Raw genomic sequence first — 57,671 nt, 5'->3', positions numbered from 1 at the left:
CCCACCAGATATTCCTGCTGGCCGAGATTGATGAAGAAGGAATAGGGCGAGGGATTGATCGCCTTGAGGCGATTGGAAATCTGCGATGGCTTGCTGTCGCAGCGCTCCATGAACTTCTGCCCGGGAACGACCTCGAACAGGTCGCCGCGACGGAAGCTCTCCTTGGCTTTCACCACAAGCTCCGAATATTCGCCGGGACGATGATCGCCCTTCGGCGGGATGGTATCCGTCGTGCGGAAAGGCTCTGCTGGAATATCCTGCGCCTTGCCGAATGTGGTCTTATTCCCACGGCTGAAATCGTAACGGTCGATCCAGGCTTTCGCCGAGTAGTGATCGACCACCAGAATTTCGTCCGGCAGGAACAGCACCATGTCACGCTGGTCATCCGGGCGCTTCAAGGCCAGTTCGATGGAATCGAACTGGAACGCCAGATCGTAACCAAACGCGCCGAAAAGACCAATGGAGCTATCTGCATCCGAATGGAAGAGATCGACAACCGCGCGCAGAACCGTAAACACGGTCGGCATCTTGGAGCGCTCTTCTTCCGTAAACGCACGTGTCGGCAGATTAACGGAAAGATCCAGTCGACGGGCGCTGCGTTCGCCCAGCGTCAACTCGCTTTCAAGTGCAAGACGCTCGGCAATAAAATCCAGCAGAACCTCGCCGCGCTCATTGTAAGCTTCGATCCAGACCTTGCGGCCGAAGGAGGAAATGCCAAGCGGCGGATCGACAATGGCCGTATCCCAGCGCGTATAGCGGCCTGGATATTCATAGTTGGACGAGAAAACAGCGCCGCGCCGCTCATCCAGCTTGTCGACATAGGTTGAAATGGCATCCGCATAGGGTGCGGCCCTGCGCTTGCGGCTGACCTTGATCCCGCCTCGGGTCTCATAGACCTCGGAACCATCGTCTTCAATGATTGTCACCATGCTCCACCTCTGGACTTCTCTGTCCTGTTCGATGCACGCATAAACACCAATAGCGGTGCTTCATACGCGCTCCAGACCCGGCTTCGGAGGGGCTTCTCAACAAGAAAGCCGCCTCGATGGTCGGGCGGCTTTGTCTTGTCTTTGAACATGACTGGTCAAGGCCGCGTTTTCAGCGAGCCCACCACCAGATAGCCATGATCAGCGACGTTTTCATGGGCGAAACTGATACCCCAGCCAAAGCCCCTTCGCAAGAGCCTGCATGCAGTTGCAGCACAAGGAATGCGACCAAATTCGACCTGATGCGTTATCCGCAGCATCCGAAGCGGAGGACACGCATGCATCACCCTCTCCTGCTGGTCACAGCAGCACTTGTCATCCTCCTCGGCGCATCGCTTCCAGAGAAAGGCCCCCTGCCCGAAGAAAAGCCGGATACAAGAACGGATACGGCAAGCCCGGCCGCCCCCACACTGCCGGAAGGCACAGAAGCACCGAAGCCTCACACGAAGGACGCGCCCGCCACCCTGCCGACCGTGTCCGAGGACGGGGAGAAGTCTTCTCCCTCAACCAAACCCGACGACACGGCGGTAGATGCGCCATCTGAGAGTGCAGAGCCTCCTGCCTCCGCAATTGTCAAGGAAGATCGCGAAAAGCTGGCGGCCTGCCTTTCGGATCTCAAATCCGTGGGTGCGATCTTCAGCGAAACGGACCCGATTTCCGAGGAGGAAGGCGTGTGTGGCATCGAGAAGCCGCTCATCGTCCGCAAGCCCCTGCCCGGCGTCACGCTTTCCGAACCCACACCGATGCGCTGCGAGGCCGCCCGCGCGCTTTCCCACTGGCTGAAGGACACCGTGCAGCCTGCCTTGGCGGTCGCCGTGCCGAATGCCAAATTGACCGGCGTTCGCAATGCAACGACCTATGCCTGCCGCAAGCGCAACCATGCGGACGCGGGCAAGATTTCAGAGCATGCGCGTGGCAATGCCATCGATATAATCGCGCTGGAACTGGATCAGGGAGAGCCGGTGAAAATGACCCCGAAGGCTGAGGATTCAACCATGATCGGCGCCTTCCAGAGAACCGTCACCGCCGGTGCCTGCCTGCACTTTACCACGGTGCTGTCGCCAGGCAGCGATGCAACGCATGAGGACCATTTGCATCTGGACGTTCTTGAGCGAAACGGAGGCTATCGCTACTGCCGCTAAATGAGACTGCCCGTGTCACGCTGATGCTCGGCTGCACCCGCTTTCGGGCTCATGCAGAACGGCACGACCACGTCCAGCATCCTTAGCGCGATAAAGCGCTGCGTCAGCCTCCTTCATCGCCCGGTCGAGGCCCTCCTCCATATTGACGAAGGAGATCCCGATGCTCGCACCCACATTCGCTGGTCCCACATCGGTATTATAGGGCATACTCATGGCGCGGATCATTCTGCTGGCCGTGCGAACCGCCTCCTGAGCGTGGTGTGAAGGCGCAAGAATGAGAAATTCATCCCCCCCGAGGCGGCAGATGGCCGCGCCTGGTTCGGTAGCCTCCAGGCGTTTCGCAACCTGGCGCAGCAGGTCGTCGCCTGCCCCGTGGCCAAGGCGGTCATTGACCTGCTTGAAGCCATCCAGATCGAGATAGAAAAGAGCGAGCAATTGCTGTTTCGCCATCATGTGCTGCGCCCGTTCGTGCAGACCACGCCTGTTCAATACCCCTGTCAGCGGATCGAGCAGCGCCTGACGACGGCTTTCCAACTCCGATGAAATTGCCTGTACGGATGTCGCCAGTTGCTGACGCATCATCCAATCGACGATTCCGCAGAATATGACGCCCTGCAACAGAATGACGGGCAGGAACTCGGGATGAGAAATGCCAAAGGAAATCTTGAAGCCTAGATCGATAACGATCACCTGCGCTAACCCCATGCGAGGCGTGACATAATTACGGGATATGATCCCGGCGCAGCAGCCAAGAGCACTGGCAACAGACAGGACGATCATCGCCGTGTCATCGCCGATACCTATCATCATCGTGTTGAGGCCGACCATCAGGGCCCACAGAAGACCTGTCAGGATCACGACATCAGAGGCGAAAGTCTTCATGATCTTCAATCTGGGGGCCGCCACCCGCAGCGAGAGGCCCAGAATGTCGATCAACGCGAATAGCAGGAAAATTCTGTTGCCTGAGCGGAAAAACGCAATCACTGCAACGAAGGCGGAATTCAGCGATGCAAAAATCACGGGTACGGTGGATGAGGCCAAAGCCGCGTATAGCCGCATGCGCACGTCAACAGGCACATCTGCGCCCATTTCAGTCAACCACAACAAAAATCTTGATCGAGGCTTCTCTAGCGTGGTCAAACCGCTCAGTTGCATCAGCTTTCTCCGTCCAGAGCGTACAGCCTAGCGTAGAGAGTTTCAAAAATCCTTATTAAGCTATTTAAATTTAACACACTCGCAGTAAGGAAAGTATAGAGTTTCCGTAGAATATGTATCGCGACGGAACAACCCGATATTCTGATAGTTAATCACGACCTTGCAAAGAACATATGTGGCCCAAAATGAGCAAGGCCACCTGCATTTTCTTGAACAAGCGTGACAGCAGGCTCCTTTAGCGCAAGAAGCCTGCAACCTTTGATCATCAGAAGAGACCCTCTATATAGCCTTCCTCGCTCAGCATAATTCTCTCGGCCGATGGCGAGCGCGGCAATCCGGGCATGGTGCGGATTTCGCCGGTAATTGCCACCACGAATCCGGCACCTGCCGATAGCCTGACCTCGCGAACCGGAAGGACATGATCGGTGGGCGCTCCGAGGAGGCTGGGATCAGCAGAGAATGAATACTGCGTCTTGGCAATGCAAACCGGCAGGTGGCCATAGCCTTGCGCCTCGAAAGCGGCCAGCTGGTCCAGCACTGCTTTCTCAGCCACCACGCTGCTCGCGCGATAGATCTCCTTTGCCACGACGTCGATCTTGCCCATCAGCGGCATGTCGTCGGCGTAAAGCGGTTGGAAGTTTGCCTCGCCCCGGTCTGCAAGATCGGCAACCTTGCGGGCAAGCCCCTCAATACCAGCAGAACCTTCAGCCCAGTGGCGGCAGAGAACGGCCTCAACACCGAGCGTCCGCGCATAGGCTTGCAGAGCCTCAACCTCCGCCGCCGTATCGGTGGAAAAATGATTAACGGCAACAATAACCGGTACACCGAACTTGCGAATGTTTTCGACATGGCGCCCGAGATTGACGCTGCCACGCAACAATGCCTCGACGTTTTCTGCAGCAAGATCGGCTTTTGCCACGCCGCCATTCATCTTCAGGGCACGGACAGTAGCAACGAGAACAGCCGCCGCTGGCTTCAGCCCGGCTTTGCGACACTTGATGTCGAAAAATTTTTCTGCCCCGAGGTCGGCTCCGAAGCCCGCCTCCGTCACCACATAATCGGCCAGCTTGAGTGCAGTCCTTGTCGCCACGACAGAATTGCAGCCATGTGCGATATTGGCGAAGGGGCCGCCATGCACCAGAGCCGGATTGTTCTCCAGCGTCTGCACCAGATTGGGCTGCATGGCATCCTTCAAAAGCACAGCCATGGCACCGTCTGCCTTTAGGTCGCGTGCAAAGACTGGCGAATGATCCCGCCGATAGCCGACGACAATGGAGCCGAGGCGCGCTTCAAGATCGGCAAGGTCTCTCGCAAGGCAAAGGATGGCCATAATCTCCGATGCAACCGTAATGTCGAAGCCGCTCTCGCGCGGGAAACCGTTGGAAACACCGCCGAGCGGCCCGACAAATTGACGAAGCGCACGGTCGTTCATGTCCATCACGCGGCGCCAGGTAATGCGACGCAGATCGAAATCCAGCGCATTGCCCCAATAGATGTGGTTATCGATCATCGCTGCCAGCAGATTATGCGCAGAGGTGATGGCATGGAAATCACCGGTAAAGTGAAGGTTGATGTCCTCCATGGGCACGACCTGCGCGTAGCCGCCACCAGCGGCCCCGCCCTTCACTCCGAAACATGGACCGAGCGAGGGTTCGCGCAAGCAAATCATTGCGCGCTTCCCGATACGGTTAAGCCCGTCACCCAGCCCCACGGTGGTCGTCGTCTTCCCCTCACCTGCCGGGGTGGGGTTGATCGCGGTCACCAGGATAAGCTTGCCATCGCCTCTGACCTCAAGGCTCTCAATGAAACCGGGCGACAGTTTCGCCTTGTCGTGTCCGTAGGGAACAAGATCAGCCGCCGGGACGCCAAGCGCCTGGCCAATTTCCAGCACGGATTTCTTGCGTGCGTTGCGGGCAATGCTGATGTCCGAGGGAATGCTCACCTGAAACCTCCAGAGCGACGGAAAGACAATGCTGCATAGCGCATTGAGACAGGCACGGAAATGGCTTCCGCCACCTTCTCCCGCACCGCAAAATAAAGAAAAAGAAATATTACCGTCGGCACAATAACGCGTTAGAAATATAACATATTAAAACACCTTCTTCCTGGCACACGTTCGGGTGGCGACCTTCTTGACGCGCCACCCCCAGAATCCTTAATAAATGGTTAACGTGCAAGTTTGCGAATCGAGCATGGAGGAAGTGTTCAACGGCAGCACATTCAGGGCCTAGTTCCGGCAGATTCGTGAACGTCGGCTTTACTTTACCCCTGCAGAACCTCTATTAGGCCAGAGCAGTTGCGTCAAAACAATACAACGGCCGTCGGCAAATCTCGCCAAAACGTAAGGCTCTCATTAGTATAGATGTGCAAATACGAAAATAACATTGGCAATGGACGTGCCTTGAGATATATTGCGTGTAACGAAATAAGGCGCGAACTTTTATCGGAAGAATATGATAACGCTTGAACGGCATTCGCTACTTAGCAGGGAGATTTCCAGCGCAGAATCTCGCGCCGCAATCTTGGCCGCCGTTGCAAAACTACCCAAACAATTTGGTTTTCGTTATTTCGCACTTATGAGCGCCCCCGCAGCGACGGACTCCCTGATCGACCCTCTGATCATAGATGGCAATCTGCCGCGCGCTTATGTGCGAGAGTTCGATCGACTTCGCCTTTTGAATGCCTGCCCTATCGTACCTCTTCTGAAAAACATGGCGCTTCCACTGTGCTGGAGTTTCGATCCGCAATATGACGATGGCTGGCCCCTGGACTTTCCGGAGCCGATGCGACGGCTTTCCAAAGCGCACGGCATGTCCACAGGCGTTGCCATGCCGCTTCAATCATCGGACGGAAGCGGCTTCATGATCAGGCTCGACGGCGATCGCCCGCTGCTCACCCTGCCTGAACTGAATGAAGTGGGAATGCTGATGCTGCAGAGCTTCCGGGTTTTTGACCGGGTTCGCCGCCTGGATCCACAAAAAAAATGCATCCTCACCGCGCGTGAGCTTGAAGTACTGCGCTGGACCTCACAGGGAAAAACTTCTTCGGAAATCGCGGAAATCCTGTCTTTGTCCGATCACACTGTTAATGCTTACCTCAACAAGGCAATCAAGAAACTAGATTGCGTGAATCGAACCCAACTGGTAGCGAAAGCCATTAGGCTGCGTCTGATCACTTAATGGTTTGAGGCGCGCCCTGTGCCTCAAGAGGGTTCAATCGCTGTGCCGCAATCAGGTTCATCACAAGAGCGGATTAGCAGACTTCATGACTTTGGCATTTCGGCTGAAGAAGTTTTTGGCATCCTGACGACGTTTAATCCGGTCGGGTTATGGCGCCAGGATCTGGATAGCGGTCACACCTTTTGTGACGCCACGTACAGCCGCCTCTATGGCCTGAAGCCGACGGACGGGCCGATCAATCTGATGGAATATTCAGAACGCATCCATCCTGACGATTTGAGCGCCGTGATGGAAAGCGACGAAGTGGCTTGCCTGCATCCGATGGCGTTCCAGAAGATTCACCGGATCTCCGCCGACAAGAAGCCGCCTTACCGCTATGTCTGCTCGATTGGCCGCTTCCGGGAAAAGCCGGGCACCAGCGGAGAGATTGTCGGCATTGCCTTTGAAGTTCATCCACACCGCTGCGATTTCCGTTATCAGACAGACAGTACCGTACGCGGCTGAGTGAAGAAGCCGAGGCCCCGCCTGCTGCGGCAGAGCCTCGCCTGATGGGCCTTATCGATCGAGAACCGAGCGGATTTCGACGAGATTGGAGCGGGTCCGCAATGTATAAAATCCAATTGTTGCCAGATGTGATGGCATGATGATTCCATCCTCAGCGCCGTTCGAGATAATCAGCGGACGAATGCGCAGGGCGGATCGAAACTGTTGCAGCGTATCGTTCCACAACGAGGTCAGGTTGCGCTCCTGCAGCACCTGATGGAAGTCGGCGCCAGCTGCCGACATGATGGCGTAATAGCCATAGAGCTGACCATAGGCGAACCAGAAACGGTCATCCGCACGCGTATCGAACCATCCACCGTTATAATTCTCGGACCGCTCGCGCAGAATGGCGGATGTGGAGCCAAGATCATTGGCAATCCGGTCGAGAAACTGCACCAGATTGTCTGCCCGCGTATCGAAAACCGCCTGGCAGTTCGCCAGATCCAGATTGAACTTTCGCAGGCTTCCGATGGCCGCACGGTAATAGCTGGGCGTCGGGGTTTTGAAGCCGAATGGCTGAAGGCCGAAATACCAGGAAAACTCATCGAATTGCAGGTTGCCACGTGCATCCTGCAGATCGCCGTTGATCCCGGATGTGCCACGCACGCGCCCCAGCGTATCCACCAGTTCAACGGCGGTGCGTCGCACAGTCTGGTTAACTCCGCGCTGGAACGCAGCCTTGTTGTCGAGGAAAGGCGTCCTGTCCCAATCGAGACCGAACAGCCCCAGCCGGTAGAGCAGCATGGATGAAATCCAGGCGTTCTGATTGACATTCGTGTCCGTCAGATCGGCCGCCACCTCCACAATTCCGGAGGTCTGGCAGCGATTGGCCACAGATGTCACGATCTGCCCATTCGCCGATGGCTGGGTTGATGTGTTATCGCTGAGCGCAGGAGAACTCTCTGGCGCAGGCAGAGGCTGACCTGCGGCAAGTTTGCGCTCGGCAAAGCCGTAGCGATCCACGAAGTTCGGGTCGAAGCCGCGCCAGACCTGGGTTTGCCAGATGAAATATCCGTAGAGAGCCACCAGCAACACAGCCAGCGCAGCAACCGGCAGCTTGATCAGAAGGTTGCGCTGGCTGTACCAGCCATGCGCCGCCAGAAACGGCCAGACCAGCCAGGCCGTCAACAATCGCAAGCCCTGTTTCAGAGCAGTGCCCAATGAGCGGAAGAAGACGGCGATGGCATCCATTCGGTCAGGTTTCCTTATGCGGTGAAATTTCAGCCTCAGGTAATCATCCACCGGCCACTTGTCGAGATTGCGCGGCCCGCCGCTGGAACGCTTCATCCAGATGAAGCTTGCGCTGGGCAAGACAGCCCGCCGAAAGCAGTCCCCGGTCGGCCCTGTCGAACAGCGCTTTCAGCCTTGGTGACTGGTTTGCCAGAGTGTGAAGATCCGGCCATTCCAGCCCATGAAGAAGAAGGATCCTCTCTTCCGCATCCACCCTCAGCTTGTTGAGAAACACGTTCGTCGTCGCCGTCATGCCAATCAAGGCATCGACAAAATCCTCCAGCGCTTCAATACGCGCCATCAGAAGGCGGGTATCGGCATCGGGCTGAGCAGAGATCGCAACAGCATTCAGCTTCGCCATTTGCGCAGTCACGCAGGCCTCGCTACGGGACAGCTGACCTGCGACAAGATCCTGGTGATCTTCCAGGCAAGCGACGAGATCATGGCTTTCGCCAATCAGCCTGACCAGGCGACTGGCGGCCTGATCTTCAAGCGAACGGGACCTGTGCGCAGGCGCCTTGCGAAAAAGACCAAACAGGTTGAACAGCCCCGGGCTTGCTTCGGATGGCCGGCGTTGAAGAGGAGCCGTTGCCGCCGAGGTATCCCGCTCAAGAAGCGCGATATGCCGTGCCAGAAGGCTTTCCAGCTGCCGCGCCTCAAGCAGGACTTCATCAACACCCCCGGCATGGGCTTCCCTGAGCTGCCAGGCCGCATCCTCGGAAACGGGTTCCTGTGTCTCGGGCGCAGAACATAGTGCATCGGCCAGCTCGTTCAGGTTCGCCTGCAACTGAGCCAGCCGCTCTGCAATCCCGTTGCTATCCCGGATTATGTCACCCTGTCCCACCGTCTTGCCTCCGGTATCAGCGAGAGGCCGCAAAGTCCTCTCCTGACACCATTGCTATAGACAAGCCAAATGAAGGGCAATTGAAAGCTTCAGAGACCGAGCGCTGCGATCTCGGCGTCCAGACGCTCTCGTGTCTTCTTGGGCAGCTTCGCCGCCTTGATGGCCTCCAGATTGGCCGGCGTTCCATCGCCAGCAACGACCAGAGCCACCATGCCCATGCCCCAGTGCGGTGAGCACTTGATGACATAGGCGCCCTCTTTCTCGATCGTGACGACCAGTTCCTGGTTCATCTTGCCAACCGCTTCTGCCGCGCCTGCCGGCACCATATCCTTCACGGTCGCCGCGTCATGTCCCTTATCCGTCGGAACGAAGCGAACCGTATCACCGACAGCCACTTTCAGCGAGGATGGTTCGAAAACCATAGCCTCGCCATTGCTGCCCTTGTTCAGCATCTTGACCTCATGGTCGGCAGCGCTGGCAACGCCAGCGGCGAGCGAAATGGCAAAGGTGGCGCCAAGAGCGAGAACAGCCTTGCAGAATCTCATCTTACTTCTCCTTGAGCGGGGCAAACGTCCTTGTTCCCCGTCATTCAGCAAGCGGTTGGTAGCATTGGGGGAGGACGGCGCCTTGACCGGGATCAAAACACAATTCTGCCACAATGTCGCAAAAACCACCTCAAGCATGCCGCGGACAGGCCAGCTTGCGAGCGCGTTCCATTTATTGATAATGGCCGGGGAACCTTAAAAAACGGAGCATCAACCATGCACGCAAAAACCTCGCTGAAACTATCGCTGGTGGCTGGTCTCGTTCTGGCCGCTACGGGCCAGGCGCTGGCTGCCGATCCCGCAAGCTGTAGCTCCGTTCGCTTCTCGGACGTTGGCTGGACAGATATCACAGCGACAACCGCCACTGCCGCGGTTGTTCTCGAAGCCTTGGGTTACAAGCCGCAGATACAGGTGCTCTCGGTTCCGGTCACCTACCAGTCCCTGAAGAACAAGGACATCGATGTCTTCCTCGGCAATTGGATGCCCACCCAGGAAAATGATGTTCGTCCATTCCTCACCGACAAGTCTGTCGAGTCCTTCGGCCCCAATCTCGTTGGCGCGAAATATACGCTTGCCACCAATGCCAAGGGCGCGGAACTGGGCATCAAGGACTTCAAGGATATTGCCAAGCACAGCAAGGAGCTGGGCGGCAAGATCTATGGCATCGAGCCGGGCAATGATGGCAACCGCCTGATCCTGGACATGATCGCCAAGGACCAGTTCGGTCTCAAGTCTTTCGAAGTGGTCGAATCGTCCGAGCAGGGCATGCTGGCACAGGTGTCACGCGCAGACCGCGCCGGTGAGCCGGTCGTTTTTCTCGGCTGGGAACCCCATCCGATGAACGCCAACTACAAGCTGACCTACCTCACCGGCGGTGACGAGGTTTTCGGTGCCGACTTCGGTGGCGCGAGCGTCTTCACCAATGTGCGCGCCGGCTATACGTCCGAATGCCCGAATGCCGGAAAATTCATCACAAATCTGAAGTTCACGCTGCCCATGGAAAACGAAATCATGGGCAAGATCCTGAATGACGGACAGGAGCCGCAGGCTGCCGCCAAAGCATGGCTGAAGGCCAATCCCAAGGCTGTAGAACCATGGCTTGCCGGCGTTACCACGCTGGACGGCAAGGACGCCTTGCCAGCCGTGAAGGCCAAGCTCGGTCTTTGATCATCTCTTGATGACGGCGCTGCGACCCGTTGTGGTAAGCGCAGCGCCGCAAGCCGGGCCATCATTCGCCCCGCGGGATGAATACTCCTTGTGAGGGTTTCTCCCTAAGCCCTCGATGACCCGTCAGTTCTGGAAACTTCGCATGGGACGTTTATCCCGTAGCGTTCTAACTCGGGTGTTACGCATCGTGCATGCGTTGGGCCCTTTCATCGTGACACATCAAACACGGGAAGAAGCCTTTGGAATTTATTACCGAATCCAAAATCCCCATTGGCATGTGGGCCAAGTGGTTCGTCGATTGGCTCACCTTGAGCGGGGCCAGCTTCTTTAACTGGCTATCCTTCATCCTCTCGCACGTTATCGGTGCGCTTCTCTTCGTTCTTCAATGGCCGCATCCGCTTGCGGTCGTGGCCGGGATAACCGCCCTCTCCTTCTACATGCGGCGCTCCCTCGGCCTGGCACTCTTCACAGCCCTCGGCCTGCTTCTCATCATCAATCAGGGATACTGGAAAGAAACCACCGAAACACTGGCGCTGGTGCTGGCTGCAACGGCGGTCAGCATGGCTATCGGCGTACCGCTCGGCATTGCGGCCGCCAGGCGGCCATGGCTTTACGGTTTCATGCGACCCGTGCTGGATCTGATGCAGACGATACCCACTTTCGTCTACCTCATTCCGGCACTGATCCTGTTCGGTCTGGGCATGGTGCCGGGATTGATCGCCACGGTCATCTTCGCCATTGCAGCACCCATCCGCCTCACCCGCCTGGGCATTGTGTCCACACCTTCCTCCCTGACAGAAGCAGCCGTGGCCTTTGGCGCAACGCCTGGCCAGGTGCTGCGGAAGGTCGAACTGCCTTTCGCCATGCCGCAGATCATGGCAGGGCTCACGCAGACAATCATGCTCTCGCTTTCCATGGTGGTCATTTCAGCGCTGGTCGGGGCCAACGGCCTTGGCGTGCCGGTGGTACGCGCCCTCAATACGGTCAATGTGGCGCGTGGTTTCGAAGCGGGCCTCTGTATCGTGATCCTCGCGATCATTCTTGATCGCATGTTCCGTTCCGATAGCGAGGGAGAGGCCTGATGAGTGACGCTATCACCTTTGGCGAAGTCGATATCATCTTCGGCAACAGTCCGGCCCAGGCGCTCGCGCTCATGGATAAAGGGCATAACCGCGATGAGATTGCAGCCAGCACCGGGCAGGTGCTGGGTGTCTCCAAGGCTTCCCTCAGCATTCGCGAGGGCGAGATCCTGGTCCTGATGGGACTTTCCGGCTCCGGAAAATCCACTCTGCTGCGCGCGGTCAACGGATTGGCACCGGTGGTGCGCGGAAGCGTTTCCGTCAGGACAGATGGCGGCAGTATCGATCCCTACAACTGTTCGCCCAAGGCCCTGCGGGCGCTGCGCATGAACACCGTCTCAATGGTATTCCAGCAATTCGGCCTTCTGCCCTGGCGCACCGTGGCGGAAAATGTCGGCTTTGGCCTGGAACTGGCGGGGCTGCCCGAACCGGAGCGAAAGCAGCGGGTTGCGGAACAACTGCAACTGGTCAACCTGTCGAAATGGGCAGATCGCAAAGTGGGGGAACTGTCAGGCGGCATGCAGCAGCGGGTTGGCCTCGCCCGTGCCTTTGCCACAGGCGCTCCGATCCTGCTGATGGACGAGCCCTTTTCCGCGCTCGATCCGCTGATCCGTACACGCCTGCAGGACGAACTTCTGGAGTTCCAGAGCAGGCTTAAGAAGACGATCCTGTTCGTCAGTCACGATCTGGATGAAGCCTTCCGCATTGGCAACCGGATTGCCATCATGGAGAGCGGCTGCATCATCCAATGTGGCACCCCTCAGGAGATCGTGCGGGCACCGGCAGACCAATATGTGGCGGATTTCGTGCAGAACATGAACCCGATCAGCATGCTGACCGCCAGCGATGTCATGCGCCCGGGCACACAGTCGCAGGCCGCGCATCAACCGGTTACGGCAACCGCGAAACCGCTGACGCCTCTTGTCGATATTCTCGATGCCATGGCACGCCAGCCCGGCGTGATCGGCGTGGTTGACAATGGCGAAGTGCTCGGCATCATCGGCCCCGACGACATCATTGCCGGGCTGACCCGGCATCGGCGGAAGGACAGCTGATCCATGCCTGACAAGACGTCAGTCATACGTCCGACCGACGAGCAGGCGCGCCTCCTGGCGCGTCAGCTCCTCCAATCGGCGCGCTATGTCTCCTTGGCCGTGCTTGATCCCGAAACTGGCTGGCCAAGCGTCAGCAGAGTATTGGTTGCCCTTGATCCGTCAGGGGTTCCCTTCATTCTGGTGTCAACGCTTGCCGCCCACACGCGCAGTCTGCTGGCCGATCCGCGCTGTTCTTTCATGGCAGGCGAACCCGGCAAAGGCGATCCGCTGGCTCATGCCCGCATCACCGTCATGGCTCTGGCAGAAAAAGTCGCTCAGGACGCACCGGAACGGCCGCAACTGCGCGACATCTTTCTGGGGCATCATCCAAAATCTGCCCTCTACATCGATTTTCCCGACTTCAGCTTCATGCGAATCATACCCCAACGAGCATCCCTGAATGGGGGTTTTGGGCGCGCCTTCAACCTTGATGCTGCAGATCTTTGCGCCCCGGTCGCGTAAGCGCGCCAGCACGGGGCCGAGATTTTTTCCAACTGGTCAAATTTCTAAATGTTTTTGTTCAAATCATCGCGTAGACGAATATTTAGATTTACCTCACAGAAGCACAACCAAAAGGTGCACTCATTTTCGCCTATTATTGCGTGCGTCTATGCTAACGGACACATTTGTAACGATAATTTCCCTTCTTCAAGCGATTGAAAGACAAAACAAAGCGGTAGCAACGCCTATTTCACGCTTACTAGCAGGTGTACAGCGTATACGTAGAATTTAGGGATATACAATCACCACAAGGACTTGGTAGATTAGCGTTACATTGTTACCGAGAAATCGGAGCAAGGTTTTTAGGGGAAGACTTGAGGGAAGATTAATGACATCACTGACCGAGCATTCCGCAGCGGCCGCCAACCTGCTGTCCGCCATGGCAAATCCCAAGCGACTGATGATTCTGTGCTGCCTGGTCAAGGGCGAGGTTGCCGTCGGCGCGCTCGCTACCAAGGTCGGACTAAGCCAATCAGCACTCTCACAACATCTTTCTAAGCTGCGCGCCCAGAAACTGGTCAATACCCGCCGCGATGCGCAGACCATTTATTACTCCAGCTCTGCCGAGTCCGTTATGAAGGTTCTGCAGACGCTTGAGTCTCTTTATTGCGAAGAAGAAGCGACGAAGAACGCCGCCTGATTTTTTTATTTTTGCGCAATGACAGCGCTGACATAATCCATAACTGGTGCCGCCTGCGCAGTTTTTCTGCATCCAACACAGGCGGCACGCTTTTTTTAGCCAAATCACATACTCAAGGTAAATCCGCTTTCAAAGCCACCCGCGGCGTTTGAAGTAAAGAAAAGGCAGGGCTGCCGATAGTATCATCAGCACGACCGCCCAAGGATAGCCAAGTTGCCATCTAAGCTCAGGCATGCCCTCGAAGTTCATGCCGTAGACCGAAGCAACCAGAGTGGGTGGAAGAAACACCACCGACGCGACGGTGAAAATCTTGATGATCTGGTTCTGCTCAAGGTTGATAAGGCCAAGGGTGGCATCCAGCAGAAAATTGATCTTTCCCGACAGGAATGCGGCATGATCGCCAAGGGATGACGCATCGCGCTGCAACAGCTTGATCATCTGGCGCGTTTCCTTGGTGAGCTTGCGGCTCGGGGTTTCGAGTGCCGCATGATAGGCAACGAGGCGCGAAATGCTGACAAGGCTCTCACGAGCGCTGCTGAGAAAATCGCCTTTCTGACCGAGTTGATCGATCAGCGCCTGAAGGTCACGCTCCTTCTCGTTGGCCTTTGCTTTCTTGCCGCGAAAGACCTCGCGCGAAATGGCGTCGATCTCGTTGCCCATCCGCTCAAGCACATCCGCGAGCCGGTCGATGACCGCTTCGATAAGCCCCAGCATGATATCCTCGCCGGAGGTATAGCTTTGGCCATTGCCGCGCATGGAGCGACCGGCAAACATCAGAAACGGCTTGGCTTCGGCATAACGAAGCGTCACCAGTTCATTGCCTTTGAGGATGAAGGTAATTGGCGTCTTTACCGGCTCATCGCCATCCAGGTTGGTCAACCCGGTCATGGTCATGAACTCAGCGCCGTCTTCCTGATAGAGCCGGGCGGAGAGCTCGATCTCCTCCATCTCGTCACGCGTCGGAAGCGAAATGGCAAGGCTTGCTTCCACATGGGCAGCCTCGGCGGCGTTCGGCTTGAGGAGATCGTACCAGACGGCCTTGTCAGTGGTGTCGTTTGAATGATCGCGAAGCGCAAGGCGATCGGTATCACGCTCGTAAATACGCAGCATGGGCTGGCTCCTTCACAGGCTGTCTGCCTGTGGGAGCGGCAAGGCTATCCGACAGGCAGGATTTCGGAAGTCGATTGTCGACTGTCGGGGTCCATTGGGGGGTTCCTTGAATGAGATGAAGAACTCATCACGCCGAGTGACATGCGCCCGAAAGGCAAGATCGTCAAGACGTTTTGCAAGTGAGCGCAAATCGTGCCGATCCACAGTGCCCATCCGGAGACTTGACCGAAAACCCGCGCTGCTCTTTGATGGATGCATGCGACCCTATCGTCACGGATTCGTTCACGCCCTTTTCGTCTGCGCCTCATTGTGTGCTGCGCTTGGACTTATGGAAGGCTCCTCGCCTGCCCTGGCGCAGAGCCCGTCAATGCCTGCCATCAACTGGGAAAGCGCCGGACAGAACAGCGAGACCTCCAGGATCGTCACGCCCCAGCTGGAAAAGCCGCAACTGCCCGATAGCGGCTTCGACTGCAACACGGTGACGCGCCTGTCGATCGAAGAGCAACGGCTGCATGAGCGAGCCACTTCCGGGCCACGGAAAGTGCAACGCTGCAGCCGCGATGGCTTCAGCCTGGAACTGTCAGCACCGCAGGATTAACCGGCCAATACATAGAGCGCGAGAATATTCTAATCTGTCTATTCATGCGCAAAACTGCGCTGCATTGCAGCAATTGCACAAATTTCCCGCTTCACGCGATATTTTCTTGCCTCGCAAGCTCCAAATTTCTACAGAAGGATGCGGCTTGAAAGTCAAATATGACTCAGGTCGCAGGACCGCGCTTCTCACCCGCGACAGACACGTGACGATACTCATCTTGCGTGGGACGGAGGGAAGAGAGCGGCAACCATAAGAGGGGGCAAGCACCCTGCCCAAGGAGAGAAAACTATGAAATTGAAGAGCCTTCTGAGCGCAACCACCGTGGCCTGCTTTCTTCTGGCGCCGGTTGCCCATGCCGATGTCGTCATTGGCCTTATCGCTCCCGTAACCGGCCCTCTGGCGGCCTATGGCGCCCAGGTCAAGAACGGCGCAGAAACCGCAATTGCCGAAATCAACAAGGCAGGCGGCATCATGGGCGAAAAGGTTTCGCTGAAAGTTGCCGATGATGCCGGCGAGCCGAAGCAGGGCGTTTCTGCCGCAAACCAGATGGTTGGCGAAGGCATCCATTTCGTCGTTGGTCCGGTGACATCTGGCGTTGCCATGCCGGTATCAGATGTTCTGGCTGAGAACGGCATTGTGATGGTGACGCCGACGGCGACCATGCCAGCCCTGACAGCACGCGAACTTGCCACCATCCTTCGCACCTGCGGGCGCGATGACCAGCAGGCGGAAGTGGCTGCCGATTACGTGCTGAAGAACCTCAAGGACAAGCGCGTCGCCATCATCAACGACAAGGGCGCCTATGGTAAGGGCCTCGCAGATGCCTTCAAGGCCGCCCTCAACAAGGGTGGCGTGAAGGAAGTGGTCAACGAAGCCATCACGGCTGGCGACAAGGACTTCAGCGCGCTCACGACCCGCCTGAAGGCTGAAAATGTCGAGGTGATCTATTTCGGCGGCTACCACCCGGAAGCAGGTCTTCTGGCGCGCCAGCTGGCCGATCTCGGCGTGAAGCCGCAAATCATTGGCGGTGACGGCCTGTCCAACACGGAACTGTGGACCATCGGCACCAAGGCTGTTGAAGGCACGCTTTACACCAATGCCGCCGACGCCACGAAGAGCCCGAATGCCAAGGCTGCTGCGGAAGCGCTTGCTGCACGCAACATTCCGGCCGAAGCCTTCACGCTGAATGCTTATGCGGCTGTTGAAGTCATCAAGGCTGGCATTGAGAAGGCGAAGTCCAAGGATGATGGCCTTGCCGTCGCCAAGGCGCTGAAGACCGGCGACAAGATCACCACCGCAATCGGTGACCTGACCTATGGCGAAAATGGTGACCTGACCTCGCAGACCTTCGAAATGTTCAAGTGGCAGGATGGCAAGAGCGTCGCTGCTCAGTAATGACGCATGGGCGGGCGGCAGTTTTGCCGCCCGCTTCACCCTCCGCATTGATCCACAACGGGAATTGCGGCTATTGGTGTAGGCTCACTGCAAAGAACAGGAGCTTGCATGACAACCCGCCTTGAAAATCTCATCGATATGGGTTGCGGGCGCAAGCCTGCCGATCTCGTTCTGAAGGGCGGACGTTTCTTCGATCTCGTCACGGGTGAGCTTGTCGCATCCGATATTGCAATTTGCGGCGATCGCATCGTCGGCACCTGCGAAGCCTATGAGGGCGTCGAAGAGCTTGACATTTCCGGGCAGATCGTCGTGCCCGGCTTCATCGATACCCATCTGCACATCGAAAGCTCGCTTGTTACGCCGCATGAATTCGATCGGTGCGTGCTGCCCTATGGCGTGACCACGGCCATCTGCGATCCGCATGAAATCGCCAATGTCATCGGCACAGAAGGCATCCAGTTCTTCCTGGATTCGGCGCTGGAAACCATCATGGATATCCGTGTGCAGCTTTCCTCCTGCGTGCCCGCCACGCACCTGGAAACGGCGGGTGCTGACCTGCCGATCGAGCGCCTGCTGCCCTTCCGCAACCACCCGAAGGTGATCGGGCTTGCCGAGTTCATGAATTTTCCCGGCGTGATCCATAAGGATCCCGTCTGCATCGCAAAACTGGAGGCGTTCCAGGGCGCCCATATTGATGGTCACGCTCCGCTTCTCTCAGGGCATGGGCTAAACGGCTATCTCTCTGCGGGCATTCGCACCGAACACGAATGCACCACAGCAGAAGAGGCGATGGAAAAGATTCGCAAGGGCATGCATATTTTGGTGCGTGAGGGGTCAGTTTCGAAGGATCTGCACGCCCTGATGCCGATCCTCACCGAGCGGCTGTCGCCTTATCTTGCCCTCTGTACGGATGATCGCAATCCGCTGGATATTGCCGAAGAGGGCCATCTGGATTTCATGATCCGCACAGCCATTGCGCACGGCGTGGAACCGCTTGCGGTCTATCGCGCAGCATCTATTTCCGCCGCACGCGCGTTCGCTCTGCGAGATCGCGGCCTGATTGCTCCGGGCTGGCGGGCGGATCTGGTCGTGATCGACAGTCTGGAAAACTGCAAGGCGCAGATGGTCTTCTCCGCAGGTCGTCGTGTCACGGATGCGCTATTTGCCACCCGCAAACCTGTCGACCCCGTGGGACTGGACAGTGTGAAGGCAAGGACGGTCAAGGCCGCCGATTTCGCCACGCCCGCACGTCAGGAGGAACAGCCGGTCATTGGCGTTCTACCGGGCAAGATCATCACCGAGCATCGCCGGTATCGCCTGCCCTCCTCCGGCAACAGCAGCACCGTGGATCTCGCCAACGACATCATTCGCGTTGCCGTCATTGAACGGCATGGCAAGAATGGCAATCATGCCAATGGCTTTGTGCAAGGCTTCGGCCTGAAGAAAGGGGCAATCGCCTCCACGGTCGGCCACGACAGCCACAATATCTGCGTGGTCGGCGTATCGGAAGAAGACATGGCTCTGGCCGCAAACAGGCTTTCAGACATTCGCGGCGGTTTCGTCGTGGTTGAGGACGGAAAAGTCACAGCGGAGATCGCCCTTCCCATCGCGGGCCTCATGAGCCTTGAACCCTATGAGCGGGTCCGCGACATTCTCTACGATCTGCGCAAAGCCGCCTACGCACTGGGCACTACCCTGATAGAGCCATTCCTGCAGGTCGCCTTCCTTCCGCTGCCGGTCATTCCGCATTTGAAGATCTCCGACAAAGGAATGGTGGATGTCGATCGCTTCGCCCTCATCGATGGCTGAGGCGCCGGATGCGGGCTGGTTCAGTCGGCCTTCGGACCGCTGCCGGGAATGAGCAGGTCACTGGCACGATGCGCGACCGATGCCGCTGAATCCTTGATATGCCGCGCAATGGTTTCAATGCGGCTTGCCTGCTGGTGAAACTCCTCCAGGGCACGGCCCTTCAAGGTCGTGCCAGCAGGCATTTGCGCCTTGGTCGGGTCCTCGTAGCTGTCACCCACCTTCAGCTCGTAGTAGAGATGCGGGCCGGTCGAAAGGCCCGTCGAGCCCACATAGGCAATCACCTGTCCCTGCGCCACGCGATCTCCCACCTTCAGGTCCTTCGGCGTTCCTTCAATATGCGCATAGGTCGTGGTGTAACCGCCTTCATGGCGAATTCGAACATACTTTCCATAGCCCGATTCCGAGGAAATCTTGACGACAACACCGTCACCAGCCGCCTGAATGGGCGAACCCTTGGGAGCGCGATAATCGACCCCATTGTGAAATTTGCGGGTTCTGAGAATAGGGTGCACACGCCAGCCAAATCCATCGCCCAGCTGACCCGCAGCGACAGGCTTGTGCATCAGCGTCTTGGAAACCGAGCGCCCCGCCTCATCGAAGAATTCCGCCTTACCATTGCCTGAGGCATATCGATAAAAACGGCGATCCTTGTGCCCGTCTCTCAACGTCACACAGACCAGATCCTGCTGGCCGCTTTCGCTTTTCCGGAAAACCAGATTGATCTGCGGCAGCGCTTCCCTCTCGCTCCAGTGAATGCCATTGACGCGCAGAAGCTCGACCACCTGAAGCACAATCTGCGTCGGCACCTTGCTCTTCACGAGATGCTGGACGAGTTTCGGATAGTCTCTCGCCGCATTTTTCAAGGCCGTTGCTTCTCGCGGGTGCTGGTCACTTCCCGCAGCCTGAAGCTCCTCTTGCTCGGCCGCCAGAGCCTCCACCACCATCCGGTCATAAAGCGCGCGGTCGCTCACCTCCTGGAAACGGCCATCATCCCGGCGTGCTAGAATCCGCTCATGACGATTTTTGCCAAGGTGGCGGGCAAAGACGATCTGCGCCCGCGCAGGGTCCTGAGGATGCGGCCCCACCAGAATATCCAGCTCCTCCCCCGCCTTTACGCTTCGGGCGCCGAGGCCAGCGGCAAGATTTGCCAGCTCCTGCCGCGGCACATCCACAATACCCTCAATATCGCCCAATGCCTCCTCATGAACGGGAAGACTGACGAGACGGCGGATGCGTGCAGCATTCGGGTGTGGCGTGGCGATGCTGACATTGCCAGCATGGGCCAAAGCGGCGGCGTCCTGCGGCCGGGGCGACGCATAGGCCAATGACGAGGCAGACAGCGAGCGTGTTGCCAGCAAGGCATCCTTCACGATCAAGTTGAAAGGATCCGGCCCATGCTCCTCTGCACGCGCCAGATCAGTCCGGGGGATTGGCAGCGGAACGACCGACAGCTCCTCTTCCTTTGCCAGATCCAGCGAGATATCGAAATAGGAAGACTGTCCAAGAGAGCCGTCGCCCAGGCGCTCCACCAGATCCAGCTTTGGCGCAGACGCCACCTGCGGCATCCAGACACGCGCCTTCTTTGGCGTTCGAATGCTGAGACGCCGCATACGGGCAAGCACAACTGTCTTGGCCGGAACGGCATTTGCCGCGGCGGGCACGTCATCCCCAGCAATGCAGGGCGAAGCAAGCCAGGCCAGGGCAAGACAGGCGACAGATAGGCGCCAGCGAAGCCGGGGCTGTGCATCACGGGAGCGGATTATGCGGACCGTCGGATCAACGCACTGGTCTACGCGTCCAGGCGATGCGCTGGGCGTTCCTGCCATCCGTTCTTCACTCCGTACCGGTCAAACTGGACGCAGAGGTGCTGGCGCTCCATGGCAAAAATGTGTCGAGCCGCGCGAAGCACACTGTTTCGCGCGGGGCTTACCTTCCTGGCGTTGTCAATCGCGATGCAGCACCATTCCTGCGTGATAAAGCGTGTCATGACGGAACTCGCCATCCGCCGCGAACCCGGTGTCATCGCGATAGGTGATTCGGTTGCCATCCAGCCAGTAACGGCCTTCATAGGCGCGCTCCCGCGCACCGCGGGCTTCCACATAGCGACCATTGGCAAGAAGCTGGTGCCGGATATGACCGTCCTCGGTCATCCAGAGACCGACAAAGGGATTGGACATGTTGATGCTCCTGTAATTGTTCAGCCGTTCATGAACCGGCGGCGCAGCTCGTCATCCTGTCGGCGTTCAACGGACTTGCGGTAGCGATAGCTCGCGGTCCCCACCATCCATTGGATCTGCCTGATGAAGCGGTTCACATAATGCTGGAAATTGCGCATTTCCGTCTCCTTTCCGTAAAGTCTGCAGGCTGGTTTGCTGTTGCAGCCTCTCTATGCCCGCCAGCCGCGCAAGAGCGGTAGAAAGATCGACCGAACAGATTGCACAAAAATCCGAAGCTCTGGTTTTTCCTGTGGCGCATTTCATGGCCAAGCCTTATAAAGGGCCAACAAGGACGCTCAAAATCCCTGCAAAATTGGGACTTTTTTAGAGATCGAAATGGACAGGCTTCAGGAACTCACTGAGATCATTGCACGACACACCGAAGAGGACGGGATTTTTGCAACGCGCATTCCCCGCCTCAGCCTGGTGCGCATGTCGAAGCGAACGGAGCCGATGCCGGGCGTTCAGCAACCGGCGCTCTGTCTCATCGCGCAAGGCGTAAAGCAGGTACTGCTGGCGGATGAGGTGTTTGAATACGGCCCTGCCCGGCACCTGATTGCCTCTGCCGATCTGCCGATTACAGGCCAGGTCATTCAGGCAAGTCCGGACGAACCCTATCTCAGCCTCAAGCTCGATCTGGATTTGAACGCGCTGAGCACGATGCTCATCGAAATGCCGCCTCCGCGCGCGGGCTTTGGCATTGCCAAATCCTGCGGCAAGGCGCTCTGCCTCAGCCGCACCGATCCGCAATTGCTGGAGGCGGCCGTGCGGCTTCTGCGGTTGCTCGACACGCCGGAAGATATCGCCTTCCTCGCTCCCTTGGCGGAGAAGGAGCTGCTCTATCGCCTCATGCGCGGCGATCAGGCGCAGAAACTGCAACGCATGCTGATGCCGGAAAGCAGATTGCAGCAGGTGAACCGCGCCATTGCCTGGATACGCCAGAATTACGACAAGCCCTTCAGCGTGGAGCGCGTGGCACAGGAGGCACGCATGAGCACGTCCTCCCTGCACGAGCACTTCCGCGAAGTGACTGCCATGAGCCCGCTACAATATCAGAAGCAGCTTCGCCTGCAGGAAGCCCGCCGCCTCATCATGTCGGAAGCTCTGGATGCCGCCAGTGCGGCTCATCGCGTGGGCTATGATAGCCCATCCCAGTTCAGCCGCGAATATCGCAGGCTGTTCGGCGCACCCCCGATCCAGGATATTTCAAGACTGAAGGCAGAACCGGGACGATACGCGCCTGCCTCTGCATGAGACAGCTTCCCTCTCCGCCCGCACGGGCGGAGAGGGATCGCACATCAGATTTTTGCGCAGAAGGCATCGAGGCCCTTCAACTGCACTACCTTGTCTTCAAGGCCTGCATCGAAGCCCGGCATGGAAACCGGCGTGATCGAACCGAAGGAGGCAGGCACAAGGAAATCCTGCGGATCCCGCGTCAGGTTGAAGACGAAGAGAAGCCGCTCCTCACCCTTTTCCCGCACAAAGGCCAGCAGATCAGCCTGTGTGTCGAGGAAGGTCAGATCGCCATCGAAGAGTGCTGTATGGCTGCGACGAAAGGCCAGCGTCTGACGATAGTGGTGCAGCACGGAGTTCGGGTCATCCTCCTGTGTGTCCACCGCCAGCGTGACGTGTTCTGTCGGCACCGGAAGCCAGGTCTTCGGTCCTGGCGAAAAGCCGCCATGAGCCGCTTTCGAATCCCAGACCATCGGCGTTCTGCATCCATCACGGCCCTTGAAGGCTGGCCAGAAGCGAATACCGTAGGGATCGCGCAGATCTTCGAAGGAAAGCTCGGCTTCCGGCAGGCCCAGTTCTTCACCCTGATAAAGGCAGATGGACCCACGCAGGCTGGCAAGAACGCTGATCGCGAGTTTCGCCACCCGTTGCCGCTCATCCGGCGTTTCAATGAAGCGGCTCACATGGCGCTGCACATCGTGATTGGAAAAGGCCCAGCAGACCCAGCCATTCGTCACGATTTCCTGGCACTTGGACACCACCTTGCGAATATGGTCGGCGGTGAATTTCGGGCTCAGGAGATCGAAAGTATAGCACATGTGCAGCTTGTCATTGCCGCTGGTATAGATGGAAAGCGTTGTCAGGGAGCGGTCGCCATCCCCCACTTCGCCCACGGTTGTGCGGCAATCATACTGATCCAGCAACGAGCGCAGCTTTTTCAGAAACTCGATGTTTTCCGGCTGGCTCTTGTCATACAGATGGTTCTGCATCGAATAGGGGTTGGTGTCGGTTTCGAGCCCCGTTGAATCCGCATCGTAGACCATAGGCGGATTGTTACGCAGTTCCTTGTCGTGGAAATAATAGTTCACCGTGTCCAGGCGGAAGCCATGCACGCCGCGCTCCAGCCAGAACTTGACCGTGCCCAGCATCGCCTCCTGCACCTGCGGATTATGGAAGTTGAGATCCGGCTGTGAGGTCAGGAAATTGTGCATGTAATACTGCTTGCGGATACCGTCCCATTCCCAGCCCGGACCGCCGAAAATGGAGAGCCAGTTGTTGGGCGCCGTGCCGTCCGGCTTGGGATCGGCCCAGACATACCAGTCGGCGCGCGGATTGGTGCGGCTGGACCGGCTCTCGATGAACCAGGGATGCTGATCGGACGTGTGGGAAATCACCTGATCGATGATGACCTTGAGACCAAGCCGTTCGCATTCCGCCATCATCTCATCGAAATCGGAAAGCGTTCCGAACATCGGATCGACATTGCAATAATCCGAAACATCGTAGCCCATATCGGCCATGGGCGACGTAAAGAAGGGCGAGAGCCAGATTGCATCCACACCGAGCGACGCAATATACGGCAGCCTCTGCGTAATGCCCCTGATATCGCCAATGCCATCGCCGGTCGTATCCTGAAACGACCGGGGATAGACCTGATAGATGACCGCACCGCGCCACCAGTTGGGATCGCCCTTTGCTGCCGTAAGCGTCGTCATGCGTGCTCATCTCCTTCAATCGTTTCAAACCGAATCTGAAACTAGTCACTCAGCGTGAAAAGACAAAGGCAAAGCGCGACTTCTTTGTTTCCTTCACTCGATTGGCATGAAAGCAACTGCTGATGACTTGCCATTCGATGGTCTTCCGGCCTAACTCCGCGTGGGCGGGATATTTGATTTCATCAAGAAGGGCGGAGACGGGATATGGCAAAGCGAGTTCTTTCGATCGGCGAATGCATGGTGGAGCTTTCGCAGGCAGGACAAGGATTACTGCGGAAGGGCTTTGCGGGCGACACGCTGAATACTGCCTGGTATCTACGTGCGTCTTTGCCCAAGGATTGGCAGGTGGATTATCTCACAGCACTCGGAGACGATCCGCTGTCCGATGAAATGCTCGCCTTTCTTGAAAAGTCTGACATTGGAACGCACCTGATCCGCCGCATACCCGGCAAGACGCCGGGTCTTTATCTGATCTCATTGAAAGATGGCGAGCGCACCTTCAGCTATTGGCGGGATAGTTCTGCCGCGCGGCAGCTGGCGGACGATGCCGATCACCTGCGCGCCGCCATCGAAGCTGCCGATGTTCTCTACTTCTCCGGCATTACGCTGGCGATCCTTTCACCCCAGGCGGCTGATACGCTGCTTGCCGAACTCAGGCGTGCGCGCGCCTCGGGCAAGCCGGTCATCTTCGACCCCAACATTCGCCCGCGCCTGTGGGCAGACAAGCTGCGCATGCTGCAGACAATCACCGAAGGCGCACGTGCAGCCACCATCGTTTTACCCAGCTTTGACGATGAGCAGGCGCATTTCTCCGATGCCAATGTGGCCGCGACCATTGAACGTTATCTTTCCGCCGGCGTACGGCAGGTCGTGGTGAAGAACGGCGCGCAGGGGGCGACCGTGGCGGAAGACAGCCAGACGATCTTCGTGCCGTCCGTTCCGCCGGAAAAGCTGGTGGATACCACCAGCGCCGGAGACAGCTTCAATGGCGGCTTTATTGCCCGGCTGCTGACCGGGGCTTCCGCAGTGGAGGCTGCGGCCCATGGTGCGGCGGTGGCCTCGGTTGTGATTGCACACCACGGCGCGCTGATCGAGCATGAACTTCTGCCCCGTTGAGGCAGGCGGTTCTGACATGACGCTGTAACAAATGACGCGGATAGAAGACGCACCAGACCGCACGGCGGGGTGAGTCGACACTCCGGCCGACAAGGATCGGAAGGCTCACGTCATGACCAAGATCACCATTGTTACGGATGCCTGGTACCCGCAAGTTAACGGCGTCGTTCGCTCCATCGAAAACACCAACCGGGAACTCGAACGCATGGGCATCGAGGTTTCGATGATCACGCCGCTGGATTTTTCCAGCGTTCCCTGCCCCACCTATCCTGAAATTCGCCTTTCGGTCGCCAGCTACTCAGCCGTCGCCCGCGCCATCGAGAAATTCGGGCCCACCTCGGTACATATCGCAACCGAAGGACCGCTTGGCCTTCTGGCGCGGCGCTGGTGCCTGAAGAACAAGGTTTCATTTTCCACCAGCTACCACACCCGCTTTCCGGAATATGTCGCTGCCCGCTTCCCGATCCCGATCCGTTGGCTGCGCGCCTTCGTGCGCTGGTTCCATAATGCGGGCAATGGCTGCATGGTGGCCACCGCCAGCCTGGAAAGGGAACTTTCAAAACTCGGCCTGCGCAACCTGCTGCGCTGGAGCCGCGGTATAGATCAAGCTCTCTTCCGCCCTCAGCCGCTGGAAGCGGAACCATTTGGCCTTCAGCGACCCATCTTCATGACCGTCAGCCGACTTGCGGTGGAAAAGAACCTGCCCGCCTTTTTGAGCCTTGATCTTCCCGGCACCAAGGTTGTCGTGGGCGATGGGCCGGAACGCGCCAATCTGCAACGGCAATTTCCCGATGTGCACTTCCTCGGCATGAAGACCGGGGAAGACCTCGCCCGCGCCTACGCTCAGGCAGATGTGTTTGTATTTCCCTCTCTTACCGATACATTCGGCAATACCATCCTGGAAGCGCTGGCCAGCGGCGTTCCAGTTGCTGCCTATCCCGTCACAGGCCCTATCGATATTATTGAGGAAGGCAGTGGTGCCGGAGCCCTGCATCCGGATCTTCGTCAGGCATGCCTCAATGCCCTCAACTGCTCGCGCGAGAATGCAAGGCGGTTGGCTGAGCACTATACCTGGACTGCGGCTACCCGGCAGTTTCTCGATAATGTGGTGACGGCGCGCGGCAAACGGCCGCCCTCACTGCCATCGCCCAGCATTTGACCGGCTCATTCAGGGAATTTGATCCTAGCCCGAGTAATATTAAAACAGCCCCATTTTCTCGCCAAGGTAGTGCTGACGCGATTTTCTTGCGCAGTGCTTTGACGTATGGTCCGGCCAGTTTCAACAGCAAGACGGGTATTGCTCTGGAAGCAGTATGGCCAATTCAAACGCGCAGTCACAATTGCCAGCGCAAGAATTTGCAAAATTTCCAAAGCTTAAGCCTGCCTTTCATCTCTATCGGGATCCGCTCATGGCCCTTTCGAAGTCGCTTACGACCTTACGCGGCACAGGCTTGATGCTAAACATCGTTATCGGTGCAGGCCTGCTCGCCTTGCCGGGCATGGTTGTAGAAGTTGCCGGCCATCAGGCGCTGTGGGCCTGGGCGCTTTGCGCCATTGTTGCAGCGCCGCTTCTATTGGTGTTCGTACTCATGGGCATGCGCTTCCCGGATGCAGGTGGCATTTCCCATTTCGCCCAAAAGGCTTTCGGCCGCAGTGCCTATTCTATTGCCTCGATGATTTTTCTGGGCGCTGTTGTTTTTGGCTTACCCGCCATCGCGCTGACCGGCGGCCATTATCTTGCTGAAGCCTTTGGCGGCATGCCCTCCGTTTACGCGTTTGGACTGGTCATCGCAGCGGCCGGATCACATCTTCTATCCACGGAAATTGCCGCTCGTGTATCCACGGCCATCGCATCGATCGTTCTCATCAGCCTCTTGGCCTTGGTGCTCATCGGTCTCTCGGTGGTGAACTGGTCCGGCGCAGATCCGAATGTGACACCCTTGTCGCAGATCGAACTGCCGGTCGTTTTCGCGCCCTTCATGATGATCTTCTTTGCCTTCACCGGCTGGGAGCTGGCTGCCGGCCTGTCGGAGGAGTTTCGCAACCCGGAACGAGACTTCCCGCGTGCGATGTTCCTTTCGTTCATCGCGGCATGTCTCATCTATTTCTGTATGGCGTTCGTTGCGCAGAGTGTGCCGATCTCGGGTTCGTACAAGGCGGCTTTCTCGTCCATCCTCACCCTGGCGGTCGGTGAGAAAGGTCGTGTTATCATGGGCCTGCTGGCAGGTTTGATCATCTATGCCAATCTCCTGGGAGCCATCTGGGCCGTCTCTCGCATGGTTTATGCACTAAGCCGCGAAGGTTTGCTGCCCCTACGGCTTACCACGACATCAAGCGGCACCCCGCTCTCCTCGGTTCTGCTGGTCAGCCTTGCGCTTCTGATCGTGCTCGGCTTCGATTATGCGGGCCTGTTGGAGATCTCCCACATGCTTGAGCTGGCAGGACAGAACTTCCTGCTGCTCTACGGCTTGAGCGGCCTCGCCCTCCTCAAACTTTCTAAGCGCTTGTTTGACCGGCTGGTAGCCGGTTCGACCGTCGCAATCGTGGTGACGCTTATGCTGTTGCAGGGAACTTCCGTTCTGTACCCGCTCTGCCTCACCGTTCTCGGCGTGGTCTTGGCACGGTTAAGATCGCAGAGCACTCCAGCAGCCCGCTCCGTAACTGTCGCCTGACCTGAAACCGAAAGAGGCTGGTGAGTTACCACCAGCCTCCAGATTAAGACCTCAAATCACTTGCTGCTAGAGCGATTCATTTTTCACTGAAGCGCTCTAACGCTTTGTATTGACGCATTTCCGGGCGGAAAACCGCAACGCGTTTTCGCGGGAAATAGTCCAGTTCTTGCTCAGCGCTTCTTGCGCCGATTTTCGTAAGGGTTCTCCGCCGCCTTGAAGTGGATGCGGATCGGGACGCCCGGCATCTGAAAATCATTGCGCAGACCGTTGATGAGGTATCGCACATAAGACTCCGGCAGTGCATCGGCACGGGTGCAGGAGATCATGAAAGCAGGCGGGCGGGCCTTCACCTGCGTCATATACTTCAAACGGATGCGGCGACCGGAAACAGCCGGTGGTGGATGCTGAATCTGCTGGCTCTCAAGCCAACGGTTCAGCTTGGCCGTCGAGATGCGCTTGTTCCAAACCTTATCGGTGTCGATGATATTCTGCATCAACTTGTCGAGACCGTAGCCGGTCTGGCCTGAAATTGGCACGGCCCGGATACCACGGGCCTGTGGCAGAAGACGCTCTGTCTTCTCGCGAAGATCCGCCAGCACCTCCTGCGGGTATTCGACCAGATCCCACTTGTTGAAGGCAAGAACGGCAGCACGGCCTTCCCGCAGCACTAGATCGACAATCTGCAAATCCTGTTTTTCGAACGGAATGGTGGCGTCAAAGACGATCACCACGGTTTCGGCAAAGCGAATGGCGCGGAGCGCATCAGCAACCGATAGCTTCTCCAGCTTTTCCTGCACGCGGGCCTTGCGGCGCATACCAGCCGTATCGAACATCTTGATCGTGCGGTCTCGCCAATCCCATTCCACGGAGATGGAATCGCGCGTGATACCGGCTTCAGGCCCGGTCAGCAGACGATCTTCGCCCAGAAAGCGGTTAATCAGCGTGGATTTACCAGCATTCGGGCGACCGACGATGGCAACACGAAGCGGCTTGGTGTCATCATAGGCCGGCTCAAGCTCTTCATCCTCATCCCCCTCGTCGTTGAACGTGGGTGCAAGGTCGATATCGGTAACTGCCTCATCGTCTTCGTCATCGCCGAAGGCCTTTTCAGGCCCGAGAGCTTCGACAATCGCATCACGCAGATCGATCATGCCCTGGCCGTGCTCGGCAGAGATCGGCACAGGCTCACCGAGGCCCAAAGTATAGGCATCGTAGAAGCCGCTGTCGGAACCGCGTGCCTCGGACTTGTTCGCTACAAGCACCACCGGCTTGTTGCGGCGGCGAAGCATCTCACCCAGCGTTTTATCGAGCGGCGTGAGACCCATCTTGGCGTCCACGACGAAAAGCGCAAGATCGGCTTCGTCGATGGCAGCTTCGGTCTGCGCCCGCATACGGCCTTCCAGCGTATCGGCACCGGCCTCTTCGAGACCAGCCGTATCGATAATGCGGAAGCGCAGATCGACCAGCTTGGCATCGCCCGGGCGGCGATCGCGGGTAACGCCCGGCGTGTCATCGACAAGCGCCAGCTTCTTGCCAACCAACCGGTTGAACAGCGTGGATTTTCCAACATTGGGACGCCCGACGATGGCGACAGTAAAGCTCATAGCGGCAGGCTCCTTCAGGACCTCTCAGATATCAGGACTTGGCAGCCTGCGGGCCAGAAGAGGCCAAGGTATCCAGCATGATCTGTGCGCGGTTTGCAACGTTGCGCGGCGTTTCCGCGTCGTTCACAATATCCTCGAACCATTGACGCGCCTTGGCCGTGTCACCCGCCTTCATGGCAGAAAGACCTAAGGCTTCGCGCGCGGAATTGCGCAGAGTATGGTTGCCGGTTGCCATAGGCTCCACCTCAGCGGAAACATCGGCGTAAGTGCCGTTATCCACCAGGAGATAGGCCACGCGCATCTTGGCAATATCGCGCAGAACAGACGGCACGGAATTATCGGCGGCAACCTCGCGGAACGCTTTGATCGCACCAGTGGCGTCGCCCTTCTGCGTCAACAGCGTGGCCGCACGCATGCGTGCCAGAACCGGATAGGCACCGCTGCCGTCCTGCTCCAGCTTCTGAAGCGCGGCCATGGCCTCATCCGTCTTGTTTTCCTTGGCAAGGTTCAAGGCTGCCAGAAACTGGTCGCCATACTGCGAAGCATTATGGTTGTGCCAGTATTCATAACCGCGATAACCGGCGGTTCCGAGCACGATCAACACAGCGCCGCCAATGATGAAGCCACGATAACTCCGCCAGATCCTGCTGATCTGTTCGGAACGCAGTTCCTCGTTCACCTCGCGAATAAAGCTGTCGTTGTCCTGTGCCATGCCAAACTCCGGCCATTCATGCGGCCATTTTTCCGAAAGCCTGCCTTCTACCCTATTTTTCCCGGTATGTAAGGGGGTGAGTTGCGACGGCGGAGCCGACAAATCGATCCAGCGAATCGATTTGAGCAACGAACGCTTCGAGCCAAAGCGAGAAGCCGGGTCGAAGACAGGCGTGGTGGAGCGCATTCATGCGCTCCAGGAAAAGATCCAGTGAATCTTTTCCAACATCGAACGCCCTGAGTTAAGGCGAAGGGCCGGGAGCAGTTGCGACGGCGGAGCCGACAAATCGATCCAGCGAATCGATTTGAGCAACGAACGCCCTGAGCCAGAACGAGAAGCCGGGTCGAAGACAGGTGTGGGGGAGCGCCTTTGCACCTCTCATCAGTCGGCCATCTTCGGCAATCACTCTTCAATCAATTCCCCGTAGAAAGCCTCATCACCCTGCCATCGCGACTTTGCCTTATTCCCCCGAAAGAAGGTTGGCTTGCGAATCCAGACATACAGGTAATCCTCTTGCGCTTGATCCTGAGAACTCTTGCCGCCCTTCTTCTTTCCTCCAGCCTCGGCATGGCCGAAGAAAAGCCCAAGCAACTCGTCATGATTTCCTTCGATGGCGCGGGCAGCAACCCGCTTTGGGAGCGCAGCCGGACAATCGCAAAGCGGGTGAATGCGCGCTTCACTTACTTCTTGTCCTGCACGCTGGTGATTGATCGCGCCCGCGCCAAAACCTATCAGGCACCCGGCCAGAGACCTGGAAAATCCAACATCGGCTTTGCTCAGACGAAGGAAGAGGCTCTGACACGGCTTGATCACGTCTGGCAGGCGAAACAGGAAGGTCACGAAATTGCCAGCCATACTTGCGGCCATTTCGACGGGCGGCACTGGACGAAGGCAGACTGGCAGATGGAAATGCGAAACTTTCGCTCCATCCTGTCCTCGGCCTGGGCTGATCTCGGTGCACCGGAAAAGGAGCCGTCCGGCTGGCGTGATTTTGTGAAGAACGACATCAAGGGCTTCCGCGCACCTTATCTTTCCACCAGCGACGCACTGGAAGACGCAGAGCATGCGGAGGGTTTCACCTATGATGGCAGCGGCATCAGCATGGGGCCAATGCTGCCGGAGAAACAGAACAAGGTGCTGATGTTCGGTCTACCGTTGATCCCCGAGGGACCAGAGCGGCGCAACATCATCGCGATGGATTATAATCTGTTCATTCGCCATTCCGCAGGTGTTGAAAATCCATCGCGATCGGCAGAGTTCGAGGAACGTGCCTATGCGGCCTTCCGTGCCGCTTTCGACCGCCAGTATGCGGGCGAGCGCATTCCGCTGCAGCTTGGCTTTCACTTCGTGGAAATGAATGGCGGCGCCTATTGGCGAGCGATGGAGAGGCTTGCCACGGAGGTTTGCGCAAAACCGGACGTGGCCTGCGTCACCTATGGCGAGGCCATCCGCCAGCTATCCGAGCGCGGCAAAGAAACCCCTTCGACGCTCTAAAAGACAAAGACCGCGCACAAGGCGCGGTCTCCAAACTCTGAAATGTGATGGATCAATAAGGCTTGTCTGCCCCGATCTCGCCATCTCTCTCTTCCCGCGCCAGATAACGCTGGTCGATTTCCGGCAGCGGCTCGCCATCGATGGCCGCCTCGAAGGCTTTCAGACGCTTGTGTATGGAGAGAAGCTCGATGATCGTCGTCCAGGAATTGACGAGATACTGGAACGAATTGCTCACCTGACCGAAAGCGGTCGCGATCTGCTGATAGATACCATAGGTGATTTTACCCGCGACGATCGTGGGAATCAGCATCGTCATCAAAAAGATCGCATCCGCCTGAAGGTAGAAATAGCGGAACAGGTTGAAATACAAATAGTGCCAGTAGAGGCGGAAGTAGTTTTTCCGCACATTGCCAAACAGCTCGCGCACAGCGATGGGCTGCGCCCTGTCGGCATGGTCTTCGCCATAGACCAGTTCTTTACGATAGGCCGCTTCAACCCGTTGATTGCGGAAGTGCAGTCCTGGCAGCTTGATGCCCACCAAAGCCAGAAGCAGCGTGCCGAAGAGCGGCCAGATGATCGCCAGCCACATCAGCGCATGTGGCAGTTCACCAATCACCGGAAGCTCGGACACATAACTCGACAGACCGTACAGGATCGGCAGAAAGACAACCAGCGTCATGACGGAATTTATAAGCGTGATACCGAGCCCTTCCAGCGTGGCGGAGAAGCGCATCGTGTCTTCCTGAACACGTTGCGAGGCACCCTCGATATGGCGAAGCTTTTCCCACTTTGACATGTAGAAATTGTTCATCGCCGAGCGCCAGCGGAAGATGTAATGGCTGGTGAAGAAATCGGTCAGGATTGAAACGGCTATGGACAGGAAGGCAATCTGGGCAAACACGATCTGCAGGCTGTAGAAATCCCAGGTGGTGATCCCCGGCTTCTGAGACAGCGCGTTTTGCAGAAGATCACCGAATGGACGCCGGAAATTGTTGATCACCACCGAGATCTGAACGCTGAAATAGGTGACGGAAACGATCAGCAAACTGCCCCAGATGGACCACAGCTTCCACGGATGATCCTTCGCAAGGACTGTCCAGACACCCCCGAATAGCACAATACACAGCGCGAAATAGGCATAGAACCAGACATTCGGCGGAAAGGCGAAGTAGCTTAGATCGAAGGGTTCGGGCGTTCCTTCCGGCACGGTAAAGCCGAGGCTGATGCCAAGTCGTTCCACGGCGAAATACCAGCCGAGCACGCAGATCAGAGACCAGACGATTGCCGAAATGAAGAAGAATTTAGGACGAGGAAAGAACGAGTGAAACACGGAGGCGAGTTTCCTTGTGATGTGGCGCAGACATCAGCGTTGATGCGATTCGCCAGAAACTATGCCAGTCGCCTTGTCGCGGCAATGCAGAAAGCCGCACCTTACGCAGAGTTAAGATAGACGCATTCAAACCTGCTTTTGTTTGACAACAGGCAGAGCAAGGCAGAACGACGCAAGCAGAACGATTGCAGCAAGAACAGAGGCAAGCGCGAAGCTTCCCGACCATTCGGTTGCCCAGCCTGCCACAAGCGGACCGATGATCTGCCCGGTTCCGAAAGCAGCTGTCATCAGGGCAAGCGCTCTGCGCGGGCTTTCATGGGCAAGGCTGCGCGCAATCTGCAGACCATAGGCCGTCACGGTCATGAAGGTGAGACCGAGAAATAGCCCGCCGATCAGTGTACCGGGAACTGGAGGCAGCAGCACCGAACCTAACACGCCCACGGCTGCGAGAATGAGGCAAATGAGATAGCATCTCACCAGACCGAGCCTTCTGGCAAAAGGCTGCCACAGGAACAGCGAGCACGCAGCCGCAGTACCGGTTACAAGCCAGGCACCCGCCTCCACCACTGGCCCGGCCGCCGCACCGCGTGCAATGGCAACGAGAAACGTTGCCGTAACCACATAGCCAAATCCGAAAAGACCATAGGAAGCGGTCAGAAGAACAAGCGGTCTCGTCCACCGCACGGGCGGCTCATGCGCCACAGCCTGCCCCGTTACAGGGCGTGGCAGCAGAAATGTTATGACCAGCACCACCAATCCCACCAGAAAAGCCGCAGACGCCCAGTTCCAGCGCCAGCCATGGGCGGCATCGCCTGCCCACAGATTGATGGTGAAGGCCAGCAGCGAAGACAAGGCTATTCCGGCACCGACACCACCGAAATGCAGGGCCTGCACATCAGCGCGGCCATGGCCATAGGGCAAGACGATTGCGGAGGTGAAGATCATGGCAAAGGCGCTTGCGAGACCGGCGAGAAAGCGGATGATGATGAACAGGATAATCCCATTCGCCACCGCCATGGCGGCCAGCAGCATCGCAGTCGAGACAAGGCCCGCCAGAGCAAGGCGGCGTTCGCGTCCCGCTGCCCACCCCTGCGAAGCCAGCAGCGCACCCATCAGATAGCCCGCAAAATTACCCGCCGCGATAAAGCCCGCCTCAGCGGCTGAAAGCGGCACCTCGCTCATCATCCCGGGCAGGACAGGCGTGTAGAAAAATCGACCGAACCCCATGGCCGTAGCCATGGCAAGCGCACCTGCAAAGGCAATGATGACAGGATTGGATATGTGCGCTTGCTGAAACATACGCCTTGTATGGCAGGCTCAGCATCTGCCTTCAAATCAGCATTCCATATGGAACCCATGCGTCGGCGTGATGCATTGCGCGATGCGCCATGCTAACCAAAGCCTCCTTCGCCGATCCTCTTCCCTGCGGGAGGGGCCTTCAAACACCGGGAAGCTGTGCGTCCTGCACCCTGGATGCGTTTTCTGTCACTCCGCCAATGTCAGGATCAGCGGTCCGTTGCGCGTCACAACAATCGTATGCTCGAACTGCACCGTGGGCGCTCGTGGATCACCGTAGAGCGTCCAGGGATCACCGTTTCCAGCATCCTCTGCCCATGTTGCGCCGAGCGAAAGGAAAGGCTCAACAGTGAATACCAGCCCCTCTTCCATCACGCGCGTCTCGTCCGGGTCTGGCCAGGTGGGCAATTCCCCCGGCTCCTCGTGCAGGGAGCGGCCAACACCGTGGCTGGCAAGATTGGTAATCAGCGTGTAGCGATTTTTCTTCGCGAAAGCGCCGATTGCGTTGCCAATCCCCGCCATGGGCTTGCCAGTTTTCACCTGCTGAAGACCCGTCCAAAGGGCGCGGCGTCCATCGCGCACCAGCTTTTCAATCTCTCGCTTCACCGGCGGCACGGCGAAGGAGGATCCGGTATCGCCAAAGAAACCGTCCTTGACGGCGGACACATCGATGTTCACCAGGTCGCCAGGCTGGATAATGCGGTCGCCCGGAATTCCATGAGCGACCTCCTCGTTGACGCTGATACAGGTCGCACCGGGAAACTGGTAACAGAATTCCGGCGCCGATTGGGCACCGGCATCTTCCAGAACCTGCCGGCCAATGGCATCCAGCTCGGCGGTGGTAATGCCCGGCTCCAGCGCCTTGGCCATTGTTTCCACCGCGCGGGCGCAAATGCGCCCCACGGCCTTCAACTTGTCCAATTCATCTTCGCTGGAAACTACCATTTTCTGCCATTCCTGATCGTCAAGCGGCGGGTTTCGCCCCATCTGCCGCTGGCGTCAAGGCTTTGCGCACCAGAGGCGCAACCTTTGTGCCAAACAATTCGATGCCACGCATGATCTGCTCATGCGGCATCAGGCCGATAGCCATCTGCAACAGGAAACGATCGTTGCCGAACACCTTGTGCGCGGCAACAATCTTTTCTGCCACCAGTTCCGGATCACCGACAAAGAGATTGCCCGCTGCCGAACGAGCGCGATCGTATTGGGCGCGGTTCGTGGGCGGCCAGCCGCGCTCACGGCCCAGACGATCCATCACCGCCGCCTGAGGTCCATAAAACTGATCGGCGGCGATGTCCGTTGTATCGGCAATGAAGCCGTGAACATTGATACTGGTCTTCAAGCTTTTGGGATCATGGCCGGAACGGCGCGCAGCCTCCCGATAAAGCTCAAAGAAGGGGGCAAAACGGGCATATTCCCCGCCAATAATGGCCACAGCCAGCGGCAGGCCCATGGCACCGGCACGCGCCACACTCTGAGGGGTTCCGCCTACGGCAATCCAAACCGGCAGCCTTTGCTGAAGCGGGCGCGGATAGACGCCACGGTTTTGGATCGGCGCGCGCAACTCGCCTTCCCAATTGACGATCTCATTGTCGCGCAGCGTCAACAGCAGGTCGAGCTTTTCCGAGAACAGGCGATCGTAATCGTTCAGGTCATAGCCAAACAGCGGATAGGATTCGATGAAGGAACCACGGCCTGCCATGATTTCGGCCCGCCCGCCGGAGATGAGATCCACCGTGGAAAACTGCTGGAACACGCGGATCGGATCATCGGAACTCAGCACGGAGACGGCACTTGTCAGGCGAATATTCTTCGTCTTCACCGCCGCCGCGGCAAGCACCGTGGCAGGTGACGAAACCGCATAATCCGGCCTGTGATGTTCACCGAGACCGAAGACATCCAGCCCTACCTGATCTGCGAGTTCAATCTCCTCCAGCAGGTGCTTCAACCGCACTGCAGCATCCTGTCCGCGCTGACCGCTGGCAATGGCCGGATCGACATCTGCGAAGGTATAAAGGCCGAGTTCCATCTTCTTCCATTCCTGTTTATGACTTGAACCTCAGATAGAGGCCCTCATCTGCAATGCAAAGTCGAAAGTCTGGAAACGCTCCGTCAAGATTTTCGATGGCTGCGCAATAATTCGTCCTTTGCCAATGACTTAGCCGGTTGTGCGGAATCAGTCTCGCAGGCACTTGAACCAGTTTGTCAGGCTGACGACTGCATCCCCTCCCCCTCGACGGCAACAGGAACGTGAGCACGTCTCATCAACCCTTTGTGAGCCAGATCGATCAAGGGTTGATCCCACTATTAACCATTCGCTAACTCTCGGGCCGTTCAAATACACGCTGTCGCGCCCGCACCATTTCTGAAGTTCGGGCTGTTTTCCAGATTGCCTTCCCAGGAGAGTTCGATGTCCAAAAAGACATGCGCCCTAGCCATTTCCATCGCTTTGCTGTCCACCGCCGCCATGGCCGCTCAGCCAAGCAGGGTGCAGCAATTCGATGCATGGGGTGTCTATTCTTATGGCAGCGGCAGCGGCAAAAGCTGCTACATTCTCTCGGTTCCGGTGCAGCAGATGCCAGCGGGCGTGAACCACGGCGACAACTTCTTCCTGGTCGCACCACAGGCTGGCAAATCCAACATGATGCCGCAAACAATCATGGGTTACGGCTTGAAGGCAGGCTCCAACATCACTGTCAGCATCGGCAACGACACCTTCACCATGGTGCCGAAGGAAAACGCTGCCTGGGTTCGCGACCCGGCCCGCGAACCGGCACTCGTCGCCGCCATGCGTGGCGGAAGCGAGATGCTCGTGAAGGCCACCTCCGCACGCGGCACCAACACCAGCTATACCTATTCGTTGAAGGGCGTGACGGCTGCACTGAATGCCGTGAGCAAATGCCGCTAGCGGTGTGATTGTGACATTTGATCATCGCCGCACATGGGTATCAAATGTCAAACTCATTCCACTAGGCATGGCCTGAGGGCCTGACCGCTCAATTCCTGCGGGCAGAGCACAACGGATTGCCAGCTGCCCTGCTTTGGGCATAACTTCCTTTTCATGCACTGCAACAGCGCCGTGAAAAGGGAGTACAAGCATGGCCAGAAGCGTCGTCGTCACCGGATCCACCAGCGGCATAGGGCTTGGTATTGCCCGCGCCTTCGCCGCCGAAGGGGCGAATGTGGTGATCAACGGCTTCGGCAATGGGCAGGAGATCGAGGCCGCGCGCGCCGAGCTTGAAAAGCTTGGCGGCGGCACGGTGCTGTATCATTCCGCAGACATGACAAAGCCGGATGAGATTGAAGATCTCATCCGCACGGCGGAACAGAGCTTTGGCACGGTGGATGTTCTCGTCAACAATGCCGGTATCCAGCATGTTGCAAAGATCGAGGAATTTCCGGTGGAGAAATGGGATCAACTGATCGCGATCCTGCTTTCCTCAGCTTTTCACACCATGCGCAACACCATTCCGCTGATGAAGAAGGCCGGCAAGGGCCGCATCATCAATGTAGCCTCCGCTCATGGACTAGTTGCATCCCCATTCAAATCTGCTTATGTGGCAGCCAAGCACGGCGTTTTGGGTTTGACCAAAAGCGCCGCACTGGAATTGGCCGAATTCGGCATAACAGTGAACGCCATCTGCCCCGGCTACGTGCTGACGCCGCTCGTGGAAAAGCAAATTCCCGCAACGGCCCGCGAACGTGGTATCTCGGAAGAGGCGGTCAAGACGGACGTCATGCTCCGTTTGCAGGCGACGAAGCAATTCGTCTCCATCGATGAAGTCGCCCAGACGGCGATCTTCCTCGCCAGCGACGCAGCACGACAGATCACCGGCACTCATATTTCCATCGACGGCGGCTGGACCGCCCAATAATGTCCATAAGGGAACACGCATGACGTCTGCCATCCGCTTCATTCTCAATGGCGAGGAGGTTTCGCTGGGGGATTTCGCTCCAACCGAGACCTTGCTGGATTATCTGAGGCTGAAGCGGCGGCTTACCGGCACGAAGGAAGGTTGTGCCGAAGGCGATTGCGGCGCATGCACCGTGCTGGTGGGGCGCCTGATCGGTGGCGCACTGCGTTATGAAAGCGTCAATGCCTGCATTCGCTTTCTCGGCTCCCTGCATGGAACCCATGTGGTAACGGTGGAGCACCTGGCGGCCAAGGATGGCAAGCTGCATCCCGTGCAACAGGTGATGGTGGACTGTCATGGCTCGCAATGCGGCTTCTGCACACCGGGCTTCGTCATGTCACTCTACGGTCTCTGGATGGCCAGCGAAAAGCCGACCCGGGCTGAAATCGAGACCGCCCTGCAAGGCAATCTCTGTCGCTGTACAGGCTATGAGCCCATCGTGAAAGCCGCAGAACAGGTGGCGGAGCAGCGCCCCAGCGCCCTGTTCGACCCCATCGAACGCGACCGTGCCGAGGTGATGGCCAGACTCTGGACCATCCGCTCCACGTCCGACACGATCACGGTCGAGAAGGATGGCGCGCGCAGTGTCATTCCGGGCACGCTGGCTGCGCTGGCAGAGGTGCTTGCCGCCAATCCTTCCGCCACCATCGTTGCCGGATCTACCGATGTGGGTCTTTGGGTGACCAAGCAGATGCGGCCCCTGAAACAGGTGGTCTTCATCAACCACCTCACCGATCTGCAAATGCTGACGGAGGACGAAACCGGCATCGTGATCGGTGCTGGCGTGACCTATTCGCAAGCCTTCGAAGTGCTGGATGCGCGGTATCCGGCGTTAGGTCGCCTGTTGGACAGGCTGGGCGGTCAACAGGTGCGCAACATGGGCACGATTGGCGGCAATATCGCCAATGGCTCACCGATTGGCGATACTCCTCCGGCACTCATTGCGCTGGGGGCAGAACTGACCCTGCGCTCCGCAACCGGCAGCCGCTCCATGCCGCTGGAGCACTATTTCATCGAATACGGCAAGCAGGACCGCCAACCGGGCGAATTTGTTGAAAAGATCACCATTCCACACGCCGATGAGGAAGCCTTCTTCGCCGTCTACAAGATCTCCAAACGCCGGGACGAAGACATCTCCGCCCTGTGCGGTGCCTTCTACCTGATGCTGGATGGCGAAGGCTGCGTGGAAAGCTGTCGCATCGCGTTTGGCGGCATGGCAGGTACGCCAAAACGCGCCAGCGCGGTGGAACAGGCCCTCATCGGTCGCCCCTGGAGCTGGAACACGGTGGCCTCCGTGCGCGATTTCTTCGATGAGGACTACACGCCGCTCACCGATTGGCGCGCCACTGCCGAGTATCGCTCGATCACGGCCAAGAACCTGCTGACACGCTTTTTCCTGGAAACTGCCGGGCAACCACAAGAACTGGCCCGTTTCGAGCCGGAGGAGGCTTGAGCCATGGACACCACCACCTTCGAAGCCAAGGACAAGATCAACGGCCCCATGCATGTCTCGCTGCGGCATGACTCCGCCCACAAGCATGTTACCGGCACGGCAGAATATATCGATGACATGCCGGAACCTGCGGGCACACTGCACGCAGCGCTTGGCATGGCAGACCGCGCCCATGCGGATATTCTCTCGATCGATCTGAGTGCAGTGAAAGCGGCACCGGGCGTGGTGGATGTCATCACGGCTGAGGACATTCCAGGCTTCAACGATGTTGGCTCCACCGGCCAGCATGACGAGCCGCTACTGGCAACCGACAAGGTCGAGTTCCACGGCCAGCCGATTTTCGTCGTCATCGGCGAAACGCGCGATCAGGCGCGGCGGGCGGCGCGTCTGGCGAAGATCGACTATCGCGACCTGCCGCACTGGACGGATATCGATGGCGCACTGGAAAACGGCGCTCCATTGGTTGTGAAGCCGATGGTGTTGAAGCGCGGCGAGCCTGAGGCGGAAATCGGCAATGCCCCGCTTCGGCTGCAAGGCAGGATGTATATTGGCGGTCAGGAGCATTTCTATCTGGAAGGGCAGATTGCTCTTGCCATCCCCGGCGAGGATGAGGACATCACTGTCTGGTCCTCCACCCAGCACCCCAGCGAAGTGCAGCATATGGTGGCCCATGTTCTGGGCTGCGCCAACCATGCCGTCACTATCAATACGCGGCGCATGGGCGGCGGTTTCGGCGGCAAGGAAACTCAGGGCAATCACTTCGCCTGTCTGGCTGCCATTGCCGCCAAGAAGCTGAAGCGCGCCGTGAAGTTCCGCCCCGACCGGGACGAGGACATGGCCGTGACGGGCAAGCGGCATGATTTCCGCGTCGACTATGACCTCGCTTTCGATGAAGAAGGCCGCATCCATGCGGTGGATGCCACCTATGCCGCACGCTGCGGCTTCTCGGCAGATCTATCCGGCCCGGTGACGGATCGCGCCCTCTTCCATGCGGATTCCAGCTATTTCTATCCGCATGTGCACCTCACCTCGAAGCCGCTCAAAACACATACATGCTCCAACACCGCATTTCGTGGGTTTGGCGGGCCGCAGGGCATGCTCGGCGCTGAGCGATTTATCGAAGAAATCGCCTATGCGGTGGGCAAGGACCCGCTGGATGTTCGCAAGCTCAATTTCTACGGACAACAAGGTTCAGGCCGCACGCTGACGCCCTATCATCAGGAGGTTGAGGACAACATCATCCTGAAGCTGGTGGAAGAGCTTGAAGCCTCCAGCGACTACCGCGCGCGGCGTCAGGCCATTATCGAGTTCAATGAAAACAGCCCCGTTATCCGCAAGGGCATTGCCCTGACGCCGGTGAAATTCGGCATCTCCTTCACCATGACGGCCTATAACCAGGCTGGCGCTTTGGTCCATATCTATCAGGACGGCTCGATCCACCTCAACCATGGTGGCACGGAAATGGGCCAGGGCCTCTACACCAAGGTGGCGCAGGTGGTGGCCGATGCCTTCAACGTGGATATCGAACGGGTGAAGATCACCGCGACGACCACGGGCAAGGTGCCGAACACCTCTGCAACTGCGGCCTCTTCCGGTTCCGATCTCAACGGCATGGCTGCACTCGATGCTGCGCGACAGTTGAAGGAGCGCCTGATCGATTTCGCCTGCCGCCAATGGAAGGTGGATAAGGATCAGGTGGAGTTCTTGCCCAACCGCGTGCGGGTGGGCGAGGATATTGTGCCCTTCGAGACATTGGTGCGCGCCGCCTATTACGACCGCGTGCAGCTTTCCGCCGCCGGCTTCTATAAAACACCGAAGATCCACTGGGATCGCGCCGCAGGCAAAGGCAGGCCCTTCTATTATTTCGCCTATGGAGCCGCCTGCTCTGAAGTCTCGATCGACACCCTCACCGGCGAATATCTGGTGGATCGCACCGATATTCTGCACGATGTCGGCAAATCGCTGAACCCGGCCATCGATATCGGCCAGGTGGAAGGGGCCTTTGTGCAGGGCATGGGCTGGCTCACCACGGAAGAACTCTGGTGGGATGCGAAAGGCCGCCTGCGCACCCATGCGCCCTCGACCTATAAAATTCCGCTCGCCTCGGACCGCCCCAAGATCTTCAATGTGAAGCTGGCGGAATGGTCTGAGAACAAGGAAGCAACCATCGGTCGTTCGAAGGCCGTTGGTGAACCACCCTTCATGCTGGGCATTTCTGTGTTCGAGGCGCTTTCCATGGCTGTCGCTTCCGTTGCCGATTACACTGTCTGCCCGCGCCTTGATGCACCCGCAACGCCTGAACGGGTGCTGATGGCCGTGGAGCGCCTGAAGGCGATGTGAGATGACATCGCTAGTAAACTTCCTTGAAGGCAATAGGGCTTCGATCCTCGTCACCGTCACCGGCACCAAGGGCTCGACGCCGCGTGAGGAAGGCGCGTTCATGCTGGTTTCCGAGGCGCGATGCTTCGGCACCATTGGCGGCGGTGCGCTGGAATTCATGGCCATAGACAATGCGCGAGCGCAGCTGAAGGGAAGCGGTCAGACGCAGATGGATGTGCCTCTCGGACCGGAAATCGGCCAGTGCTGCGGTGGCCGAACAATCCTCACCTTCCAGCAGGTAACGCCGGATGTGGCCTCTGACTTGGAGTCACGACTTGCCGCTGAGTCTGCCGCCTTTCCCAGAGTCACCCTGTTCGGTGCGGGCCATGTGGGCAAGGCCCTGGCGGCAGCACTTCTGCCCCTGCCCTTTCAGGTCACCGTCGTGGAAACACGGCGTGAGGAGCTGGAGGGTCTGCCAAACGGCGTGGAGACAAAGCACGTCGCCATGCCCGAAGCGCTGGTGAAAGACCTGCCAAGAGCCAGCGCTGTTCTCATCCTCACCCACGATCACGCGCTCGATTTTCTGATCGCGAAGGAAGCCCTGGCACGATCCGACCTTGCCTATATCGGCATGATCGGCTCGCAAACGAAGAGGGCGACTTTCAAAAACTGGCTGGCGCGGGAAACCTCGGGCGAAGTATCGGAAGAGCGGCTGATCCTGCCGGTGGGTGGCACAAAGGTGCGGGACAAGCGTCCTGCCGTGATTGCCGCTCTGGTGGCCGCAGAACTGCTGACCATCTGTGCCAGCATTCTCACAAGCCCCGACTGATAAAGTTTTTACGTGCGGCGTCGAAAGCGGTGTCCTGTCGCGGCTTTGCGCGATCGTAACGGCCATCGATCAGGCCTAAGTCGCTCAACTCTCGTTGGCTCAGCTCTTCTGGATCAAGTTGGTTGATGCCAGAAGCTCTCATTGGAGGAGAGTTTCTAAAGACTATCGACGCAAGACGGCGCGGCAGGCGGATCAGGCTAATCCGCCAGTTCAATTGGAAACTGGACATTTCTGGGCTCATTCATCTGTGTTTCTGATGATGATCGTGCTACCACTGCCTCATAAAATCCAATCGAATTACACTCTGAATGCATAAAGAAAACTGATCCATGAAGATGTCCCGGCAGTTCCCGCTCAATGCGCTGCGTGTATTCGAGGCAGTAGCAAGGCATGGAAGTTTCACCAAAGCAGGCGAGGAACTGGGCCTTACCCAGACGGCTGTGAGCTATCAGGTGAAACTGCTGGAAGACACGATTGACGAACAACTCTTCCTGCGCCGCCCGCGCAAGATTGCGCTGACGGATGCGGGATCAAGGCTCGCCCCAAAGGTTTCCGAAGCATTCGAGACCCTGCGGGAAGCGGTGGCTGACATGCGCAACACCGCCGATGGCACCTTGACGATCAATTCCAGCTCCACCTTTGCCAGCCAGTGGCTGGCCCGGCATCTCGGCAGCTTTCAGGTCAAAAATCCCGGTCTTGCCGTGCGGCTAGAACACTCGCAAGATCTGATCGATTTCAGCCGCAGTGAAGCTGATCTTGCCATCCGTTCCGGTCGCGGAAATTGGCCGGGTTTGAAAGTTCATTTCCTCATGCGCAATCATTTCACGCCCATGCTGAGCCCCCATCTTGCAGATAGCATTGGCGGTGTTCACTCCCCGCTGGACCTTCTGAAACTGCGCATCATCGATGCGGGCGATCCATGGTGGATGATATGGTTCAACGCTGCGGGTCATCCTGATGTTTCGCTTCAGGATCAGCCCCGCAACCGGCTTGGCGCACAGGCCATTGAAGCTGCCGCCGCCATCGCAGGCCATGGCGTTGCCATTCTGCGCCCAGAATTCTATGCAGAGGATGTGGCGCTCGGTCGCCTGATCCAGCCTTTCGATCTCACCTGCGAAGATGGCTCGCATTACTGGCTGGTCTATCCCGAAGCCCGGCGCAATTCGGCTAAAATCAGGGCGTTTCGCGAGTTTCTGCGCGAGGCGCTTCCGGAGTTCGATAAGCCTATAATTTAGGAAACACTGGAAAGTTCAGCGAAGCCCGTTTCTTCCGGCCCTTTCCGCTTTCCTTCATCCGCGAATTTTCGCAAACTGTGATGTCGGGGAATGAATCGGGAATTCCGCATATGTATGAATACGCCATAGCCTGGGAATGGCTGAGCTTCGCCGTGCGCTGGCTGCACGTGATTACCGCGATTGCCTGGATCGGCTCCTCCTTTTATTTCATTGCGCTGGATCTTGGGCTGGTAAAGCGCCCGCATCTACCGGTCGGTGCCTATGGCGAGGAATGGCAGGTCCATGGCGGCGGGTTCTATCATATCCAGAAATATCTGGTGGCACCGGCCCAGATGCCGGAGCACCTGACCTGGTTCAAATGGGAAAGCTACATGACATGGCTTTCCGGCTTCCTGATGCTCTGCGTCGTCTATTACGGCGGGGCTGACCTTTTCCTGATCGATCACAGCGTGCTGCCGCTGGCACCGTGGCAGGCTATCCTCCTGTCGCTCGCCTCACTCTCTATCGGCTGGATCATCTACGACCTGCTGTGCAAATCCCCGATCGGTGAGAACACTTGGGGGCTGATGGCCCTGCTTTATGTGGTTCTGGTTGCCATGGCGTGGGGCTACACGCAGATTTTTACCGGTCGTGCCGCCTTCCTGCATCTCGGCGCATTCACTGCGACCATCATGTCCGCCAACGTGTTCTTCATCATCATCCCAAACCAGAAGATCGTGGTGGCCGATCTGATTGCAGGCCGCACACCGGACCCGAAATATGGCCGCATCGCCAAGCAGCGCTCACTGCACAACAACTACCTGACGCTGCCCGTCATCTTCTTCATGCTGTCGAACCATTATCCGCTGGCCTTCGGCACCCAGTTCAACTGGATCATCGCCTCGCTCGTCTTCCTGATGGGCGTCACCATCCGTCACTGGTTCAACACCACCCATGCCCGCAAAGGCAAACCCACCTGGACATGGCTCGTTACGGTGCTGATCTTCATTCTCATCATGTGGCTATCAACCGTGCCGAAGGTGCTGACGGGCGAGAAGGAAACTGCTTCCGCACTTTCACCCACCCAACAACGCTTCGTCGCGGATGCTCATTTCGGCCAAGCAAAGGAAATCGTGCAAGGCCGCTGCTCCATGTGCCATGCCGCAGAGCCGGTTTGGGATGGCATAAGTTTCGCGCCTAAAGGCGTGAAGTTCGAAACAGATGCGGAAATTGCACGCCATGCCCATGAGATCTACATACAGGCCGGGCGCAGCCATGCCATGCCGCCCGGAAATATCACCGAGATCACGCCGCAGGAACGTAAGCTGCTTACGGCCTGGTATGAAAGCGCCGTTCATGGCGTCGGAGCAATGCAATAAATGACTTCTCTTCTTCTTCGCGGACGCCTCCTCTCTTTCCATCGCGCGCCCGAAAGCCTGACCGATGCCTCAAGTTATCTCTACGAAGAGGATGGCGGGCTTCTGGTGAAGGATGGGCGTATTGCCAAAACTGGCTCTTACGCCGATGTAAAGGCCGCTGCACCGGAAGGCGTTGCGGAAGTCGATCATCGTCCGCATCTCATCCTACCGGGCCTTATCGATACGCATGTTCACTTCCCACAGATGCAGGTGATTGCATCCTATGCCGCCAACCTCTTGGAATGGCTGAATACATATACGTTCCCAGAGGAATGCCGCTTTGTGGAAACGGCCCATGCGGAGCGCATTGCAGGCCAGTTCTATGATGAATTCCTGCGGCAGGGCACGACCACGGTTGCAGCTTACTGCTCCGTTCATAAGGCCTCCGCTGATGCCTTTTTCGGCGAGGCCATGAAGCGGAACATGCTGATGGTGGGCGGCAAGGTGATGATGGACCGCCACGCACCGCAGGGACTGCTGGATACGCCACAGCTTGGCTATGACGAGACCCGCGCGGTCATCGAACAATGGCATGGCAAGGGCCGAAACCACGTCGCCATCACGCCGCGCTTTGCCATCACCTCCACACCGGAACAGATGAGCGCAACGCAAGCCCTGGCGCAGGAATTTCCAGACCTGCATATCCAGACGCATCTTTCCGAAAACTACGAAGAAATCCGCTTCACCTGTGAGCTTTACCCTGAAGCCGCGGATTATACGGATATCTACGCCCGCTATGGGCTTCTGGGCAAAAAGACCCTACTCGGCCACGCCATCCATCTGTCGGAGCGAGAGGCGGATGTCCTTGCGGAAACAGGCGCGGTTGCCGTCCACTGCCCCACATCCAACCTGTTTCTGGGCTCCGGCCTCTTCCCGCTGAAGGCCATCACCCGGCGCGAAAAACCGGTGCGCGTGGGTGTCGCAACCGATATCGGCGGCGGCTCCAGCTATTCCATGTTCAAGACGCTGGACGAGGCCTACAAGATCCAGCAATTGCTGGGCGAGCGCCTGAACCCGCTCGACAGCTTCTACCTTATGACGCGTGGCAATGCGGAAGCGCTTTCGCTGGCAGATCGGATCGGAACGCTGGACGAAGGCACGGATGCGGATTTCGTGGTGTTGAACGCTAGCGCCACGCCCGCAATGCGGCTTCGCATGGAAACGGTCAGCACGCTGACCGAGGAGCTTTTCCTGCTGCAAACACTGGGCGATGACCGTTCGGTCATAGAGACCTATGTGGCTGGTAAGGCAATGAAACCAGAATCTTAGGGTTGAGGAGATTTCATCCTACTTTCCTCTTCCGTTGGCGGTCGCTTATGGTAGTTGTTGAACAACTATTCGGAGGACGAGACGCTTCATGACTGCCCCATTGACGATTGCCGACCTGAAGGCGCTGGCACGCCGCCGCGTGCCGAAAATGTTCTTTGATTATGCCGATAGCGGCTCATGGACCGAGGGCACCTACCGCGCCAATGAGGACGATTTCGCCGCCATCAAGCTGCGCCAGCGCGTGCTGGTGGATATGACGGATCGCTCTTTGAAAAGCGAAATGATCGGCCAGCCGGTTTCCATGCCGGTTGCACTTGCGCCCACCGGCCTCACCGGCATGCAGCATGCCGATGGTGAGATGCTGGCAGCCAAGGCGGCGGAAGAATTCGGCGTTCCATTCACGCTCTCCACCATGAGCATCTGCTCGATCGAGGATATTGCCTCGGTTACCTCCAAGCCTTTCTGGTTTCAGCTCTACGTGATGCGTGATCGCGCCTTCATCGAAAACCTCATCGACCGCGCCAAGCGGGCGGGCTGCGCAGCCCTCGTGGTAACCGCCGATCTGCAAATTCTGGGTCAACGCCACAAGGATCTGCGCAACGGTCTTTCCGCACCACCAAAATTCACGCCAAAGCACATCTGGCAGATGGCAACGCGGCCGCAATGGTGCCTGGGCATGGCGCGCACCAAGCGCCACGGCTTTGGCAATATCGTTGGCCACGCCAAGAACGTATCCGATCTGTCTTCGCTTAGCTCCTGGACCGCCGAGCAGTTTGACCCCCGCCTCTCCTGGAAGGATGTGGAGTGGATCAAGGAGCGGTGGAACGGCAAGCTGATCATCAAGGGCATACTGGACGAGGAAGATGCGCGCGCCGCAGCCGATACCGGGGCAGACGCCATCATCGTCTCCAACCATGGCGGCCGCCAGCTGGATGGCGCGCCCTCCTCGATCAGCATGCTACCGAAAATCGTCGAGGCTGTCGGCGACCGGATCGAGGTGCATCTCGATAGTGGCATTCGCTCAGGCCAGGATGTGCTGAAGGCCGTCGCCCTTGGCGCGAAAGGCACCTATATCGGCCGGCCTTTCCTGTACGGCCTGGGTGCCATGGGCAAGGAAGGGGTTGAACTGGCTCTCAACATCATCCGCAAGGAGATGGATGTGACCATGGCGCTATGCGGCAAGCGAGATATCACGACAGTGGATCGCAGCATTATCGCCCACTGCCCTTATTGAGAAAGCCTTGAGGCGCTAAAAGCGCCTCAACTCCCCCGATAGGTGGAGTAGCCGTAAGGCGAAATCAGAAGCGGAACATGGTAATGGCCGCTCTCATCGGCAATGCCGAACCGAATGGGAATGACATCGAGAAAGGCCGGTTCCGCCAATGGGGCACCGCTGCGGCGGAGATAGTCCCCGGCATGGAAGACGAGTTCATAGGTCCCTTTGCGAAAACTCTCGCCAATCAGCATCGGCCCGCCATCCACGCGGCCATCCGCATTGGTGCTCACGCTTTTCAGATGCGAACGCGCCTCCCCGTCCAGCCGGTAGAGATCGATCACCAGACCTTCGGCGGGTTTCCCGAGGGCAGTATCGAGAACATGGGTTGTCAATCCGGTCATAGGCTAGGCTCACTGATGCTATAGGGTTGCGAAAAGAAGAATTCTTCCAGATTGTTGCCCGGCCCATCCCGGTCCACAACCAGAAAATCGCTCGGCTCGCCAATCGTCATCAGCGGATGATGCCAGACATTGCGGCGATAGTTTACGCCCTGATCGGCGCGCGCCAGAAACACCTGCGGCTCCCCCGGCTTTCCATCTTCATCCTCGGAGACAACGACGAGATAGGGACGACCGCTTAACGGTGAAAAGCTTTGGCTGCAAAGGGGATGGCGCTCCATCATCGCGACGTCGTAAGGAAATGGCCGCGGCTGGCCGCGGAAGATATTGAGGATGACCCGCGCACCATCCCCCACGACCTCCGCCTCGGCCAGAGCATGGAAGCGCTCCGTATTGCCGCCATTGATGAGCTTCATGCGCGACGCGTCGGCTTCTATAACCTGGCCGAAGGGCTTGAAAGCGGCTTGCGTCAACGGACGAACAGGTAATGTCTTCAGCATTTCGGGTCATTCACCTTGAGCATGGACGGGGTTTAAAGCGCACAAAGCAGCGAGGGCCGCATCGTCGAGAAAAGGGCGTCACCTATTGCGGATCTGGCGCGGCAGGCACGTCTTCCTCATGCCGAGGGCAGCATGCTTTCCAGACGCAGAAGCGCGATCCGCTCCACCTGCCCGCAGGCCGTCGCGAACTCCTCCTCGCGGCTGTTGTTCACACGCTTCTCGAATGCCGCCAGAATATCGTGCCTGTTCAGCCCCTTGACGGCGATGATGAAGGGAAAGCCGAATTTGCGGGTATAGGCATCGTTCAACTCGGTGAACCGTGCATGCTCTTCCGGGCTCAGACGATCCAGCCCAGCGCCTGCCTGTTCCTTGCGGCTGTCTTCCGTCAATTCTCCGGCAATGGCCAGTTTACCGGCAAGATCGGGATGCGCCCGCAGTACACGCAGCCGCTCTTCCTCGCTCGCCACGCGAAACACCGCAACGAGCGCGGCATGCACCCGCTGCACATTGAGCTTTTCACCCCGCACGAGATCGTCGTCATAGGCACGCTCTGCGATAAAGGGCGAGTGCTCGAAAACGCCGCCAAAGCGGTCGATGAATTCCTGTCTTGTCATGATCAAATCGTTTCCGGCTTGTGGTGCTCGTGCCAGTGGCGGGCAATCTCGATCCGTCGGGGTATCCAAACCTTCTTGTGCTCGAGCACATATTCCATGAAGCGCCTGAGCGCGGCGATACGGCCCGGCCGTCCGACAAGGCGGCAATGCAGGCCGACAGACATCATCTTCGGCGCGCCCTCCTTGCCTTCGCGATAGAGCGTATCGAACGTGTCCTTGAGGTAAGTATAGAACTGGTCGCCCGTATTGAAACCCTGAGGTGTCGCAAATCGCATGTCATTGGCTTCAAGCGTGTAGGGAATGATGAGGAAGGGCTTTCCATCCACGCCCTTGACCCAATAGGGCAGATCATCGGCATAACTGTCGGAGGAATAGAGGAAGCCACCTTCCTCCTGCACCAGCCGCAGTGTGTTGATCGAAGGTTTGCCCTGATACATTCCATAGGGGCGCTCACCGGCCACTTCCGTATGCAGCCGCACGGCATCCAGAATATGCTGGCGCTCCAGCTCCTCCGGATAATCCTTGTATTCGTGCCAGCGATAGCCGTGGCTGGCAATTTCCCAGCCCGCCTCATTCATGGCGGCAACCGCATCCGGGTTGCGCATCATGGCAAGCGTGACGCCATAGACGGTGCAAGGCACGTCGAGTTCCGTAAACAGCCGGTGAAGCCGCCAGAACCCGGCACGGGAGCCGTATTCATAAATGCTTTCCATGTTCAGATTGCGCTGGCCCGGCCAGGCCGCCGCACCGACAATCTCCGAAAGCAGGTTCTCCGACGCGGGATCGCCATCGAGAATGCAGCTCTCGCCGCCTTCCTCATAGTTGATGACAAACTGCACCGCGATACGCGCTCCACCCGGCCATTTCGGATCCGGGATCGTGCGGCCATAACCGACAAAATTGCGGGGATAGGCGTCTGCAACCATCGAAAATCACCTCTGAAATTGTGATCTGACGGTAGCATTCAGACGCTAAATGTCGAGTGTTTCTAATGCATTACACAATGCATTTTTCGTTTCGCCCGTCACGCAATGCGACGGGCCGAAACGCTGCCCAGCGGATGCAGGGAATGCACCAGGAAGGGCGCGCCAGGCTCCTGCTCGATGAAGAGGGCCAGATTGGCAAGCTGCTGGCGCCGCTGGAGAATGGGTTCGAAATAGCGCTTGAGAACCGCTTCGAAACGCGGCATTTCGGCAGCCCCCACCGGCCCCGTCAACGTCATGTGAAAGCGAAACTCATCCATCACATGCGGGTGGCCGAACCGATGCAGATTGGCAAACTGCGCGGCCGAAAGCCGTTCGGTATCCACCCGCTCCAGCTCCGCTTCAGACATGGGCGCGCGAAAACTGTCAAAATGCATGACAACCGCCGCAGCAAGATGGTTCAGCTCGGCGCAGGGCACGGCAGGCGCCAGCGCAAACCGATTGCCCAGACGCACCACTTCCAGCGGCGGCAAGGCGATCGGCTGATACTGCCCCGTGAAATGCATCATCTGCCGAAGAAGCATTGCCTCCGAGACACCTTCGACGAGACGGAACGGCGGCTTCAACGTGCCGTGAAATCCGTAACGCCTTGGAACGGCGGTGTTGAACGCAATTTCGTGAAGACCGAGATCGCGGATGAAGGGGAGTTCCATCGCTTCACCGGAAAAGGCGTTGCGTCCAAGCCATTGAGAGGCGGCGATCGTCAATGGATCCGCAGCAGAAGGCGTGAAATTGATGGCGTAGCGCATGCGTAACCTCCAGAGGTCCCGTCCCCTCGGAGCAAGCGATTTACGCGATTCCTATGACAGCTTGACGACGCGGCAACGTAGTCATCAGCCGGATTCTGCAACCTTAAGATGACTTTCCAGCCAGTAATTATCGGGTGTGTCTATGACTGCACCGCTGAACGGTGCAAGCACCGCATCCGCCAGCCTGTGCGCCAGACCGAAGGAGACCTTGAAGCCGCCGGTGAGAGCAAGCACACGCGGAGCCTCCGGGTGCGGCCCGATCATCGGATCGCGATCAACCGCCTTGGGTCGCAGGCCAGCCCATCGCTCCACCACGGGAGCCGTGCGAAGCATGGGGCTGAGTTCCCTCGCCTTCTCAATAACCTTATCCAGCAGAGCGTCCGTCTCGAATGGCTGTTCGAACTCTTCTTCGCTCGTACTGCCCACCGCCACCAAGCCCTCTTCGTGCGGCACAACGTAGATGCCATTGAGAAACAGGACCGGATTGGTCGTCTCGATCCCGGCGCGCAGAAGCGCCGCCTGCCCTTTCACCGCACGGCCCAACCGGCGCGGCAAAGAGGGCCCCAGCTGTTCCAGCAATGGAAACGAACCGGTACCCGAAGCCATGATGCAGTGACCGAATGCAATGTCTGTTCCATCGGCAAGGCGAACATGATCCGCCATCAGGCTTGCAACTTCGGCACCATCCACACGCTGAACGCAGGCCAGGGCATCGCAGGCGGCAACCAGTGCCGCGATCAGGTGACGGGGTGAAACGCGCCCGGCCAGCTGGTCGTATACCACACCGAAGGCCGAAGGTTCTGCCGCAAGCCATCGCTCATCCGGCGTACCGTCCAGCACCGTCCAGTCGAAGCGCCTTGTCTCAGACACCCAGCGAAGTGCTGCATCCTCGCCGTTACGTTCGGCAATCGGGCGCAGGTGTGGCTTCGGAAGGGGGATCAGACGCCCGCAGCGGGCATAGCCGCAACTCAAGCCCGTTTCCGCCTCCAGCCGCGAAACCTCCAGTTCCAGATCGCACAGCGCATAGAATTGAAACTGTTTCTTGGCATTCCAGCGGTCGGGAATATGGGGCATCAACGCACCGAGCAGGCCGCCGCTTGCACCGGAGCCGGGCCTTGCCCGGTCCACGATGAGGGTACTGAGCCCAAGCCGCCCTGCCTTCAGTGCAGCCCACAGGCCCATGACCCCGGCCCCGATCACCAGAAGATCGACGCTTTGCCGATGAGACGCGGATTGACCGGACCCTGCCGGGGCATTATCCGCATGTTCCGAAAAAGGATGAGCCATGACGGACACCGAGAAGACACAGAGTGAAGCCAACGCCCTGGAATGGCGCGAGGGCGATATGCCCTATTCCAGCCAGTTTGGCGACCACTTTTATTGTCAGACCGACGGGCGGCTGGAATGCGGCCACGTGTTCCTTAACGGCAACGGCCTGCCTGAGCGCTGGCAGCGTGCCGGCGCGTTCCGCATTGGCGAACTGGGCTTTGGCACGGGTCTGAACTTCTGCGAAACCTGGCGGCAGTTCGAACAGACGGCTCCGGAAGACGCCGCGCTACACTTCGCCTCCTTCGAACTTTACCCGATGACAGCGGAAGAGATCGACCGCGCCCTTTCCCATTGGCCGCAGATCGACCGCGAGCGAAAAGCACTTGTGGAGCAATGGCCTGTGGAGCGTAGCGGCACTGTGACGGTGAACCTCACGCAACGGGTTGTCCTGACTGTTCACTGCGGCAAGGCAGAGGAAACGGTCCCCCGGATCACGGAGCCTTTCGACGCCTGGTTCCTGGATGGCTTTGCTCCGTCGCGCAATCCGGACATGTGGTCACTGGAGCTGATGCAGGCGGTCCATGACAGGACAAAGCGTCACGGCAGCTTCGCCACCTATGCCGCGGCGGGCTTCGTCCGGCGAAACCTCCAGGCGGCAGGCTTTGCCGTGGAGCGACGTCCGGGGTTTGCCGGCAAACGCGAAATGCTGTGCGGCACCAGGGAAACCTGATCGCGAAACCGCGCGCCCCTCACAACAGGGATTGGCCGGAAGACCGACGCAAAGGCAGCCATTCGCGGATTTTGCCAGCAAGAAGCTCCGGGCTTATCGGCTTGGACAGATAATCATCCATGCCCGCCGCGAAGCACAGGTCGCGATCGCTTTCCAGCGCATGAGCCGTAACGCCGACAATCGGCACATGGCCGCCGAAGCTGCGCTCCAGTTCGCGAATGCGCCGGGTCGCCTTGTGCCCGTTCATCACTGGCATGGATACATCCATGAGGATGAGGCGGGGTTGCTGCTGCTGCCAGGCTGCGACCGCTGCGGCACCGTTTTCGACGATGCGGAAGCTCACATCGAGCGATTGCAGGATCTGGGTAAACACGATCTGGTTCACCTCATTATCCTCGGCGACGAGAATATCGAGAGCGGACGGCGGTTGCTCTGCCTCCGGCACAGCATGAACAGTTTTCGCCGGTCGGGAGATCGGCGCTCTCGGCGCTACAGGCATCTCCTCCAGTCCGCGCTGCTCACGGCGCGCATTGCGGATGACCTCCACCAAAGCTTTCCGCAGCAATTGGCCGCGTACCGGCTTCATCAGATGCGCCTGAATATCCAGATGCTCGGCGGCACCCTCACCGCTGGTCGTATCCATGGATGTGAGGAAGATGATTGGCACATCGCGCAGCTGCGGATCGTTGCGAATGGCTGTCGCGACCGCATGACCGTTCATCTGCGGCATCTGGTAATCGAGAATGACGGCATCGACTTTGACACCCAGTTGCGCCGCCGCGCGCAAAACAGCCAGTCCTTCCGGGCCATCCTTGGCGGCAACGCCATCAAAACCCCAGAGAAACAACTGCTCCGAGAGAATCTCCCGGTTGACGTAATTGTCGTCGATAACCAGCACCTTGGCATTGCGCAGGCTTGAGGGCGCGGACACCGAGATCTGCTGATCCGACACCTTCTCGAAGGGGAGAACCACTGTGAAAACCGATCCCTTGCCGGACTGGCTGGACACATCGATTGTGCCGCCGAAAATCTCGACCAGGCCCGCGGTAATCGCCAGCCCAAGCCCCGTTCCTTCATGGCGACGGGTGGATGATCCATCCACCTGCGAGAACTTGTCGAAAATCCGCTCCAACTGATCGGCGGGAATGCCAATCCCGGTATCCGTGACGCGCAGAGTGACTTCCGCCTTGCCCTCCGGCTTCTCCTGCACACTCAGCTCGATCAGGATATGGCCTGTCTCGGTGAACTTGATCGAATTGCCAAGCAGATTGGTGACGATCTGACGGAAACGGCCCGCATCGCCAACCACACGCGGGCTGGGGCCAGCCACGCGCACGATCAGTTCGATGTCCTTCTCTGCCGCAGAGGACGACAGCAGCGTGGCGACATCTTCGATGGCATCGCCCGGATCAAAGGCGACCTTGCGAAGCGTCATCTGCCCCGCATCGATCTTCGAGAAATCCAGAATATCGTTGATGATCGTCATCAGCGCCTTGCCGGATTTGACGATGATCTCCGTAAAGGTCTTTTGCTTGGTATCGAGACTGGATTTCGACAGAAGCTCCGCCATGCCCAGAACGCCGTTCATGGGAGTGCGGATTTCATGGCTCATATTGGCCAGAAATTCCGATTTTGCCTTGTCGGCAGCCTTCGCGCGCTCCAACAGGCGCTGCAGTTCAAGCTCACGCTGGCGCGCATCGGTCACATCGGTGAAAACGGCCAGAAACTGTTCGTCACCGCTCTTCTTCACCTCGACATCGACAAAGCGCGCCCCGCCCACATATGCCATGAAACGAGCCGGTTCCTGCGTGTCACTGACGCGCCAGGCCTCACCTTCCGCCAGGACTTTCTCCGGGTTGCGAATGTCTCCACGGTTCGCGAGCGCATCGAGCACCGCACGCCATGGCTGGCCGTTTTGCAAAATGTCCGCCGGCAGTTCCAGAAGGTCTGCCACAGCATCATTGCAGAAGGCGATTTCCTCGCCCTGCATGATCATCAATCCCTGCGACATGGCGCTGGTGGCCGTCTGCATGAGGGCGGCGTGACGATCGAGTGCCGCGCGGGCCTCCTGCACTTCCTGTTCGCGCTTGCGGATACCCGTAATATCGACACAGGTGAAAAGGATCTTGCCATTGCCGACATGCGACCGATCGACAAGAATGCGCCGCCCGGCAAGGTTAGCCAGCTCGAAATGCGGAATTTCGCCAGGCTGAAGCAACAGCTCCAGCCGCTGCTTCAGCAACTCATCGAAACTGGTATCGCCATAGACCCCGCGGCCGAGATTGAAACGCAGGAAATCCTCATAAAGCTCACCCGTCCAGTCACGGTGTTCCTCACCTTCGGCACGCCAGAACTCGTTGAGCGTCCAGTTGACGTATTCCAGGCGAAGGTCGCGATCCATAATGGCGACGCCCACCGGAAGAGCCTGAAGAATGGCCTTCAATTCTTCATGCAGCCGTTCCGCCTCGCGCTGTGCAGCACGCACCAGCGAGACATCGGTGATGGAGCCGACGAGATAACGCTCCCCTGCCGGCGAGGAAATGCGCCGGATACGCACGATGGCAGACATCCTGCTGCCATCCGGCATCAGGACGTCGTCCTCCGCCTCGATATAGCCGCCATGCTCAATAAGCTGCTGGCTTTGCGCGGAATAACATTCACCATGCTCGGGGAACATGTCCGCCGCAGTCAGCCCCAGATACTCTTCGCGCGGCTTTGAATGCATGGCACCATAGGCCGCATTCGCATAGGTCAGGCGAAGCTGGTTGTCGCGCAGGAAAACCGCGACCGGAAGCTCTTCAAAGGCGGCGCGAAAGATCTGCGCCTCCTCAACTTCCTTGCCAATGCGCATTTCCTGAATTTTTTCGTTGGTCACGTCCTGGCGCAACATCATCAGCCAGCCGTTATCCAGCCTTTTGTTGACGCTGCGCACCCAGCGACCGTCCGGCATGGGCTCGACCGCATGCCAGATGGGCTGCTGGAAAATCTTCATCCTCTCTTCTGCCGCATCCACCCAGACCCCATCGGGCGGTGCCGTGCTGGCCATGTCGGCGGGCGCATTGCCATAAGCCTGTTTCACGAGGTCTGACAGCGCCTTGCCGGGATAGAGGGTTGCACCGAAGGCGGCGTAATGCGCAGTCAGCCGATCATTATAATGAATGAGCCGATCATTCGCGTCGAAGATGCCGATACCGGTGTCGAGAAGATCGAGGACAGGGCCGAAGCTTCTGAAATCGAACTCTGCCCTTGCCTGGGCCTCCATATCGATTGCGTGGGGTTCGAACAGTACGAACAGGTAGGGATCGTCATCCTGCGAGATAAAGCGTTCGATGCGGATATCATGAAGCAGCCGCCCCCGTTCGTCACGCAACTCAACGCTTTCATCCGTGCCGAAAACGAGCGCGCGGTTCTGCTTGTCCCTGAAGAGATCATGCTCGCGAAGGCCGTCGATTTCATCGGCACGCTTGCCGGGAAACCGTTCTGCCTCCAGGCCATGCAGCCGGGCATAGGCAGCGTTGACGACCACATAACGCAGGCCACCATCCTTGATGCAGGCAGGAACGGCAAGATCACCTATGCGCTGGCAGGCTCGTTGCAGAAGTGCGCCGTCGCTCGTCAAATCCATTCCTGCAATTGCTCCGCCCGCGCATCTTTGCTCAATGAGACATAGCTCAATTTTCTTAAATAAGGTTATATCGAATCAAGTCATGAACCATTGGCCCAAGGAAAAGCATCCTGAAGCGAATGTCACCACACATGATTCTGTCATTCATATTATTGCCGTTATTTTAACTTGAAGCGGCCCCACTTCTACTCTTCGAACCCAAAAAATGATAATCGGGCAACCGGAGGCTTTGTCGGGCTGAACATCCGTTCAGACTCCGCTCAGGTTTCTTCCATTAATCTGCCCTCATTGAGGAAGAAGATCCTTGTCGTGCCCTCCTGGGTGAAAGGAATAGAGCTATGACCGTACTGAGGAAAACCATCACTGCGGGTCTTGTTGCGGTTTCGCTGACAAGCGCACTGGTTGCCACTGCACCCGCAGCAGAGGCGCGCGATGATTTTGCCGCTGGACTGGCCGGCGGGCTTGTCGGCGGGCTGATCGGTGGCGCCATCGCCTCCCTGCCGCGTGGCCCGGTTTATGAAGGACCGGTCTACATCGATCCGCCACCGCCGCCTCCACCGCGCCGCATCTATTACGAGCGCAGCTATTACCGTGCGCCGCCTCCGGCTCGCTGCCACTTTGAATGGCGCGAAAACGATTGGGGCGATGCCTATCGCGTCCGCGTCTGCGCCGACTGATCGGCCAGCAGCCTAACCTGAAAAGTCATAACCTCCACCAGAGGTGGAGGTTTGAAACGCTGCGCTTGAACCGCTAGAAGCGGTTTTGC

52 protein-coding genes (1 of these 52 running past the window's edge) are annotated in these 57,671 nt (G+C 58.1%); 27 read left to right on the top strand and 25 right to left on the bottom strand.

Translation table 11 applies throughout. The features are described from left to right. A protein-coding gene (locus ACFSE1_RS11570) for an anthranilate synthase (protein WP_377401080.1) crosses the window boundary here: on the bottom strand, positions 1–929 show its beginning. The gene continues 1,261 nt to the left of window position 1, outside the view; only the first 929 of its 2,190 coding nucleotides appear in the window; the start codon lies at positions 927–929; the stop codon falls past the left edge of the window. Positions 930–1,264: 335 nt separating this feature from the next. Here ACFSE1_RS11570 and ACFSE1_RS11565 point away from each other — a divergent pair, with 335 nt between their 5' ends. Further along, the gene (locus tag ACFSE1_RS11565) at positions 1,265–2,128 is read left to right on the top strand and encodes an extensin-like domain-containing protein (protein WP_377401077.1); all 864 of its coding nucleotides are present in this window, start codon (positions 1,265–1,267) and stop codon (positions 2,126–2,128) included. Between the two features lie 15 nt (positions 2,129–2,143). On the opposite strand, the gene ACFSE1_RS11560 is transcribed toward ACFSE1_RS11565, so the two are convergent. Together ACFSE1_RS11560 and ACFSE1_RS11555 are read right to left on the bottom strand one after the other, a co-directional pair. Further along, the gene (locus tag ACFSE1_RS11560; RefSeq protein WP_377401074.1) at positions 2,144–3,217 is read right to left on the bottom strand and encodes a GGDEF domain-containing protein; all 1,074 of its coding nucleotides are present in this window, start codon (positions 3,215–3,217) and stop codon (positions 2,144–2,146) included. Between the two features lie 331 nt (positions 3,218–3,548). Then, complete coding sequence (locus tag ACFSE1_RS11555; RefSeq protein WP_377401071.1) at positions 3,549–5,225, bottom strand: formate--tetrahydrofolate ligase; 1,677 nt, start codon at positions 5,223–5,225, stop codon at positions 3,549–3,551. 511 nt (positions 5,226–5,736) lie between these two features. Between ACFSE1_RS11555 and ACFSE1_RS11550 the strand changes: the two genes are divergently transcribed. Next, complete coding sequence (locus ACFSE1_RS11550) at positions 5,737–6,462, top strand: helix-turn-helix transcriptional regulator (protein WP_377401068.1); 726 nt, start codon at positions 5,737–5,739, stop codon at positions 6,460–6,462. A gap of 42 nt (positions 6,463–6,504) precedes the next feature. Beyond that, complete coding sequence (locus ACFSE1_RS11545) at positions 6,505–6,966, top strand: hypothetical protein (protein WP_377401065.1); 462 nt, start codon at positions 6,505–6,507, stop codon at positions 6,964–6,966. Positions 6,967–7,017: 51 nt separating this feature from the next. Here the strand turns inward: ACFSE1_RS11545 and ACFSE1_RS11540 are convergent, their stop codons facing one another. The 3 genes from ACFSE1_RS11540 to ACFSE1_RS11530 are packed head-to-tail and all read right to left on the bottom strand — an operon-like array spanning position 7,018 to position 9,624. Further along, positions 7,018–8,196 (bottom strand): DUF2333 family protein, encoded by a 1,179-nt coding sequence (locus tag ACFSE1_RS11540; protein ID WP_377401061.1) that lies wholly within the window; start codon positions 8,194–8,196, stop codon positions 7,018–7,020. Between the two features lie 43 nt (positions 8,197–8,239). Continuing rightward, positions 8,240–9,112, bottom strand: a complete 873-nt coding sequence (locus ACFSE1_RS11535) for a hypothetical protein (RefSeq protein WP_377401058.1) — start codon at positions 9,110–9,112, stop codon at positions 8,240–8,242. A 56-nt stretch (positions 9,113–9,168) separates the two neighbouring features. Continuing rightward, positions 9,169–9,624 carry a pseudoazurin gene (locus ACFSE1_RS11530; RefSeq protein ID WP_377401055.1) on the bottom strand — a complete coding sequence of 152 codons (456 nt, stop codon included), beginning with the start codon at positions 9,622–9,624 and terminating at the stop codon, positions 9,169–9,171. 216 nt (positions 9,625–9,840) lie between these two features. On the opposite strand from ACFSE1_RS11530, the gene ACFSE1_RS11525 reads away from it, so the two are divergent. The 5 genes from ACFSE1_RS11525 to ACFSE1_RS11505 all read left to right on the top strand — a co-directional run bounded on the left by ACFSE1_RS11525 (position 9,841) and on the right by ACFSE1_RS11505 (position 14,105). Beyond that, on the top strand, positions 9,841–10,791 hold the full coding sequence (locus ACFSE1_RS11525; RefSeq protein ID WP_377401052.1) for a choline ABC transporter substrate-binding protein: 951 nt from the start codon (positions 9,841–9,843) through the stop codon (positions 10,789–10,791). Positions 10,792–11,030: 239 nt separating this feature from the next. Next, positions 11,031–11,873 (top strand): choline ABC transporter permease subunit, encoded by an 843-nt coding sequence (gene choW, locus ACFSE1_RS11520; protein ID WP_377401049.1) that lies wholly within the window; start codon positions 11,031–11,033, stop codon positions 11,871–11,873. Next, positions 11,873–12,925 carry a choline ABC transporter ATP-binding protein gene (gene choV / locus ACFSE1_RS11515; protein WP_377401046.1) on the top strand — a complete coding sequence of 351 codons (1,053 nt, stop codon included), beginning with the start codon at positions 11,873–11,875 and terminating at the stop codon, positions 12,923–12,925. Before choW ends, choV begins: the two co-directional genes overlap by 1 nt. A gap of 3 nt (positions 12,926–12,928) precedes the next feature. Continuing rightward, the gene (locus ACFSE1_RS11510) at positions 12,929–13,426 is read left to right on the top strand and encodes a HugZ family pyridoxamine 5'-phosphate oxidase (protein ID WP_377401043.1); all 498 of its coding nucleotides are present in this window, start codon (positions 12,929–12,931) and stop codon (positions 13,424–13,426) included. A gap of 367 nt (positions 13,427–13,793) precedes the next feature. Then, positions 13,794–14,105, top strand: a complete 312-nt coding sequence (locus tag ACFSE1_RS11505; protein ID WP_377401040.1) for an ArsR/SmtB family transcription factor — start codon at positions 13,794–13,796, stop codon at positions 14,103–14,105. A gap of 129 nt (positions 14,106–14,234) precedes the next feature. Here the strand turns inward: ACFSE1_RS11505 and ACFSE1_RS11500 are convergent, their stop codons facing one another. Further along, positions 14,235–15,215, bottom strand: a complete 981-nt coding sequence (locus ACFSE1_RS11500; protein ID WP_377401036.1) for a magnesium transporter CorA family protein — start codon at positions 15,213–15,215, stop codon at positions 14,235–14,237. A 256-nt stretch (positions 15,216–15,471) separates the two neighbouring features. Between ACFSE1_RS11500 and ACFSE1_RS11495 the strand changes: the two genes are divergently transcribed. From ACFSE1_RS11495 to ade, 3 genes are all read left to right on the top strand, one after another. Further along, positions 15,472–15,813: a hypothetical protein gene (locus tag ACFSE1_RS11495; RefSeq protein ID WP_377401033.1), complete on the top strand. Its 342-nt coding sequence runs from the start codon at positions 15,472–15,474 to the stop codon at positions 15,811–15,813. Positions 15,814–16,101: 288 nt separating this feature from the next. Next, entirely contained in the window at positions 16,102–17,208 is a 1,107-nt protein-coding gene (locus ACFSE1_RS11490) for an ABC transporter substrate-binding protein (protein WP_377401030.1), read from the top strand. Between the two features lie 108 nt (positions 17,209–17,316). Continuing rightward, entirely contained in the window at positions 17,317–19,017 is a 1,701-nt protein-coding gene (gene ade / locus ACFSE1_RS11485) for an adenine deaminase (protein WP_377401027.1), read from the top strand. A gap of 20 nt (positions 19,018–19,037) precedes the next feature. Here ade and ACFSE1_RS11480 read toward each other — a convergent pair whose 3' ends face one another. The 3 genes from ACFSE1_RS11480 to ACFSE1_RS11470 all read right to left on the bottom strand — a co-directional run bounded on the left by ACFSE1_RS11480 (position 19,038) and on the right by ACFSE1_RS11470 (position 21,352). Beyond that, positions 19,038–20,678 (bottom strand): peptidoglycan DD-metalloendopeptidase family protein, encoded by a 1,641-nt coding sequence (locus ACFSE1_RS11480; RefSeq protein ID WP_377401024.1) that lies wholly within the window; start codon positions 20,676–20,678, stop codon positions 19,038–19,040. A 282-nt stretch (positions 20,679–20,960) separates the two neighbouring features. Further along, the gene (locus ACFSE1_RS11475; RefSeq protein WP_377401021.1) at positions 20,961–21,194 is read right to left on the bottom strand and encodes an Atu4866 domain-containing protein; all 234 of its coding nucleotides are present in this window, start codon (positions 21,192–21,194) and stop codon (positions 20,961–20,963) included. A gap of 20 nt (positions 21,195–21,214) precedes the next feature. Further along, the gene (locus tag ACFSE1_RS11470; RefSeq protein WP_377401019.1) at positions 21,215–21,352 is read right to left on the bottom strand and encodes a hypothetical protein; all 138 of its coding nucleotides are present in this window, start codon (positions 21,350–21,352) and stop codon (positions 21,215–21,217) included. A gap of 217 nt (positions 21,353–21,569) precedes the next feature. Between ACFSE1_RS11470 and ACFSE1_RS11465 the strand changes: the two genes are divergently transcribed. Beyond that, entirely contained in the window at positions 21,570–22,487 is a 918-nt protein-coding gene (locus ACFSE1_RS11465; protein ID WP_377401016.1) for an AraC family transcriptional regulator, read from the top strand. Between the two features lie 44 nt (positions 22,488–22,531). Here the strand turns inward: ACFSE1_RS11465 and bglA are convergent, their stop codons facing one another. Further along, entirely contained in the window at positions 22,532–24,181 is a 1,650-nt protein-coding gene (bglA, locus tag ACFSE1_RS11460) for a beta-galactosidase BglA (RefSeq protein WP_377401013.1), read from the bottom strand. Positions 24,182–24,385: 204 nt separating this feature from the next. Here bglA and ACFSE1_RS11455 point away from each other — a divergent pair, with 204 nt between their 5' ends. From ACFSE1_RS11455 to ACFSE1_RS11445, 3 genes are all read left to right on the top strand, one after another. Next, positions 24,386–25,297 carry a sugar kinase gene (locus ACFSE1_RS11455; protein ID WP_377401010.1) on the top strand — a complete coding sequence of 304 codons (912 nt, stop codon included), beginning with the start codon at positions 24,386–24,388 and terminating at the stop codon, positions 25,295–25,297. Positions 25,298–25,409: 112 nt separating this feature from the next. Beyond that, positions 25,410–26,456, top strand: coding sequence for a glycosyltransferase family 4 protein (locus ACFSE1_RS11450; protein ID WP_377401007.1), 1,047 nt, complete (start codon positions 25,410–25,412; stop codon positions 26,454–26,456). A gap of 250 nt (positions 26,457–26,706) precedes the next feature. Then, positions 26,707–27,969: an APC family permease gene (locus ACFSE1_RS11445; RefSeq protein WP_377401004.1), complete on the top strand. Its 1,263-nt coding sequence runs from the start codon at positions 26,707–26,709 to the stop codon at positions 27,967–27,969. A 170-nt stretch (positions 27,970–28,139) separates the two neighbouring features. Here ACFSE1_RS11445 and der read toward each other — a convergent pair whose 3' ends face one another. Continuing rightward, entirely contained in the window at positions 28,140–29,573 is a 1,434-nt protein-coding gene (gene der / locus ACFSE1_RS11440) for a ribosome biogenesis GTPase Der (RefSeq protein ID WP_377401001.1), read from the bottom strand. A gap of 31 nt (positions 29,574–29,604) precedes the next feature. Further along, positions 29,605–30,285, bottom strand: coding sequence for a tetratricopeptide repeat protein (locus tag ACFSE1_RS11435; protein WP_377400998.1), 681 nt, complete (start codon positions 30,283–30,285; stop codon positions 29,605–29,607). Between the two features lie 522 nt (positions 30,286–30,807). Between ACFSE1_RS11435 and ACFSE1_RS11430 the strand changes: the two genes are divergently transcribed. Further along, a complete protein-coding gene (locus tag ACFSE1_RS11430; RefSeq protein WP_377401116.1) occupies positions 30,808–31,779 on the top strand; it encodes a polysaccharide deacetylase family protein in 972 nt (323 codons plus the stop codon). Between the two features lie 52 nt (positions 31,780–31,831). On the opposite strand, the gene sbmA is transcribed toward ACFSE1_RS11430, so the two are convergent. The 4 genes from sbmA to ACFSE1_RS11410 form a co-directional block, all read right to left on the bottom strand. After that, complete coding sequence (gene sbmA, locus ACFSE1_RS11425; protein WP_377400995.1) at positions 31,832–33,109, bottom strand: peptide antibiotic transporter SbmA; 1,278 nt, start codon at positions 33,107–33,109, stop codon at positions 31,832–31,834. A gap of 126 nt (positions 33,110–33,235) precedes the next feature. Continuing rightward, entirely contained in the window at positions 33,236–34,408 is a 1,173-nt protein-coding gene (locus ACFSE1_RS11420; protein ID WP_377400992.1) for a YbfB/YjiJ family MFS transporter, read from the bottom strand. Between the two features lie 186 nt (positions 34,409–34,594). Further along, on the bottom strand, positions 34,595–35,350 hold the full coding sequence (gene map, locus ACFSE1_RS11415; RefSeq protein WP_377400989.1) for a type I methionyl aminopeptidase: 756 nt from the start codon (positions 35,348–35,350) through the stop codon (positions 34,595–34,597). Between the two features lie 19 nt (positions 35,351–35,369). Beyond that, entirely contained in the window at positions 35,370–36,434 is a 1,065-nt protein-coding gene (locus ACFSE1_RS11410) for an LLM class flavin-dependent oxidoreductase (RefSeq protein ID WP_377400986.1), read from the bottom strand. A 381-nt stretch (positions 36,435–36,815) separates the two neighbouring features. Here ACFSE1_RS11410 and ACFSE1_RS11405 point away from each other — a divergent pair, with 381 nt between their 5' ends. The 5 genes from ACFSE1_RS11405 (at position 36,816) to xdhC (ending at position 42,920) form a co-directional block, all read left to right on the top strand. Further along, positions 36,816–37,313, top strand: a complete 498-nt coding sequence (locus ACFSE1_RS11405; RefSeq protein WP_377400983.1) for an invasion associated locus B family protein — start codon at positions 36,816–36,818, stop codon at positions 37,311–37,313. 190 nt (positions 37,314–37,503) lie between these two features. Beyond that, entirely contained in the window at positions 37,504–38,280 is a 777-nt protein-coding gene (locus ACFSE1_RS11400) for a 3-hydroxybutyrate dehydrogenase (RefSeq protein WP_377400980.1), read from the top strand. Positions 38,281–38,299: 19 nt separating this feature from the next. Next, complete coding sequence (gene xdhA, locus ACFSE1_RS11395; RefSeq protein WP_377400977.1) at positions 38,300–39,772, top strand: xanthine dehydrogenase small subunit; 1,473 nt, start codon at positions 38,300–38,302, stop codon at positions 39,770–39,772. Positions 39,773–39,775: 3 nt separating this feature from the next. Then, complete coding sequence (gene xdhB / locus ACFSE1_RS11390) at positions 39,776–42,112, top strand: xanthine dehydrogenase molybdopterin binding subunit (RefSeq protein WP_377400974.1); 2,337 nt, start codon at positions 39,776–39,778, stop codon at positions 42,110–42,112. A gap of 1 nt (position 42,113) precedes the next feature. After that, entirely contained in the window at positions 42,114–42,920 is an 807-nt protein-coding gene (gene xdhC / locus ACFSE1_RS11385) for a xanthine dehydrogenase accessory protein XdhC (protein ID WP_377400972.1), read from the top strand. Here the strand turns inward: xdhC and ACFSE1_RS11380 are convergent. Then, on the bottom strand, positions 42,904–43,161 hold the full coding sequence (locus ACFSE1_RS11380) for a hypothetical protein (RefSeq protein ID WP_377400969.1): 258 nt from the start codon (positions 43,159–43,161) through the stop codon (positions 42,904–42,906). The genes xdhC and ACFSE1_RS11380 overlap by 17 nt on opposite strands. 88 nt (positions 43,162–43,249) lie before the next feature. Between ACFSE1_RS11380 and ACFSE1_RS11375 the strand changes: the two genes are divergently transcribed. From ACFSE1_RS11375 to ACFSE1_RS11360, 4 genes are all read left to right on the top strand, one after another. After that, complete coding sequence (locus tag ACFSE1_RS11375) at positions 43,250–44,155, top strand: LysR substrate-binding domain-containing protein (RefSeq protein ID WP_377400966.1); 906 nt, start codon at positions 43,250–43,252, stop codon at positions 44,153–44,155. A gap of 110 nt (positions 44,156–44,265) precedes the next feature. Then, positions 44,266–45,513 carry a urate hydroxylase PuuD gene (puuD, locus tag ACFSE1_RS11370; protein ID WP_377400963.1) on the top strand — a complete coding sequence of 416 codons (1,248 nt, stop codon included), beginning with the start codon at positions 44,266–44,268 and terminating at the stop codon, positions 45,511–45,513. Beyond that, on the top strand, positions 45,514–46,821 hold the full coding sequence (guaD, locus tag ACFSE1_RS11365; protein WP_377400960.1) for a guanine deaminase: 1,308 nt from the start codon (positions 45,514–45,516) through the stop codon (positions 46,819–46,821). Between the two features lie 88 nt (positions 46,822–46,909). After that, positions 46,910–48,055 (top strand): alpha-hydroxy acid oxidase, encoded by a 1,146-nt coding sequence (locus ACFSE1_RS11360; RefSeq protein ID WP_377400957.1) that lies wholly within the window; start codon positions 46,910–46,912, stop codon positions 48,053–48,055. Between the two features lie 26 nt (positions 48,056–48,081). Here ACFSE1_RS11360 and uraH read toward each other — a convergent pair whose 3' ends face one another. The 6 genes from uraH to ACFSE1_RS11330 form a co-directional block, all read right to left on the bottom strand. Continuing rightward, the gene (uraH, locus tag ACFSE1_RS11355; protein WP_377400954.1) at positions 48,082–48,438 is read right to left on the bottom strand and encodes a hydroxyisourate hydrolase; all 357 of its coding nucleotides are present in this window, start codon (positions 48,436–48,438) and stop codon (positions 48,082–48,084) included. Beyond that, complete coding sequence (locus tag ACFSE1_RS11350; protein ID WP_377400951.1) at positions 48,435–48,935, bottom strand: ureidoglycolate lyase; 501 nt, start codon at positions 48,933–48,935, stop codon at positions 48,435–48,437. Before ACFSE1_RS11350 ends, uraH begins: the two co-directional genes overlap by 4 nt. Positions 48,936–49,051: 116 nt before the next feature. After that, positions 49,052–49,552 carry a 2-oxo-4-hydroxy-4-carboxy-5-ureidoimidazoline decarboxylase gene (gene uraD / locus ACFSE1_RS11345; RefSeq protein ID WP_377401113.1) on the bottom strand — a complete coding sequence of 167 codons (501 nt, stop codon included), beginning with the start codon at positions 49,550–49,552 and terminating at the stop codon, positions 49,052–49,054. After that, complete coding sequence (puuE, locus tag ACFSE1_RS11340) at positions 49,552–50,475, bottom strand: allantoinase PuuE (protein ID WP_377400948.1); 924 nt, start codon at positions 50,473–50,475, stop codon at positions 49,552–49,554. The genes uraD and puuE overlap by 1 nt, the downstream gene beginning before the upstream one ends. Positions 50,476–50,573: 98 nt before the next feature. Beyond that, positions 50,574–51,281, bottom strand: a complete 708-nt coding sequence (locus tag ACFSE1_RS11335) for a DUF1045 domain-containing protein (RefSeq protein ID WP_377400945.1) — start codon at positions 51,279–51,281, stop codon at positions 50,574–50,576. Positions 51,282–51,365: 84 nt separating this feature from the next. Next, on the bottom strand, positions 51,366–52,568 hold the full coding sequence (locus ACFSE1_RS11330) for an NAD(P)/FAD-dependent oxidoreductase (protein WP_377400942.1): 1,203 nt from the start codon (positions 52,566–52,568) through the stop codon (positions 51,366–51,368). Here ACFSE1_RS11330 and mnmC2 point away from each other — a divergent pair. Then, positions 52,567–53,280, top strand: coding sequence for a tRNA (5-methylaminomethyl-2-thiouridine)(34)-methyltransferase MnmC2 (mnmC2, locus tag ACFSE1_RS11325; protein ID WP_377400939.1), 714 nt, complete (start codon positions 52,567–52,569; stop codon positions 53,278–53,280). The two genes, ACFSE1_RS11330 and mnmC2, sit on opposite strands and share 2 nt — an antisense overlap. 19 nt (positions 53,281–53,299) lie before the next feature. Here mnmC2 and ACFSE1_RS11320 read toward each other — a convergent pair whose 3' ends face one another. Then, the gene (locus tag ACFSE1_RS11320; protein ID WP_377400936.1) at positions 53,300–56,905 is read right to left on the bottom strand and encodes a response regulator; all 3,606 of its coding nucleotides are present in this window, start codon (positions 56,903–56,905) and stop codon (positions 53,300–53,302) included. A gap of 338 nt (positions 56,906–57,243) precedes the next feature. Here ACFSE1_RS11320 and ACFSE1_RS11315 point away from each other — a divergent pair, with 338 nt between their 5' ends. Continuing rightward, positions 57,244–57,582, top strand: a complete 339-nt coding sequence (locus ACFSE1_RS11315; RefSeq protein WP_377400933.1) for a hypothetical protein — start codon at positions 57,244–57,246, stop codon at positions 57,580–57,582. Positions 57,583–57,671 lie beyond the last annotated feature (89 nt).

It is taken from the genome of Affinirhizobium helianthi (genome assembly GCF_042680945.1).
GTDB classification, from domain to species: domain Bacteria; phylum Pseudomonadota; class Alphaproteobacteria; order Rhizobiales; family Rhizobiaceae; genus Neorhizobium; species Neorhizobium helianthi.
The sequence above is the reverse complement of the archived record's forward strand: the minus strand, read 5'-3'. Positions and strand labels throughout refer to the sequence as shown.

Bases quoted from the DNA above. Each gene is read 5' to 3' on its own strand.
- ACFSE1_RS11510 (WP_377401043.1), top strand. From the start codon at position 12,929: ATGCCTGACAAGACGTCAGTCATACGTCCGACCGACGAGCAGGCGCGC.
- ACFSE1_RS11475 (WP_377401021.1), bottom strand. From the start codon at position 21,194: ATGTCCAATCCCTTTGTCGGTCTCTGGATGACCGAGGACGGTCATATC.
- mnmC2 (WP_377400939.1), top strand. From the start codon at position 52,567: ATGACGGACACCGAGAAGACACAGAGTGAAGCCAACGCCCTGGAATGG.
- xdhC (WP_377400972.1), top strand. From the start codon at position 42,114: ATGACATCGCTAGTAAACTTCCTTGAAGGCAATAGGGCTTCGATCCTC.
- ACFSE1_RS11330 (WP_377400942.1), bottom strand. From the start codon at position 52,568: ATGGCTCATCCTTTTTCGGAACATGCGGATAATGCCCCGGCAGGGTCC.
- ACFSE1_RS11565 (WP_377401077.1), top strand. From the start codon at position 1,265: ATGCATCACCCTCTCCTGCTGGTCACAGCAGCACTTGTCATCCTCCTC.
- guaD (WP_377400960.1), top strand. From the start codon at position 45,514: ATGACTTCTCTTCTTCTTCGCGGACGCCTCCTCTCTTTCCATCGCGCG.
- ACFSE1_RS11550 (WP_377401068.1), top strand. From the start codon at position 5,737: ATGATAACGCTTGAACGGCATTCGCTACTTAGCAGGGAGATTTCCAGC.
- ACFSE1_RS11420 (WP_377400992.1), bottom strand. From the start codon at position 34,408: ATGTTTCAGCAAGCGCACATATCCAATCCTGTCATCATTGCCTTTGCA.
- ACFSE1_RS11470 (WP_377401019.1), bottom strand. From the start codon at position 21,352: ATGCGCAATTTCCAGCATTATGTGAACCGCTTCATCAGGCAGATCCAA.
- ACFSE1_RS11490 (WP_377401030.1), top strand. From the start codon at position 16,102: ATGAAATTGAAGAGCCTTCTGAGCGCAACCACCGTGGCCTGCTTTCTT.
- ACFSE1_RS11435 (WP_377400998.1), bottom strand. From the start codon at position 30,285: ATGGCACAGGACAACGACAGCTTTATTCGCGAGGTGAACGAGGAACTG.
- uraH (WP_377400954.1), bottom strand. From the start codon at position 48,438: ATGACCGGATTGACAACCCATGTTCTCGATACTGCCCTCGGGAAACCC.
- ACFSE1_RS11320 (WP_377400936.1), bottom strand. From the start codon at position 56,905: ATGGATTTGACGAGCGACGGCGCACTTCTGCAACGAGCCTGCCAGCGC.
- ACFSE1_RS11505 (WP_377401040.1), top strand. From the start codon at position 13,794: ATGACATCACTGACCGAGCATTCCGCAGCGGCCGCCAACCTGCTGTCC.
- ACFSE1_RS11560 (WP_377401074.1), bottom strand. From the start codon at position 3,217: ATGGGCGCAGATGTGCCTGTTGACGTGCGCATGCGGCTATACGCGGCT.
- ACFSE1_RS11375 (WP_377400966.1), top strand. From the start codon at position 43,250: ATGAAGATGTCCCGGCAGTTCCCGCTCAATGCGCTGCGTGTATTCGAG.
- ACFSE1_RS11380 (WP_377400969.1), bottom strand. From the start codon at position 43,161: ATGAGCCCAGAAATGTCCAGTTTCCAATTGAACTGGCGGATTAGCCTG.
- ACFSE1_RS11530 (WP_377401055.1), bottom strand. From the start codon at position 9,624: ATGAGATTCTGCAAGGCTGTTCTCGCTCTTGGCGCCACCTTTGCCATT.
- choV (WP_377401046.1), top strand. From the start codon at position 11,873: ATGAGTGACGCTATCACCTTTGGCGAAGTCGATATCATCTTCGGCAAC.
- ACFSE1_RS11500 (WP_377401036.1), bottom strand. From the start codon at position 15,215: ATGCTGCGTATTTACGAGCGTGATACCGATCGCCTTGCGCTTCGCGAT.
- puuD (WP_377400963.1), top strand. From the start codon at position 44,266: ATGTATGAATACGCCATAGCCTGGGAATGGCTGAGCTTCGCCGTGCGC.
- ACFSE1_RS11465 (WP_377401016.1), top strand. From the start codon at position 21,570: ATGGACAGGCTTCAGGAACTCACTGAGATCATTGCACGACACACCGAA.
- ACFSE1_RS11335 (WP_377400945.1), bottom strand. From the start codon at position 51,281: ATGCGCTACGCCATCAATTTCACGCCTTCTGCTGCGGATCCATTGACG.
- ACFSE1_RS11400 (WP_377400980.1), top strand. From the start codon at position 37,504: ATGGCCAGAAGCGTCGTCGTCACCGGATCCACCAGCGGCATAGGGCTT.
- xdhA (WP_377400977.1), top strand. From the start codon at position 38,300: ATGACGTCTGCCATCCGCTTCATTCTCAATGGCGAGGAGGTTTCGCTG.
- ACFSE1_RS11410 (WP_377400986.1), bottom strand. From the start codon at position 36,434: ATGGAACTCGGCCTTTATACCTTCGCAGATGTCGATCCGGCCATTGCC.
- xdhB (WP_377400974.1), top strand. From the start codon at position 39,776: ATGGACACCACCACCTTCGAAGCCAAGGACAAGATCAACGGCCCCATG.
- bglA (WP_377401013.1), bottom strand. From the start codon at position 24,181: ATGACGACGCTTACGGCAGCAAAGGGCGATCCCAACTGGTGGCGCGGT.
- map (WP_377400989.1), bottom strand. From the start codon at position 35,350: ATGGTAGTTTCCAGCGAAGATGAATTGGACAAGTTGAAGGCCGTGGGG.
- der (WP_377401001.1), bottom strand. From the start codon at position 29,573: ATGAGCTTTACTGTCGCCATCGTCGGGCGTCCCAATGTTGGAAAATCC.
- ACFSE1_RS11525 (WP_377401052.1), top strand. From the start codon at position 9,841: ATGCACGCAAAAACCTCGCTGAAACTATCGCTGGTGGCTGGTCTCGTT.
- ade (WP_377401027.1), top strand. From the start codon at position 17,317: ATGACAACCCGCCTTGAAAATCTCATCGATATGGGTTGCGGGCGCAAG.
- ACFSE1_RS11540 (WP_377401061.1), bottom strand. From the start codon at position 8,196: ATGGATGCCATCGCCGTCTTCTTCCGCTCATTGGGCACTGCTCTGAAA.
- ACFSE1_RS11455 (WP_377401010.1), top strand. From the start codon at position 24,386: ATGGCAAAGCGAGTTCTTTCGATCGGCGAATGCATGGTGGAGCTTTCG.
- ACFSE1_RS11315 (WP_377400933.1), top strand. From the start codon at position 57,244: ATGACCGTACTGAGGAAAACCATCACTGCGGGTCTTGTTGCGGTTTCG.
- ACFSE1_RS11405 (WP_377400983.1), top strand. From the start codon at position 36,816: ATGTCCAAAAAGACATGCGCCCTAGCCATTTCCATCGCTTTGCTGTCC.
- ACFSE1_RS11360 (WP_377400957.1), top strand. From the start codon at position 46,910: ATGACTGCCCCATTGACGATTGCCGACCTGAAGGCGCTGGCACGCCGC.
- ACFSE1_RS11495 (WP_377401033.1), top strand. From the start codon at position 15,472: ATGCGACCCTATCGTCACGGATTCGTTCACGCCCTTTTCGTCTGCGCC.
- ACFSE1_RS11450 (WP_377401007.1), top strand. From the start codon at position 25,410: ATGACCAAGATCACCATTGTTACGGATGCCTGGTACCCGCAAGTTAAC.
- puuE (WP_377400948.1), bottom strand. From the start codon at position 50,475: ATGGTTGCAGACGCCTATCCCCGCAATTTTGTCGGTTATGGCCGCACG.
- ACFSE1_RS11445 (WP_377401004.1), top strand. From the start codon at position 26,707: ATGGCCCTTTCGAAGTCGCTTACGACCTTACGCGGCACAGGCTTGATG.
- ACFSE1_RS11350 (WP_377400951.1), bottom strand. From the start codon at position 48,935: ATGCTGAAGACATTACCTGTTCGTCCGTTGACGCAAGCCGCTTTCAAG.